Genomic DNA, 57,671 nt, shown 5'->3' with positions numbered 1-57,671 from the left:
AACCAAGCAAATGGAGTCTGACCTCAATAACACCAGCCACAGCCTAGGAATCATGCTAGTCCCTGATTTAGAAGCGGGTGACATTGTTGGCGCCGAAACCTTGATCAATGTGATCTTTGAGGGCGGTTACTATCAACAGGTCAAACTAACTTGGTTAATTGATGGTAAACAACAAGTATGGGAAAACGAACTAAAAATCCAAGGGGTGCCACAATGGTTTATCGATCTGGGATTTTTTGACACCATCAGCCGTGAAAGCACCATCACCTCAGGCTGGTTACAATTAGCCAAATTAGAAATTACTGCGCATCCCGGTTTTGGTTATAACGAACTATGGCGCACCATGACCAATGCCATAATCGCTATTTCAATTCTATTTTTAATCGCCATTATGTTAGCTCGCTTCGGACTCACGTGGATTCTGCGACCTTTGCATGATATCGCTGAGCACGCCACTGAAGTGGCTAAACGCAAATTTGGTCCAGACATGCCTCTTCCCAAGACCTCTGAACTCAGGTCAGTCGTCGAAGCTTTTAATAGTATGTCACATCAGCTGAAGAAAATCTTCAACTCTCTCGATGAAGAGGTAACTGAATTAAGGAAGAAAAATCTCGTCGATCAAGTCTCTGGATTACCTAACCGCCAATACATGATGGCACGTATCCAAAGCTGGCTGAACGAGCCTAATAATGGCTCGTTAATGATGGCGAAGTTTGATTGGCTAGAAGAGGTGCACAGCAAATATGGCTACCAAGTTCGTGACGAAACCATACGTTTACTTGCTCAAAGGTTGCAGCAACAACTCGATGAAATAGCACCTTCTGTTATTGCGCGTATTGCGGCTTATGAATTTGCTTTTCTGATCACCAGCGCCGAACACGAGCAAAGCAGCAAATACTTACACACCTTGATTAGAACCGTGAATCAGGAGATCTCTAAGGCAGGCTGCAAACCTAATGAACAATTTACCATCGGTATCGCCCAGCGTTCAGAGACGATGACAGTCTCTGAGCTCTTGTCACAAACAGACAATGCATTGCAGCAAGCCACCGCCGAAAATAATGTGTTTCACTGGTTTGAGAGCAATGAGAAGCAACTCTACAGCAAAGAGCAGTGGCGTGAACATCTTAGCGCAGCGATTACAAACAAACACTTTCAATTTAAATGGCAGCCCGTTTCTCTCAACAATCAGACCACTGTGGTACAGCGCGAGCTGTATTGCCAATTAACTATTGGCGATAAAGAGATCCACGCAGGACAATTTATGCCTTATGTTGAGCTATTGTCATTAGGTTCTTTACTGGACCGCTGCCTTATAGAGTCAATTATCGATAATGGCATTATCGAAAAGCATGATGAGCCGATTGCAATCAACCTGACATTCCACAGCCTAAGAGATGTCGAGTTTCATAAATGGTTAAATCAGTTTCTACGCAACAGTCGATTTAGCCAAAGAATTGTGTTTGATATCCCAGAAGCGGGTGTCTATAGCGACCCTGATGCCTGCCAAGCTCTATGTACCATCATTAGAGACAATGGCGCACACTTTGGCATCGACCACTTTGGTCGTCAATTTGGCTCAATGGCTTACCTACAGACGCTGCGTCCAAGTTATGTCAAATTAGATCAGTCCTTCGCCTACTATGATGAAAATGAGCATAGCAGTGAACTCTGCCGCGCGCTCGTTAACGTTGCTAAAGGGCTGGATATTCAGGTGATTGCCACAGGGATTGAAGAGCAGGCGCAACTGGCCAGGTTTGAACCACTCAAAACCGAGGCTTACATGGGTTATATCTCCCCACCCGAGAAAGTACCTAGTTAATAATAAAAAAGCTGCCAATGGCAGCTTTTTTATGCCGAAAAATAGTGAGGCGGATTACCATACGACCACTGCCCTATTGCATAAATGATAACTCTTTTAAGAGAATGTCCGCGTTAAACGAAAAAAGCCCACTGATTGCTCAGCGGGCTTTTCGAAAGTGGTCGGTGATAGAGGATTCGAACCTCTGACCCTCTGGTCCCAAACCAGATGCGCTACCGGGCTGCGCTAATCACCGAAAATCTTTAATTTGTCAAAACACCGAGTTGGACTCACTATTTTATAATGTGGTCGGTGATAGAGGATTCGAACCTCTGACCCTCTGGTCCCAAACCAGATGCGCTACCGGGCTGCGCTAATCACCGAGTCTCTACTTTAAAAAGTAGTAGATGTTTTATGAGGTCGCCCTCAAGTTTGAATAAGAAGTAATGGGGTGACTGATGGGACTTGAACCCACGACAACCGGAATCACAATCCGGGGCTCTACCAACTGAGCTACAATCACCACTGATATTACTACTTAACTGCTAACTTTAGCATCAACTCCAACTGGTGCACCCAGAAGGATTCGAACCCTCGGCCTCACCCTCCGGAGGGGTGCGCTCTATCCAGCTGAGCTATGGGTGCCTGCCTTGTTAGCGCCGCATATAATATGGATTATTTAACGGCTCGTCTATAGCAAACATCGTTTTTTTTATGCGTTTGCTCAACTTTTAACAGATCTGCGCCTCTTATGGTCAATATACCGTGCTAAAGTCAAAATAATGACTTGGTGCTGTTTCTTTTTTATGCTATTTATAATCTTCATCTAATGCACTAACAGATATGATAATTATATTGAAATTGGCGGAGTCATGTTTAGGGAAAAAACAGACCAACTTGCGACTCGTGAAATTGACAAATTAAGCAAAAGGATTTCCCGCTTAAGAAGTCTAGCGCGTAAATATAAACGATCTGAAGTTATTCAGAATGCTTTATTAGATATTTCGAACGTCGCTGCAAGTGCAAAACGTGCTGATGATTTTTATTCTGGGATACAGCGAAACCTCAATAAGCTTTTGCCTGCTGATAATTTTTTCATCGCTCTACTTAATCACGACACAAACGAACTCAATGTTCCCTTCTTCGTCGATGAAAAAGATCCTCACCCGAGCGAGCTTTATCCAGCAGAGAAAATTTCCAACACATTACACAGTGGCTTAACCGGCTATGTGTTACGTCAACAGCAAGCCTTGCTGTGCGATGAGGATAAATTTAACCAGCTGATCGCTGATAACCAAATTGTCAGTCGTGGTTCCAGCTGCCACCAATGGCTTGGTGTCCCTATTTTTAGTGGTGAACTAACCATTGGCGTGCTGGCCATTCAAAGTTATAACCCCGCGATCAGTTATGGCGATATTGAACTCGAGCTACTTACCTTTATTAGCCAGCATGTCTCTGGCGTCATTGAACGGGTACAGTATCAACACAACCTCGAAACCGCTATCGAGCATCGTACCAAAGAACTGAGCCTGGCTTACGACAAGCTCAAGCAAGAGGTCAATGAGAGGCGCCGAGCGGAGCATCTACAAAAGTCACTGTTTGAAATTGCCGAACTGTCTAACTCTAATATCGATGACAATATTTTTTACACCGAGTTACATCGAGTGATCAGCCATCTGTTACCCGCCAATAATTGTTATATCGGTCTACTGGACGACAGCAGTCACTATTTGAATTTCCCCTTCTATGTATCACAGTTAAACATGGATCTCCCCTCTAAACGGCCGCTGGCTGACGGTTTAGTTGAGTTTATACTGAAGCACAAGAAACCCATGTTACTCGAAAAGTCCGATATCAAAGCGCTGATCGACACCCAACAACTGTATGCTATCGCGCCCCAACTCAATCATACCGAGACGATTAATCAATGGATCGGCGTGCCACTATTTATTCAGGGGGTGGTCAAAGGGGCGCTAACCATTTACAGCTTCAGTGCCTCTCAAACCTATCAAGAAAAAGATCTCGGCTTATTAACCTTTGTGTCGCAACATATTGCCACTGCCATCGAGCGTAAATTATCGGCCGAGTCATTAAAGCAAAGTTATGAACAGTTAGAAGAGAAAGTCGCCCAGCGGACCCGCGCATTAGCCATGCTCAATCAAGATTTAGAAAATGAGATCAGCCAACGACGTAAAATTGAGCAACAGTTAGTGCATGATGCCTGCCACGATATTCTGACCGGCTTACCCAATCGGGCACGGTTTATGGAGCGTTTAGGCCAAGCGGTTAAGCATGTCAGACGCCATAGTTTAGATCGTTTTGCTTTGCTGTTTATCGACTTAGATCGTTTTAAGCTGATCAATGATACCTTGGGGCATTTACAAGGCGATCGCTTTTTGATTGAAACGGCTCGACGACTTAACCTGTGTATCCGTGATAACGACACACTAGCACGCATTGGTGGCGATGAATTTGTCATCCTGCTCGATAGCATTCACGACAGTAATGATGCCATCGAAGTGGCCGAACGCATTCTCGGTGAGTTATCGGCGCCTTACCAATTAGAACAGCAGAGCTTTACCTCCGGGGCTAGCATTGGTATTGCCTTTAGCGGTCAAAATAACAATGATACCAGCGAATCCTTGCTTAAAGATGCAGATGCCGCCATGTATCAGGCAAAATCCAATGGCAAAGGCTGTTATGTTGTCAGCGACAACCGCACAAGAGGAAAACTGGCCCACGACATCACTTTAGAGATAGAATTGCGTGAAGCCTTAGCCAGCAAAAGCCTAGCCCTGCAATACTTCCCTATTATGACTTTAGACAGCCAAGAGGTATTGGCGTACGAGCCAAGACTCTATTGGCAACATGAGCAATTGGGTAAACTTAAACAAGCACAACTTAATAATATTGCCGAGCATTGTAATCTCACCAAAGAGCTCGATCTTTACCTCTTTGAGCAACTTAATCTCGATTACCCTAAACTGCTCGCCGTCAGCGGCCCGATACAACTGCATTTACATGTTTCCAGCCGTCATTTGAAACATAAACATGCGGTACGTAAACTGAAAAACCGTCTAAAACAGAGCTGCAGTAAGCCAGAAATGATCTGGATGTTCTTCGATGAAAAAGCGTTTGTGCAAGATACCGACAGCCATATAAATGCGTTTGAGATGTTGCATAAACTCGGGATAAATTTAGGGCTACATGCCTATGGCAGTGCCCACAGCGCCTTGAGTAGCCTTAGCTTTTTACCATTGAGCGGCCTCAAACTTGACCCGAGTTACATTGGTCATTTAAGTCATCCCCAACATAAAAAGCTCCTCAAAGCCCACCAGTTAGCCGCTAAGGCATTAGGGTTAAACATATTTGTTCAGGGGGTTAAAACCGAGCGGCAGCATCAACAACTGCTTAATCTCGGCTTTACTCAGGGACAAGGACTGGCACTTGGTGAATCGATTGATGCAAAAAACTTAACCACGCCCAAACAAGCGCCAGATAGTTTGACAGCCTAAACGCACAAAATAATGAGGCTAACGTCTCATTATTTTTTGAACATATCACGAATGTTGGCAATATTGGCTTTACCTGATTGCACCCGCTGCTGCTCAGTTTGTGCCGGCTTGCGATTTTCCCAAATCAGATCGTCTTGAGGCAATTCGAGTAAAAAACGGCTCGGTTCACAACGCATCACCTCGCCAAACTGACGCCGCTCACGACAGATCATAAACCACAGCTCTTTTTGTGCACGAGTAATGCCCACGTAAGCCAGACGCCTTTCCTCCTCGACGTTGTCTTCATCGATACTGCTTTGATGGGGCAAGATGCGCTCCTCAACCCCCACCATAAACACGTAAGGAAACTCCAGCCCTTTTGAGGCATGCAAGGTCATTAGCTGTACTTGATCGCCCGCTTCATCCTCGCTGTTACGCTCCATCATGTCGCGCAATGTTAAGCGCGTCACCACCTCTGGTAAGGTCATGGCCTCATCAAGATCATCCCCTTGCAGCATTTCGGTCACCCAGCGATACAGCTCCGAGATGTTTTTCATGCGCATCTCTGCAGCCTTGGCGCTGGTGCTGGTTTCGTATAGATAATCTTCGTAATTGATATTACGAATAAGGCGCTTAACCGCTTCTACGGGTTCACCACGGTTGGCCTCTTCGCCCATATCGACGATAAACTTGCCAAACTTATATAACGACGCCATTGCCGCAGGTGGTAGATGATGATTAAGCTCGCCTTGAAATATCGCCTCAAACATCGAAATTTGTTTTTCATTGGCGTAATTGCCTAAGCGTTCCAGTGTCGCAGGGCCAATACCACGTTTAGGCAGATTAACGACCCGTAAGAAGGCATTATCGTCGTCAGGATTCACCACTAAACGCAAATACGCCATGATATCTTTAATCTCGGCGCGGCCAAAAAATGAGGTGCCGCCACTGAGCTTATAGGGAATGCGGTTAGTCATTAACGCCCGCTCAAGTAAACGCGATTGATGGTTACCACGATACAGAATTGCGTAATCACCAAATTGGGTTCTACCAACAAATTTATGCCTAATCATCTCGGCAATCACCCGCTCAGCTTCTTGCTCTTCATTGGCTGCCATCAATACCCGCAGCGGCTCGCCATAGGCCAGCTCACTGAACAGCGACTTGTCATACACATGGGGATTATTGGCAATCAATATATTAGCGGCGCGCAAAATACGCTGGCTAGAACGATAGTTTTGCTCGAGCTTAATCAGCCTTAATGAGGGGAAATCTTTACCCAACAACACTAGGTTTTGTGGTTTAGCGCCACGCCATGAGTAAATAGACTGATCGTCATCACCCACCACAGTAAAGCGGGCACGCTCACCCACCAGCAATTTAACCAGCTCATATTGGCTGGTGTTAGTATCTTGGTACTCATCGACCAATAAATATTGAATACGCTTTTGCCAACGCTCTCTCACCTCTTGATTATGCCTTAGCAGCAACGTAGGCAATAAAATGAGGTCATCAAAATCTAATGCGTTATAGGCCTTCATATGCTGAGCATAGCGCTGATATAACAAGGCAAATAACTGCGACTGTTCATCTTTGGCAAGTTTGCGCGCCTGAGCGGGGATCACCAAATCGCCCTTCCAGTTAGAAATAGCGGTCATTAACAGACGCAGCAGATCTTTATCACCATCGAGTTCGTTTTCAGTTAACTCTTTAAGTAGCGCAAGGGAATCTTGATCATCGAACAGTGAAAAGCCGGGCTTTAACCCCAATACTTTATATTCACGTTTAATGATCTCCAGTCCTAAGGTGTGGAACGTTGAAATCCATAAACCGCGCGCTTCTTTACGTCCCATAGATTGGGCAACACGCTCTTTCATCTCGCGAGCCGCTTTGTTGGTAAAGGTCACTGCGGCAATCGTTTTGGCTTGATATCCGCACTTTTGCACCAGATAAGCAATTTTATTAATGATCACGCGCGTCTTACCACTGCCTGCGCCAGCTAAGACGAGGCAAGGACCTGAAACATAATGGACAGCATCATTTTGACCGGGATTGAGCTTCATGAATTTACAACTACCAAGCAGATAAAAGGGTCTAAATCAGAGGCAGATCATACCAGAATCTACGCCCATCTATTGAGATAAAATAACCAGCGGCTTTTTAATTTGTTATCCGCAGTAGCTCAGGTACAATTCTCAGCATATTGACTTGATTGCCCAGAGGCGAAAAACCATGATTAATCCAAAGAAAATCGAAGAGATGGCAAAGCAGCTTAGCGATAACCTTCCTAGCGGTCTAAAACAATTCGCTGGCGAATTCGAAGATAAAAGTAAGCAAATTTTACAAAACCAACTGATGAAACTCGATGTGGTGTCACGCGAAGAGTTTGACGTACAACAACACGTTCTGCTTAAAACCCGTGAAAAACTCGAAGCCCTGCAAGCCCAAGTTGATGCCTTAGAAGCCAAGCTCAACCAAACCGCAGGCGAATAAACTGAATCAAGGCGGTGTCACTGCGATGTGATATCAAAATTGATGCTGACTCAACGAATCAAGCTTGAGCAGCACAGGGCTAACCTGCGAGGTTGCTGCAACCTCTTTGATTTATAATGGCTTTTGTGCGAGGTAACATTTTGACGCTCTCGAGGCGCTTATTATTGGCACTGACTATCGGATGGTTACTCATACTGCTAGTACCTACAGTGCTATTGCTAAATGGTACGTCGCTATTTCCGTTAATCGCGCTTGATTCTCCCTTGGCTGAATTACTCTATTGGGTAACGACCTCTGGCACTGCGCCCTATGGTGCTTTAACCACTCTAGTGTTACTCGCTATTTGCTATACCATGGTGCCTCAACGACAGTTTATCGCGCTGGTATTTGCCGTAGGCCTGAGCATGTTTACCACCTTGGGGCTCAACCATTTTCTGAAACCTTTTTTTGGCGAGCCCAGACCCAACGCGGCTTTGATGGCGCAGCAAAGCCTACTGCAATTAGAAGCGTTTTATCAACTTCCGGCCACACAGCGCCGCCCAATGTTGGGCCACGCCCTTAGCCAACTTACAAACACCCCATTAGTGACCACTGAACCCGAGATCAGGTTGTCGAATAAAATTGCCGATCACTGGCAACACGAAGTCGGCTTCTCTTTCCCTTCGGGCCACACCTTATTTGCCGTCACCTTATCGATGGTGTTAAGTTATTTTCTCTTACTGAGCGGTCAATACCTGTTGCCATCATTATTAGGATTATGGAGTTTAACCATGGGGTTAAGCCGCATGTTACTGGGAATGCATTGGTCGCAAGATGTACTGGCAGCAACGGTTATCGGCGGGGTAATGGCCTTATTGTGTATCGCGATTATCATTCAGTTCCAGCAAAAACTATTACCCGCTATGGCAACGGTATCACCCCACGACGCCCCTTAGCGGCACCTTATTAACGAGCACCCGATGACGACAATGCAACTCGATAAAATTGATATTAAAATCCTATCGCTACTTCAACAACATGGGCGCTTATCGAATCAAGAACTGGCCGCGTTAGTTGGCCTATCTCCCTCCCCCTGCTCGCGCCGCGTCAAAGCCCTTGAAGATAGTGGCATTATTACTGGCTACGCCACCTTGGTGAGTCCAGACTTCTTTAATCTGCATTTAACAGCCTATGTACAGGTCAGACTGGAAAAACACAGCCAAGGGGTTCTCAATGCCTTTGAACAAGCGATGAACCGCTACGACGAGGTGCTCGAATGTTGCCTACTCACCGGCAGTGACGCCGACTACCAGCTCAAGGTGTTAGTCGCTGATATGGCGGCTTTTAAACACTTCTTGCTAGAGAAGCTCACTACCAACCAAGATATCGCCGGTATTCGCTCAAGCTTTGTGCTCAAACAAGCAAAAAACCACACCGCCATACCACTCCCCAAGTCACATGACTAAACTCATCGTAAGCTAAACATCAGCCAAACATTGCGATAATCAGCACCCATTAGCGATTATTTACTCACGCAATCTAATTGCGTCACATAACCACACCTGCAACTCAGGACAATAAAATCGCACCAAAATGAATCTAACAGCAAGAATAAATCGTAAAAATGCCAAAAAACAAAAACAATCACCCCCATAAATAATAATCTCGCAATTTCAACCTATTGACCTAATCGTTACAAGCGCTATGATGCGGCCTCTTTGCTAAAGGAGCGCACAACGCAATGAGTTCAAACGATTCAAGCCATTTTAGTTCAAGAGTTGGCTTCATTATGGCCGCAGCGGGCAGCGCTGTCGGTGTTGGTAATATCTGGGGCTTTCCAACCCAAGCCGCCACTCATGGTGGTGGTGCATTTTTACTGGTTTATCTGGTTCTCATCCTTATCCTTGGCTATCCCATGTTAGTTGCCGAGTTGATGATTGGCCGCCATGGGCAAACCAACCCTGCCGACGCTATGGCTAATATCGCTCAATCCTCTTACCGTCGTTATGTCGGTAAAGTGATCGGTTTTGCTTCTATCATCACCGCCACCTTGATCTGCACTTTTTATATGATCTTATCTGGCTGGTTTGTCAGTTTTGCCATCGCGCCTATCACCCAACTATCAGGTTTTGAACAGGCGGCCAACTGGCTAATGGCCTTCTCTGTAGAGCGTAATCTGGTTTTCACCATCATCTTCACCCTGCTAGTGATCATGGTGATCCGCCAGGGCGTGCAACAAGGTATAGAGCGTTGGTCTAAACGGCTAATGCCACTGCTGTTGGTAATATTGGTGATGGGCGTTGGTTATATTCTTACTCAGCCCGGTGCTGCTGACGGGTTAACTGCACTACTGGTGCCTGATTTTAGCCGGATTTGGGAAACCGAGGTCTTAGTCGGTGCGCTGGGGCAGACCTTCTTTTCTCTGACCATTGGAACTGGCGCTATGATGGTATACGGCGCCTACCTCAATAAGCAGGAAAACATTGCTACGCTCTCCGCTTATGTCACCTTAACCGACACCTGTGTGGCCTTTCTTGCGGCGTTAATGATCATCCCGGCCATGTATGTGGCGCAGCATAATGGCGTGCAGATCTTCAGCGCCGACGGTAGCCTGTTAAATGCCGATACTCTGGTATTTACGGTATTGCCCGCCCTGTTTGACACCTTAGGTGGTGTGCTAGGGCCGCTGATTGCCATCATCTTTTTCATACTGATGACCATTGCAGGCTTAACTTCCGCTATCTCAATAGTCGAAGTACCGACCAGCTATATTGTTGAGAAAACCAACATAGAGCGCCACCGCGCCACCTATTTGGTAGCGGGCGTTATCACCCTACTGTCGACTATCATGGTGTTTAACTTTGAGCAGTTGTTTGGCTTGATGATCACCATAACTACCGAGCGCGCCCAGCCCCTGATTGCTTTGGGTATCGCTATCTACCTTGGCTGGGTATGGAACCGACACAGTCTCATTACAACAATCCGAGCCCAAGAAGGCGCCAATGCCGATGGTCTTTTTTGGAAGACTTGGCCTGTGTACGTCAAATTTGTTTGTCCGGTATTAATCACCCTTATCATAGTGCAGTTGGTTTCTGGTTAACCATTAATAGCTCAAAGGCACCGCTTGATTAATGCTGCTCAATTAAGAGTTGAACTGAGCCATTGACCGATCTTTTAAAGTCTTCACCATCAAATTCGCTTAACAGCAATGGTGATCCTGTTTGCTATAACGCTAATTATCGCCACTAAAAAGGGGGAATTTAATTTCCCCTTTTTCGTGTACCAGCCATCAGCCGTAACTAACGCAGTACCTCTTCAAGCGCTCGTAAACATAACGCCACGTTCTCACGTCTTGCGCTAAAGCCCATCAAACCGATACGCCATGCTTTACCGGCTAATGCGCCAAGGCCAGCGCCTATCTCTAAGTTATAGTTTTCCAATAACTGCTTACGCACTAAGGCATCATCTACCCCTTCAGGAATATAAACAGCATTGAGTTGCGGCAAACGAGATTGCTCATCGACTACAAACTTAAGCCCTAATGACTCCAGCCCTTCGCGCAGCACTTGATGCATGTTTTGATGACGTGCCCATGCATTTTCGAGCCCTTCTTCGGCAAGCAAACGAAGTGATTCATGCAATCCATACAGCGCATTCACCGGAGCGGTATGATGATAGCTGCGCTTGCCACCCGCAGCTTGATCGCCGCTCCAATAGCCCATCACTAGGCTTTGATCTAAAAACCAGCTCTGTACCGGGGTTTTACGTGCTTTAAGCTTCTCTACCGCCGCAGGCGAAAATGACACTGGCGATAACCCTGGTACGCAGGAGAGACATTTTTGGCTGCCCGAGTAAATCGCATCTATGCCCCATTCATCCACTTTAAGCTCCACGCCGCCTAAAGAGGTCACTGCATCGACGATAGAGAGACAATCATGCTGTTTAGCTAAGGCACACAAGCTCTTGGCATCTGACAATGCGCCAGTTGAGGTTTCTGCGTGGACAAAGGCTAAAAACTTCGCATCAGGGTTAGCTTTTAGTGCAGCCTCAACATCGCTAACTGAAACGGGCGTGCCCCACTCGTTATCGACGACCACCGCAGTTGCACCAACGCGCTCAACGTTTTGACGCATCCGCTCACCGAATACCCCATTACGGCACACTATCACTTTTTCGCCAGGTTCGACTAGGTTAACAAAACAGGTTTCCATCCCCGCGCTGCCTGGCGCCGATACCGCGAGGGTCATGGCATTTTCAGTTTGAAAGGCATATTGGATCAGTGATTTGAGTTCATCCATCATACCCACAAATAGCGGATCGAGATGACCTATAGTGGGTCTCGCCTGTGCCGCTAATACCTCAGGATGTACATCGGACGGGCCTGGTCCCATAAGGATCCTACGTGGGGGGTTAAATGCGTTTACTTTCAGTGCTGCTAACATCTTATATCCTCTATAAAGCCTTCGCTTTATCCATTAGGGTTCGGGCTAACTGTTGGTTTATGTGATGACGAGATTTAAGCCTGCCTACCACATCCCTACGTATTCACAGTTATGTCTGTGCCATGAGTGGCATCTTATTAGAGTCATTAATTATTCGTGCTTAGTATTCGAATTCAATGTGTTACTGCATAGCAAGATAACATATAAAAGGACGCAACAGCGTCCTAAAATCGTCTCATTTAGCCGCAAGCATATCGACTACTGTCGATTATCTAAAAACAGCTTATAAGCTGGACTATGGGTTTCCTCTTGATAGACAAAACCTACATCGGTTAGAAACTGCTGAAACGCGATAGCATCGCTTTCTGGCACTTCAAAGCCAGCAAGTACGCGCCCATAGGCAGCGCCATGATTGCGATAATGAAACAGACTGATATTCCATTTGCTCTGCAAGGTCGTCAAAAACTTAAACAAGGCGCCTGGGTGCTCTGGAAACTCAAAGCTAAACAGGCGCTCATCGAGTTCTTCTGGCGGATGCCCCCCCACCATATAACGTACATGCAGTTTAGCCGTCTCGTCATGGGAGAGATCTTGCACTTCAAAACCATCGCCCTCTAATCTCGCGATGATCTCATCGAGCTCGCTCTGACCATGTGACAGGCGAATACCCGCAAACACCACCGCCTTATCACGGCTAGAGAAACGATAGTTAAACTCGGTCATAGCACGCTTATCTAACAGCTCACAAAAGCGTAAAAAGATGCCGGGACGTTCTGGCACTTTAACCGCCAAAATAGCCTCTTTTTGCTCACCCAGCTCACAGCGCTCCGACACATAACGCAGGCTGTGAAAGTTAACGTTGGCACCGCTCAAGATGGCAGCCACCTTCTGACCTTTGCCTTCATCACCGATATATTTTTTCAGTCCAGCCAGTGATAAGGCACCTGCGGGCTCTGCGATGGCACGGGTGTCTTCAAAAATATCTTTAACCGCGGCGCAAATCTCATCTGAGGTAACGGTCACCACGTGGTCGACATATTCTCGCGCCAAACGAAAAGGCTCTGCACCAATCTGTTTTACCGCCACGCCATCGGCAAATAACCCCACTTGCGATAACACCACACGTTCATCGGCTGCAAGCGCCGCTTTTAGGCAGGCTGAGTCTTCTGGCTCAACCCCGATAATCTTCACCTGCGGCATAACCGCTTTGTAATAAGCCGCGATACCTGCGATTAAGCCGCCGCCGCCAACGGGCACAAAGATCACCTCGAGATCGCGCTGTTGCTGCAACATCTCTTGTGCAATCGTACCTTGACCTGCAATAACCGCTTCATCATCGAACGGGGCGACATACACGCGCCCCTCGTCTTTAGCGAGTTGCTGGGCATACTCATTGGCCATATCGAAAGACTGGCCATGCAGCACCACATTGCCACCCAGGCGGCGCACCGCATCGACTTTAATTTCGGGTGTGGTTTCTGGCATCACGATCACAGCACTGATCCCGCGCGCCGAAGCAGACATCGCCACACCTTGGGCGTGATTGCCGGCAGAGGCGCACACGACGCCGCGCTCACACTCTTTTGCATCAAGCTGAGCGATACGATTATAAGCCCCGCGCAGCTTAAACGAGTGCACAGGCTGCATATCTTCGCGCTTAAGAAACACTTGGCAGCCTAAACGCGCAGAGAGCTTATTTAGGCTAGAAAGCGGGGTGATTTTAGCCACATCATAGACAGAGGAGAGTAAGATCTTCTGCAGATAATAGTGCGCTAAATCTAACTGAGATTGTGAGGCTAATGCCAACATATTAATCCTCCAGCTTACTAACATCTCGCACAGCGCCTTTATCGGCACTGGTGGCAAGCATGGCGTAGGCTTTAAGCGCAAGCGATACCGCGCGTTGTCGATCTTTGGGTTTCCAAGCCAGTTTGCCACGCGCCTGCATCTCTGCGCGGCGACTCGCCAGCTCTATCTCGCTAACCGCAAGCTTAATGGTACGTGCAGGAATATCGATTTCGATTCGATCGCCGGTTTCAACTAGCCCGATAGTGCCACCCGCAGCCGCTTCTGGAGAGACGTGACCTATGGATAAACCCGATGTGCCGCCAGAGAATCGGCCATCGGTGATAAGCGCACAAGCCGCACCTAAGCCTTTAGATTTCAAGTAACTGGTTGGGTAAAGCATCTCTTGCATGCCAGGGCCACCTTTAGGGCCTTCATAGCGAATGACCACCACATCACCCGCAACCACTTCACCACCTAAGATACCCGCGACGGCGTCATCTTGACTCTCATAGACTCGAGCACTGCCCACAAAGGTATGGTTAGCTTCATCGACGCCAGCGGTTTTGACGATACAACCATCCAGCGCAATATTGCCCGACAAGACAGCTAGGCCACCCTCTTGGCTAAACGCAAATTCACGGGTACGAATGCAGCCCGCTTTACGGTCGACATCGACACTTGGCCAGCGGCAATCTTGGCTAAAGGCTTTGGTTGTTGGAATACCGGCTGGCCCTGCTGAGAAAAACTTGTGCACCGCTGCATCACTACTTTGGGCGATATCATATTTAGCCAATACCGCTTTAAGGTTTTCACCGGCAACATGGCTCACATCGGTATGCAGTAAGCCGGCTCTGTCTAGCTCACCTAAAATGCCCATTACGCCACCAGCACGATGGACATCTTCCATATGATACTTGGGTGTCGATGGCGCCACTTTACAAAGGTGCGGCACCTGACGCGACATTCTATCGATATCGGCCATGGTAAAATCGACGCCACCCTCTTGAGCCGCTGCTAACAGATGCAATACGGTATTGGACGAGCCGCCCATGGCGATATCCAGTGCCATGGCGTTCTCAAACGCTTTAAAGTTGGCAATATTACGTGGCAAGGCTGATTCATCGTCATGCTTATAGTAGCGAGTCGCCAGCGCCATTACGCGGCGACCCGCCTCTAAAAAGAGTTCACGGCGATCGGCATGTGTAGCGAGCATCGAACCATTACCCGGCAAAGATAAACCGAGCGCTTCGGTCAAACAGTTCATTGAGTTGGCGGTAAACATGCCTGAACATGAGCCGCATGTTGGGCAGGCGCTACGCTCAATTTTTTCACTGTCTTCATCTGAGATACGGTCATCAGCCGCGGCCACCATGGCATCGACCAGATCCAGCTTAATGATCTTATCCGATAGCTTAGTCTTGCCCGCTTCCATCGGCCCGCCCGAAACAAACACCACAGGAATATTAAGACGTAGCGCCGCCATTAACATACCAGGGGTGATCTTGTCGCAGTTTGAGATACACACTAAGGCATCGGCGCAGTGGGCATTGACCATATACTCAACGCTATCGGCGATAAGCTCTCGTGACGGTAGGCTATAGAGCATGCCGCCGTGCCCCATGGCAATACCATCATCAACCGCGATGGTATTAAACTCTTTGGCGATACCGCCGGCTTCTTCAATCGCGCCCGCCACTAACGAGCCCATATCTTTAAGGTGCACATGCCCCGGCACAAACTGAGTAAAGGAGTTGGCAATGGCAATAATCGGCTTACCGAAATCGTTATCTTTTACCCCTGTCGCTCGCCAAAGTGCACGAGCACCGGCCATATTGCGACCTTCGGTACTGGTAGCTGAACGTAATTTTGCCATGAGACTACTTCCTTTTTTGTCGCTAGGCCATTGTCATGCCTAGTATTTAATGTTGCCCTTTGATAATGCGTTCGCGTTATCGGACTTTCACTCATCTTATCGTAAATCGAGGCTAACGGATGAAAAAATGGCAAGCCATTTAGAGCGGCTCTAGCCAGCCCCATTTGTCTTCTGTTTCACCGTTAAACAAGCCAAAGAAGCTCGCTTGAATTTCTTTAGTAATAGGCCCGCGCTTACCCACGCCTACCTCAATACGGTCTACACTTCGCACCGGCACAATTTCGGCCGCGGTACCTGTCATAAAAATCTCATCGGCTAAATATAAAAACTCGCGCGACATCGGCTCTTCCACCACTTCATAACCTTTATCTCGCGCCAAGGTAATAATGGTGTCACGGGTGATGCCCATTAAGATCGCTGCCGTGGCTGGCGGGGTATACAGCTTATGCTTTTTAATGACGAACAGATTAGCGCCCGCGGCTTCGCTGACGAGGCCATTAACATCGAGAGCGATACCTTCGTCAAAGCCATTACGTTTTGCTTCTGTGGAAATTTGCAAAGATGACAGATAGTTACCACCGGCTTTTGCTCCAGTCGGAATGGTATTTGGCGCAAGACGATTCCAAGAAGTTACCGCCACATCGACGCCACGCTCCATGCTTTCTTCGCCTAAGTAGGCGCCCCAAGGAAACGCAGCCACCATTAATTCACATTTGGCATCTTTAGGCGGAGTGATCCCCATGCCCACATCACCATAAAACGCCAATGGGCGGATATAGGCACCATCTAACTTGTTGGCAAGCACAATATCTCGGCAGGCTTGCATCGTTTGCTCAAAGCGATAAGGAATTGGCATACGGTATATTTTTGCCGAATCATACAGTCGCTGCACATGTTCAGTTAGACGAAAACCCGCTGGGCCAAGATGAGTCGCATAAACTCGAATCCCCTCAAATACCGACGTTCCATAATGCAGCGCATGCGACATAACATGCACCTTAGCATCGCCCCACGGCATGATCTCACCATTAAACCAAATCAATTCTGCAGTTTTTGCGGCCATAATATTTTCTCATCTATAGGGCTTAGGCGTTTAGGGCGCTAGCGGGTTGTATTTGTGTTGTAGATAGTCTTGTCGTGAGTTTTGTTGATAGCTGTTCAGCTGATAACACTTTGCACTCGGTGACATCAATCAGTTTATTGAGCTGATGGCTGAGCAGCTCTAGGGCTCGCTCACTCTCCACCACCATGTCGACCTGTGTGGTGCCGTTAGCAGCCAGTTGCATATCTAGGGTAGTGATTTTAAAACCGCGATGGCGCACGACACGTAATACGCGCTCTAACACTTCGGGCTGCTGAGCTAAGGTTAAGGCTAGGTTATAGATCATGTCTGTTTCTCCATCTCATCCATCATGTCGCGGTTACATGCCCCAGGAGGTACCAGTGGCCATACGTTATGGGCTTCATCGATTCTCACATGCAGCAGAAACGGCCCTTGGGTGTTAAGCATTTCATCAAGCGCAGCGTCAACCTCCGCGCTGTGGGTAATGGTGCGCCCTGGAATATCAAACGCCGACGCCATAGTGACAAAATCAGGGTTATCGGACAGGTCGGTTTCACTAAAGCGCTCTTCAAAAAACAGCTGTTGCCACTGTTTAACCATGCCCAACTTCTGATTGTCGATAAGCAAAATTTTGAGGGGAATTTGACGACGCTTAACTGTGGTGAGCTCCTGCACATTCATCATAAAGGAACCATCACCTGACACCGCGACCACACAGGCATCGGGGCGTGCGACTTTTGCGCCAATCGCCGCCGGCAAACCAAAGCCCATAGTGCCAAGGCCAGCGCTGGACAGATGATCTTCTGGGCGTCGAAACCACATGTGCTGCGCAACCCACATCTGGTGCTGACCCACATCACAGGCAATCACACTGTCTTCGGGTAATTTATTTGCCAGACTATTGAGCATTTTAGGTGCAAAAATCAGCTCGCCTGGTCGGTCATAATTCCATTGATATTGTGCCTTCAAACCTGCAACTTCAGCTTGCCAAGGGGCAATAGCCATAGGCTGGGCAATAGCAGGCAAGATTTGGCGTAGATCGCCAGCAATGGCCACATCAGGGCGACGCAGCTTGCCAAGCTCGGCGACATCGATATCCAGATGCAATACTTTGGCATGTTCGGCAAAGGAGGCTAACCGCCCCGTCACGCGGTCATCGAAACGCGCACCAACCACGATAAGTAAATCGCACTCCTGCACGGCAATATTCGCCGCTTTGCCGCCATGCATCCCCAGCATACCTAAGTAACCTTCACTATCATGGGCAATACAGCCAAGCCCTTTGAGCGTCGCTACCGAGGGGATGCCAGTCACATCAATAAAATCTCTAAGCTGCTCAACCGCGCCCGCCATGCCAACGCCGCCACCCACGTAAAGCATGGGTTTGCTCGATTGTACGAGCAGCCCCCTGGCTGCTTCAAGCTGACTCGCATCTGCCTGAGGCTCAGCTGTTAAGCCTAATAGCGGGGCTTTATAATCGAGCATGGCTATTTGAATATCTTTAGGAATATCAACCAGAACAGGACCTGGGCGGCCAGATGCGGCAATGTCAAAGGCGCGATATAGCGTCGGTACAAGCTCGTCGATATCAGTCACCATAAAGCTATGTTTGGTACACGACAGCGACATACCCAGTACATCGATCTCCTGAAAGGCATCGGTGCCAATCACGGCGGTAGAAACTTGGCCTGTGATAGCGACTAAGGGAACTGAATCAAGCAGAGCATCAGCCAGCGCGGTCACAAGATTGGTGGCACCCGGCCCCGATGTTGCAAAACAGACCCCTGTTTTACCGCTCGCTCTAGCGTAGCCTACAGCAGCAAATGCGGCGCCTTGCTCATGACGACTGAGCAGATGTTCAACTGGCGCGCCATACAGGGCGTCATAGATGGGCATAATTGCGCCGCCTGGATAACCAAATACTGTGGTTACGCCATGCGCGGCAAGTACTTTGATAACGGCGTCTGCGCCTCTGATCTGCTGCCCTGGTTCCATGTGCTACATCCTGCATTGTAAGTGTTGTCGGGGTTAAGCAAACGGCGTAAACCGCTAAAAACAAAAAACCCCCGGTCCTTTCGGAGCGGGGGTTCTTGTTGCAATCTTGACCTAATTAGGTGGTTTGATGCGCCATACGATGCCCCCGCTGTGATTTAATAATCACCACGGTAATAATCTCGATAATGAGCAGGGCAGCTTGGTTAAACATGGTGTATGGGTATTCCTAATCAGTGTGTTTGCTTAAATTGGCGTCTAGTTTTAGTAGACCTTTTAATCAATATCACAAAGCCTGTGAATAACACAACCAAAACTGATGGCCATCAAACGAAACAGTGAATCCTTTGGGTCAAACACTGACCCTCATTCGCTAACTTCGCGGCAATGGCCTGCTCACTTTAAGTAAACCATTGGCTCTGTTTTTATCATTGAGCCTATAAATCGGGTCATTGCGCCGCCAAAGCCCACTGGCTAAGCTGGGCTCTGCTCGCGATAACATTAAAACTGATTATGCTTCTTCAACGATGCGCTTCATTTCGGTCATATAACCGCGAAGTTCAGCACCGATATATTCAACGGCGGTATGACGAATCGCATCGTTAACCTCGATTAAGCGCAGGTTATCGACACCATTCCCCTCATCTTTAAGCCCACCGCCTAAGTACTCTGGCGACATCTGGTTGACATAATCACGCAGTAATGGCACTGCTGCGTGGTTAAATAGGTAACAGCCATATTCGGCGGTATCAGAAATAACCACGTTCATCTCATACAGGCGCTTACGTGCAATGGTGTTGGCGATAAGCGGGGTTTCATGCAGTGACTCGTAGTAAGCTGACTCTTCAACAATACCGGCTGACACCATAGTATCGAACGCAAGCTCAACGCCCGCTTTAATCATGGCCACAAGGAAGATACCTTTGTCAAAATAGGCTTGCTCATCAATCGCTTCGTCGCACTGTGGCGCATTTTCAAAACCAGTTTCATTGGTCTCGCTGCGCCACTTAAGCAAGTTAGCGTCATCATTAGCCCAGTCTGCCATCATGGTTTTCGAAAACTCACCACTGATGATGTCATCCATGTGCTTTTCAAATAACGGCGCCAGAATGCCTTTTAGCTCTTCTGCCATCTCAAAGGCTTTAATTTTTGCAGGGTTAGATAGGCGATCCATCATGTGAGTGATACCACCGTGCTTAAGTGCTTCGGTGGTGGTTTCCCAGCCTTGTTGGATCAATTTCGCCGCGTAACCAGGCTCTACACCGTCGGCAACGAGCTTGTCATAACCTAAAATGGCACCCGTTTGCAGCATGCCACATAAAATAGTCTGCTCACCCATCAGATCAGATTTCACTTCGGCGATAAATGATGAGTGCAGCACGCCAGCGCGGTCACCGCCCGTGGCGCTCGCATACGCTTTAGCCACTTCAAAACCGTCACCCTTAGGATCGTTTTCTGGGTGGACAGCAATCAGGGTTGGTACACCAAAACCACGCTTATACTCTTCACGAACCTCAGTGCCCGGGCACTTAGGCGCTACCATGATCACCGTGATATCTGGGCGCACTTGCATTCCCTCTTCGACAATATTGAAGCCATGAGAGTAAGACAGCACTGCGCCCTGTTTCATCAATGGCATCACACTGTTAACGGCGTCGGTGTGCTGTTTATCGGGAGTCAGGTTAAGCACTAAATCCGCATCAGGAATGAGCTCTTCGAACGTACCTACGCGGAAACCGTTACCGGTCGCCTTTTGATATGAAGCGCGCTTTTCTGCAATCGCCTGTGGGCGAAGTGCAAATGAGATATTGAGGCCCGAATCACGCATGTTCAAACCTTGGTTAAGGCCTTGAGCGCCACAACCTAGGATCACAATATTCCACTCTTTAATGTAATCACAGCCTTGGCTAAATTCGCTGCGGTCCATAAAACGACATTGACCTAGCTGTGCTAATTGTTGACGCAAATTCAGAGAATTAAAATAGTTAGCCATCAGATATTCCACCTTTGAGTGAGGACTTAAAAACGGGCTCAACCGACGATGGCTAAGCTGTGATTAAAATCACTATAGCCTATGGCGCTTATTGCTTAAAATGATATATTCGAAACATCACATTGCATTTTATGCAACAATACCATTAAGTTTACACTACAAGGCATCGGGGGAATTTTGTGGATATTCGCACCATTAAATTGTATTTGCACCTGTCTAACTGCCTGCACTTTGCGAAGACCGCGCAGCAGATGCATGTGAGTCCTTCAACATTAAGCCGCGCTATGAAGCGCCTAGAGGAGGAGGCAGGCGCTAAACTGTTTGAACGGGATAACCGCAGCGTGACCCTCACAAGTGCTGGGGTGGAATATCGCCACTTTGCCGAACAAACTTTAGATAATTGGAACAAACTTAAATATCGGCTCGATCCTAAGCAAGATAGATTACGCGGCCGACTTAATCTTTACTGCTCGGTAACGGCAGCATATAGCCATCTGCCCGGGTTATTGGACCGCTTTAGAAGCGAGCATCCATTGGTGGAAATCGCCCTCATCACTGGCGATGCGGCTAATGCTGTGGATATGGTGAAACAAAACCGTGCCGATATTGGTATCGCCGCCAAACCAGACACCCTGCCAGAATCACTCAGCTTTATTAAAATCGACGATGTCCCCCTTGTTATCATCGCGCCTACGTTTAAATGTGCGGTGCAGGAGTTACTGTGTGAGTCGTATATTCCCTGGGATAGGCTACCGTTTATCATCCCCGAACATGGTCCAGGGCGGCAACGTATTGATAACTGGTTTAAGCAGTTAGGGCTTAATGCCAATGTCTATGCCCAAGTCTCTGGCCAAGAAGCCATCGCCTCTATGGTCGCGCTAGGCTGTGGCGTCAGTATTACTCCAGAGGTGGTGATCAATAACAGCCCGGTAAAAGATAGGATCCAGCAGTTAGCGTCGCCAGTAGCGATTGCGCCTTTTGAGTTGGGGTGTTGCAGTAAAAAAAGCCGCGAAGACGAGCCCGTCATCGCGGCATTTCTGCAAGAGTTACAACGCATGAGAATGTCATCAATCACGCCAAAGAGTTAACCAGCATTGGCGGTCAACTTGTGCAACTAGTCGATGGGGAGCAAAAGTTCATCCTGCTTATCGATGCGTGTCACCATCAACTGGTCAACTTTGTAGGCATCAATATCGACCACTTCAAACTTGTAACCAGCGTAATTAACAAACTCGGTACGCTTAGGTATTTTACGCAGCATATGCATCATAAAGCCGGCAATGGTTTCGTAATTTTGGCTTTGTGGAAATTGCTCAATGTTAAAGGCACGCATCACATCTGTGATGGGCGTTACCCCATCCACCAGCCATGAGTCTTTATCACGGGCAATGATCTGCTCTTCACTCTCGTGCAGCGACCACGCGCCCATCACCGCGCTTTGCAGGTCATTAGTGGTAACAATCCCCACAACCAAGGCATATTCATTCATCACCACGGCAAAATCTGAGCGGGTATTTTTAAAATATTCCATGGTTTCAGACAGGCTCAAACTATCAGGGATAATTAAGCAATTACGCACCAATGGGCTGCCCTTAAGGGTGATGCTTTGGCCATTAATCACTTGGATCAACAACTCCTTAGCGTCAACCACCCCTTTAATGCAATCAAGCTGTCCATCACACACTAAAAACTTGGTATGTGGATCGTTCGTGATTTTACGCTTAATATCTTCTTCGCTGTCCTGCAGCAGAAAATAGACTAGGCTCTCACGTGCCGTCATCGCCGAAGTGACGGGAACGGTTTGCATTTCAAACACATTCTCCATCATCTGCTGCTCACCCTTATCGAGTACGCCCGCCTCGGTCCCTGCGGCCATAACCGCGTAAATATCATCCGAGGTAACCTGATCATTACGTACGGTTTGAATTTGCAATATTCTAAACACAAAAGTGGCTAAGCCATTAAAAAACCACACTAATGGACGCAGTAGCACTATGCATAACATCATAGGGCCAACCAAAGCCACAGCCACACGCTCGGGGATCGCCATCGCGATCCGCTTGGGCATTAAATCGGCGATCAAAATAAACAGGCTAGTAACGATGGCAAATGACAAGATAAAGCTTAACTGCCCCAGCCAAGGTTCAGTGACCCAGCCAGTTAAAGCCGCTTTAACATAGGGGGTAAATGCCGACTCACCGACAATACCACCCATAATCGCCACAGCATTAAGCCCTATCTGTACGACAGTAAAAAAACTTCCTGGATGAGCCTGCAGTTTAAGCACTCTTTCCGCGCGTAAATCACCTTCATCGACCATTTGACGCAAACGGATTTTACGCGCCGCAGCCAAAGCTATTTCAGACATGGAAAAGAAGCAACTGATGCCAATTAACAACAAAATAATCAATGCATTATCAACAAAACTCATTTTACACCTAACTCTTTAAGGCAGTGGTCAATAGCGACCGAGCAGCCACCTCTTGGCGGTACATTTGCGTTTAAATCATATGTACGCCTAATCGTAATGAGGTGTGAGCTGCCAATGGTATCGGCTCTAGTGCCAACACGATGCAACAAGGACTGTCAGCTCAAGTCCACCGAAAACCCAATCTCGATGCCAATATGTCGCTCGACAAGACGACAATGTCACAATCTGGCGTCTATATATCAGAAAATAGCCAATAGGCAACATAAATCGGCATATTTTGCTTAAATAACGGGCCCATTTTTAGCTGCTACACTTAGGACTGCGCATTCGCGCTAATGCTAGACTCCTACAAAAGACTAAAAACAAAAGGATTTGTTTATGGCAATTGCCTGCGTCACCACCAGAGCCAGTTTAGGGGTCGAAGCCCCAGAAGTTATCGTTGAAGTGCATCTCAGTAACGGCCTGCCCGCCTTCAATTTGGTCGGCCTGCCGGAAACCTCGGTCAAAGAGGCTAAAGAGCGGGTACGCAGCGCGATAATCAATGCTGGATTTGAATTTCCACAGCGGCGAATAACGGTCAACCTCGCGCCTGCGGATCTGCCTAAACAGGGTGGCCGTTACGATCTGCCGATCGCTATCGGTATCTTGGCGGCATCAAAACAGATCCCAGCGGCCATGTTAAAAGATCACGAGTTTGTCGGTGAACTGGCATTATCTGGACACATTCGCCAATGTCAGGCGCTCTTGCCGGTGATTGTTTTTGCCCGCAAGCACCACAAGTATTTAATTCTGCCCCTCGACAACCGCAGCGACGCCGAATTGGTCGGATACCACAACTGCTTTTTTGCCACTCACTTACAGGGACTCAGTGCCTACCTCCACGGGCAGCAATCCCTACCGAGGATCACCACTGGCTTAGAGTGGATTGCTAACAATGCGCCGTCGCAAACAACCTGTTTAAGCGATGTGATCGGTCAATATCAAGCTAAGCGCGCCTTAGAAATTGCCGCCGCAGGCAACCACAACTTATTGTTTTTAGGGCCACCTGGCACAGGAAAAACCATGTTAGCCAGCCGGATCATTCAGCTACTGCCGCCTTTGAGTTATGACGAAGCATTAGAGGTAGCCGCTATCCATTCTGTCGCGGGGCAGACCGTACCTAAAGCCCAATTTTATCAACGCCCCTTTCGCAGCCCCCACCATACTAGCTCATCTATCTCACTGGTCGGCGGTGGCAGTCATCCCAAACCGGGAGAGATTTCTTTGGCTCACCGAGGAGTACTTTTTTTAGATGAAGTGGCTGAATTTCCTAGAAAAGTGCTCGACTGTTTACGTGAGCCGATGGAAACTGGTGAGGTAGTCATCTCACGGGCGGCGGCTAAACTCACCTTTGCCAGTCGCTTTCAGCTTATCGCAGCCATGAACCCCAGCCCCTGCGGCGACACCGCAAACGCACGGGCAACACAAGATCAAATACAGCGCTATCTGTCACGCTTATCGGGCCCGTTTATCGATAGATTTGACCTGACCATAGATGTCCCACGACTGCCCGAAGGCACCTTGACGCAGCAACAACATGCCGCCGAAACCAGCGCGACAATCGCGAGCAGAGTGAAGGCGGCTCGTGAGTGTCAACTGAGTCGTGCTGGCGTCTTAAATGCCGAGTTGAGTGGTAAACAGCTGACGCAAACCGGGGGATTTGCGCAAACGGATCTGGAATTTTTAGAGCAAAGTGTCAATAAACTTGGGCTCTCGGTAAGAAGTTATCACCGACTGCAGCGCGTAGCCCGCACCATCGCCGACTTAGCGCAATCTCAAACGGTAGATCGCAGTCATATCGCCCAAGCCTTAGGTTATCGCGCCATGGACAGGCTACTTAACAGCTTGAAAAATAGTTATTAACCGCTCGATAAGTTAAAGATAATTTTGCAATCGCGTACCAGGCTAAGATGCAAACTGAACAGACTAAGCTGCAAAATAACCTCGCATAATAACAGCAGCATAAAAAATGAAAAAAACCTCTGATATTAAGAGCATTGAGCTAAAGCCCTAGGCCGAGTAACATAGGTCTCAAATTTTTTATGGGGAATTTAATGGGCTCTGTTATATCGCTGATCAGAGGCAGCCTAGCATTTAGCTGTTATGTTATTAACACCATCTTCTGGGTAACACCTATCTTATTGGTAAGTATAGTAAAAATAATACCTATCGGGCCTTTACGCACTGGCTGTAGCTATATACTCGATCATTGTGCTACCGCATGGATAAGTGTTAACACCATTATCGAGCGCATCTTTCATCCGGTCGAGATTCTAATTGAAGGCGAGGCCGAGCTGTCGCCGAAAGAGTGGTATATGGTGATCGCCAACCACCAATCTTGGGTCGATATTCCGGTGCTACAACGCATATTTAACTACAAAATTCCATTTTTAAAGTTTTTCCTCAAACAACAACTCATTTATGTACCTGTCTTAGGATTGGCTTGGTGGGCACTCGACTTTCCTTTTATGCGTCGCTACACCAGTGCGCAACTGCGTAAAAACCCTAAGCTTAAAGGTAAAGACATAGAGATCACTCGTAAAGCCTGTGAAAAATTTAAATCTAAGCCTGTGAGCGTGATGAATTTTGTTGAAGGCACCCGCTTTACGCCTGCCAAACATCAAAAACAAAACTCTGAGTTTAAACATTTACTTAAACCTAAGGCGGGCGGAATGGCATTTGCTCTATCAGCCATGGGTGGGCATATTCATAAGCTGGTCGATGTGGCCATTTATTATCCTGGTGATATCCCAAGCTATTGGGATTATATATCGGGCAAAGTAAAGCAGGTAAGAGTCCATATAAAGGTGTCTGATATCGCTAGTGAAATGCGCGGTGATTACTTAAATGATAGGGCATTTAAAATCGGTTTTCAGGACGAGTTAAATCGTATTTGGAAAGAGAAAGATAGCGTATTGGATCAGCTCGCTAAGCAATAACCTGTTATAAAAGAGACTTCTAAAAGATGTTAAATTTTTTGCCCGGCTCAGTTTTATTCGCACTCAGTATGTTCTTGTTGATCATCAACACTGTATGGTGGAGCAGCCTCATTGTTATCGGTGGCTTTGTAAAATTACTGCTGCCGATAACCACTTTTAGAAATATGCTGACCCACATGATGAACCGCTGCATGTGGGGATGGGCCTGCTGTAATGGTGGTATTTTATACCTCATTGCCAAGATAGAGTGGGATGTTGAGGGGCTAGAAGGGCTTCGTAAAGATGGCTGGTATCTACTGATTAGCAATCACCTTAGTGGCTTCGATATTGCAGCACTCACCTACGTATTGCGTAACAATATTCCGATGTTAAAGTTTTTTCTCAAAAAAGAGCTACTTTATGTGCCGTTTTTGGGGTTGGGTTGCTGGGCCTTAGATATGCCATTTATGAACCGAACCAGCGCTAAACAGTTGAGAAAAAACCCCAAGTTAAAAGGCAAAGATCTACAGACTACGCGGCGCGCTTGCGAGAAGTTTAAAACCATCCCTACCGCTATTATCAATTATGTCGAGGGCAGCCGCTTTACCAAAGAAAAACACGCACGCCAACGGTCGCCCTATCGCTATCTGTTACGCCCTAAAGCGGGCGGCATCGCCTTTACTATTTCGGCCATGGGCGAGCAATTTACCAGCCTATTAAATGTAACCTTGGTCTATCCAGACTCTGAAGGCAACACACTCTCAGAGGTGATGCACGGCAAAATCAAACGGATAGTGATCCGCATAGAAACTCTCCCCGTACCCGAGGTCGATGATATTCGCTATTTCAGTGATGCCGATTGCCGCGCTCAATTTCAACGCTGGCTCAATGGAGTTTGGCAGCAAAAAGATGAGCAGATCCATCAAATTTTGCAGCGTTATCACTCTCACCAACGAGTGAGCAACAAGCTAGCATCTAGTCCAACTCAGCAGTAACCCGCTTCGTTACTAACGATAAGCGCGCAGCGTAATAGCGCGCTCATTAATCGCTAATAGCGACCCACCCTAATCAAGCCATTTTCCATTGAATATATCCCATTGATGCAAATAGACCTCTCTATACCTACCTGAGCCCCAAGCCAGAATTAATGACCCACCGCGCCACATAACCACATAAATAGCACTGCCCCCCCCCTCATCATGAAAACCCACTGCGGCGATACAATTGATAATAAGGTATATCTTTTGCCAACATTATGGCTACATGTTAGTTTATAAATACAAAATGATTAACAGGCCTGCTTGGTCACAGTACTAAAGCGATATAAATAATAGGATGGGTCATGCAACCCTTTTTTGACAGGCATATTATGTTTAACAGACCACATCAATCATCACTGCTCATGGCGGCGCTGTTACTCATAACGGGATTATTAACTGGCTGTCAAAGCAGCTTAATGCATAACTACTCGGCGGCGGCGGTTAATGTCACGCCCTCACAATTGAGCCGCTACTGGGTTATCCAAGACAGAGCCATCGATTGGCAGTTAGTCGCTAACCAATACCCCAACTTACAGCGTATTCATGTCCAATTTGAGATTAACAGCCAAGGTAACATTGTCAATCTTGCCATTGATGAGCTTTATAAAGACCAATACGCGGTAATTGCAGATCTTGAATCCTATAAATTTAAAGCAACCGCTGAAAATGCCAATGCAATACCGGTACGGGTGAATGCGACCATATTATTCAATGAATAAAGACACACCATGGCTCAAGTATGACAGTACAAGCCAATAAAAAAGCGCCTTTCATCGGCGCTTTTTTATTGGTATCACGATAACGACTAACGCGCTATTGCAATTACCGGTTCCACTCGCTCAACCCGTCCAAGCCAGCCATTTGGCGCTGGGCGCAGCCCTTTTTGAATATCGGTTAACACTTGGTAAATACGCCGAGTATGCTCACCCACTTCGCCATTACCGACAGTCACCACACAGTTATCTTCAAAAATATAGGACCCCACAGGAGAGACCACCGCTGCGGTGCCAAACCCACCCGCTTCAATAATCTCACCTGACTCAATGTCGCTAATAAACTTATCCAGCATCACCGTCTCTTGGCGCACTTCACAGCCTAGCTGCTCACCTAAATCTAATATTGATTGCGAGGTAATAGACTTTAAGATGGTATCGGTAAACTTAGGAATAATAATGGTGCCATCTTTGAGCACATGGAAGTGGTTCATCGCCCCAACTTCTTCAATCTGCTTATTATTGGCATCAAGATAAAGCACCTGCGCGGCGCCATATTCGGCAGCAGCCTTACCCGCTTTCAACGATGCGGCATAGTTACCTGCCGCTTTCGATGCCCCGGTTCCACCAGCCACGGCACGGTGAAAACGTTCGCTAATCAGCAAACGAATCGCCTTATCGAAACCATCAGCATAATAAGCACCACTCGGGCTAAGCATCACACAAAAGGTGTATTGCTGACTCGGACTCACCGACAGCCTATCTTCAGTGGCGAAGATGAACGGCCGAATATACAAACAAGCCCCCTCTTGCATTGGGAACCACAAGCGGTCGACGTCAATTAAGGCGTTAATACCTGCCAACTGCATCGCTTCGGGCAGCGCAGGAATACAGAGAATATCGGCACTGGTATTAAGACGCTCAGCATTTTTATCTAAACGAAAGGTATAGATCTCACCATCTTGATGCATAAAGGCTTTGGCGCCTTCAAACACGGATTGGCCATAATGCAGTGCAATGGCACCAGGAGCGACCTCAAACGGGCCATAGGGGACAATTCTAGGATCTCGCCACTCACCGTCGCGATAATCCATTAAAAACATATGATCAGTTCTTAGGTTACCAAAACCCACATTGGTTTCAGGCTCAAACTGCTCAGTACGACGTTCACATGCAGGTTTTAAATTATAGTTTATGTGCATTGCATACCACCTTGATTACTGAATAAGCAGACTATGGATGCATCGCAATAAAGTCAAGCCAAACGACAGCGTTCAGTAAGCCCGTAGGCATATGCTTTAGTACAAGTTTGTGAACGTTAAAGTAACAAATTTAATTCTGCTATTCGCGTTGACGAGTACAAGTTGACTTAGCATTAAGATCGACCTGTGACAGAGCACTGCACGCTGCGCAGCTCATATGGTCACGATAGTGCTGATCAAAAAATTTCACCGTGCGTGCCTCTAAACAATCAAATAACTCATGGGTAAGCGGCTGCAGCCATTTATATTGCCCCATCAATTTCGCCAAGTGGCGATAACAGGTCTCGCGGCGATTAGACAAGTACTCAGGTGCAATGAGCTGGCTTTCAAATTGGGTCAAAGATCCGGTTAAATAGAATACGATTCCCTGCACTAACTCTTTAACCTGTAGTGGTGTCGCCTCAAGTTCCCCCTTAGCCACAGCAGCATTGAGTGAGTCGGTAAACCATCCCCAAAAAGCATTGATACGCTTTTTAAAACGCTCAACCTTTTCATCACTGGCTAGCTGCCACACCATGGTATTAACCGAGACAGAGCGTAGCGTAAAGAAGCTTTTTGAGCGTTTAATGGTTTCAAAGGTAAACATAATAGGCAGCAGAACCTTCTCTTGCTCACTAAGGTCTGGGTATTGAGCAATAAAGATGGGCAGATGATTCGAGGTCGCACTTCTTAAAAATAAGCACACCAATACATCCTCTTTGCGCTCAAAGAATTTATACAAGGTCCCAGTAGAACACCCTACTTCTTTAGCCAGTTGAGAGAACTTAAATGACACTATGCCCTGAGTCTCAATGAGCCGCTCCGCCGCATCAAGAATTTGGTTGCAACGCATCATAGGTAATGTTTCAGAGGGGCACTTCATGCTCTTCGCCTTAATATCAATTTAGCTGAAGTATGCTCCAGCAACTTACCGTAATGACAGTTGATGCTTAATGTATCGGGATAAACCTCACGCTAAATGGGCTTTATTGGCGGGGTTTGTGAATTACATCAAACAAAGATTGGCATAAAAAATATCGGCTCCATATAAACTCCCAGCAACAATGGGCAGCGAATAAAAACATCCAAAAAAAGTTATTCGGGACATGGCTCACGAATAAGTTTGCCACTGAAAAAAAGCCGTGACTTACTTCACCTTTAACCAAGTGCAGAACCTCTATCTTTCTCTCACGCAGATACAGAGGACAATCAAATGCACAACAGAAGAAACTTTTTAAAACTCAGTGCGGGTGCCGCGCTTGGCGGGATAGCCGCCTCTATGCCCGGAACCGTATCGGCCAGCGAATGCAACACCATCGAATGGGATGAATCCCACGACGTTATTGTGGTCGGCTCAGGTTTTGCTGGTCTATCGGCCGCATTAAACGCCAAGCGCCAGAGCATCGGTTCGGTATTGGTGTTAGAGAAAATGCAAGTGATTGGTGGCAACTCTGCCATCAACGGCGGCTGGTTAGCCATACCTAAAAACCCTACTCAGTTAGCCCAAGGCATCAAGGATGATTCACCCGAAGAGCTAGTAAAAGATCAGATCATCTCGGGTCGTGGCATGCAAAATGAAGATGCACTGCGTCAAATCGCTAACCGCTCGCTCGATGCGTATAACTTATGCGTAGATACTGGCGTTAAATTCCGTGAAGGCTTTAACATTCAGGTGGGTGGCCACAATAAAGCACGCGCCATCCGTACTCAACATGGCACTGGCGGCGATATCACCACCAAGCTTTATGAAGCGGGTGTAAAAGAGGGCGTAGATTATCGTCTGCAGCACTACATCGAAGACTTCATTATGGATGGGCAAAAGATCATCGGCGTTAAGGTACGTAAAAATTACCGTTTCCCAGATCTAAAGACTGGTACCACAATATTCATCAAAGCCAACAAGGCGGTTGTGCTAGCTAATGGTGGCTTTGCTCGAAACATGGCGCTGCGTGAAGCGGTTGACCCTTCACTTGACCCAACCCTTGATTGCACTAACGCGCTCGGCGCAACCGGTGAGGTAACCCTGACGGCTATGGCCCATGGTGCCCTGCCAGTGCACATGAACCTTATTCAAACAGGTCACTGGGGATCGCCTGATGAGGGCGGATTTGGTTGGTCTAACGCCTTGCTTTCTATCGGTTGGCATCAAGGCGCGGCAATCAGCGTGCTCAACGGCAAACGCTTTATGGATGAGCGTGCAGACCGCAAGACCTGCTCTGAAGCCATTATGAAAAACCGTAATGCTGACGGCAGCCCCGCGTATCCAATTGTACTGTTTAACTACAGCAACTACGCCAAAGACGATCGAGTGATCCGCGCCTTACGCGACAAGATGGCGTGGAAGCTCGACTCATTAGATGAGATAGCGGCTAAGTTCGATATTCCTGCGGCGCCATTGAAACGTAGCATCGCTGAATACAACACCCATGTTGAAGCCCGCAAAGATCCGCTCTTTAACCGTAAAATGGACACGGCTGAAGTGTTAACCGGCCCCTTTGTGGTATCTCGCATCTGGCCAAAAGTGCATTACTGCATGGGTGGACTAAAAACCGATTTAGGCGCTCGCGTGATCGATGGCCGCTCGATGGCATCCATCAAAAACCTCTACGCGATAGGCGAAGTCACTGGCGGCATCCATGGTGAAGCCCGTTTGAGTTCTACCTCCTGCCTAGAGTGCCTAGTGATGGGCATAGTGGTTGCAGAAACCATCCAAGCCGACCTTCAAGGAGCTGTCTAATGAACAAATTATTACTGAGTTTACTGCTAGGCCTTGCGGTTTCAGGCAGCGCTATGGCGGGCGACCTCGTCAAAATGAAAGGCAGCACCCAAGGGCGTGTGAACCACGAGTTTATCTACCAAGATGGTTGTCAGACTTGCCACCAAGGCTCAGGTAAAAAGAATGCGACCGACGCTGCCTGTGTTGAATGCCATGGCGATATCAACAGTATTGCAGTCGATGAAAGCAAGTTAGCGATCCCCGAAGCGCATCCGCACAAATCACTGCATTACAACCAAGGGGCAAGCTGCTTAGCCTGTCATGGCGAGCACGAGAAAAAAGCGCCCGTCTGCGCCGAATGCCACCGAACTTGGTTTGGTGAAATGTAATAGTTTCTGCTGTAAATACTAAAAAGACTAATAGGAAATGATGATGAGAAATACCACTAAGTTTATGCTGTCGATAGTGGCAACGGCGATAGCACTTTCAGGCTCAACCGCTTTCGCGGCTGAGCAAGAAGATGGCATCAAGGTTGGCGGCGCCGTACGTGTTAATTACGGTTACAAAGACTACGATGAAGCCTCAAAAGATAAGGGCGGAGACTTTTCTTTTGATATGACTGCGATCAAATTTGACGGTAAACAAGGTGACTGGGGGCTTGCGGCAGAATACCGTTTTACCTCAAGCACGAACTATATCAAATATGGCTACGGCTTTTACAACATCGATCCAGACTGGCAGCTACAGTTTGGTATTAATAAAGTGCCGTTTGGTAACCGTGATTTCATCTCCAACAGCTGGTGGTTTGGCCTACCCTACTACCTAGGCTTTGAAGATGACCATGATGTGGGTATCAAAGCTATTTATGAAAAAAATGGCTGGCACACTGACTTAGCTTTCTACAAAAATGCAGAATACGGCCCAACAGAAAACAAACGTTACTCGACCGACCTATACACAGGCACCATCAATGGTACCGAGTATAACAACGAAGAGACCAACCAGCTCAACATTCGCCAAACCTACACCGCTGAACACCAAGGCGGCCAAACCACCCTTGGTGGCTCGGTGCAGTATGGCCAAATCTATAACAGCAAAACGGGTAATAACGGCGACCGTTACGCCGTGGCACTGCACTTAGACAGCAGCTTTAAGGGCTGGAACTTACAGATGCAGGCGATGCAGTATGAGTATGATGCCGCCGATGCTGAAGACCCAAATAAAATCGGTGTCTCTGTGGTGAGTTGGCAGTACGAAATTGCCGCTAAAGGCCAAGCTTATAACGTTAATATTGCAAAAACGTTCGATACCGATTGGGGCAGCGTTAAATGTTACAACGACTTTGGCTTAATGACGCCCGATGTCGATGACGACAGCTATGACAACAGCATGCAAAACGTCACTGGCTGCGCGATTTCAGCAGGCCCAACTTACACCATGGTCGATTTTGTAATGGGTAAGAACATGACCTTCTCTACCGCCAACAACGACCATGTTGGCCTACCAGAGATGGGCGATAGCTGGGACAAACGCGTTAACATTAACTTTGGTTACTACTTCTAAAGCTATATGACGTTACCGGCAGAAGCGAGGCCGCTCTCACTTCGCTTCTGCCAAACTCTGGCGACTCTTTTAGAGTCTGCCAACATTTAGATTGGTTACGGCACTTCCCCCGGCTACCACCCCCTAGATGGTTCTCACTCTTTTTCGACTTTCTCTGACAGCCCACTTTAAATAACTATGAAATTAATGACTAAAACATGCATCTGTATCTGTTTGATTAGCTGTTTCTCCACTCCATTAACGGCAAGTGAATACCAATTTGGCGGTTTTCTTAAAACAAATGCGCGCTTTGTCGATGGCAACATCGCTTTTCAAGACAGCTGGACAGGCGGTGGCAGCGTCACTGATGCCACTAAGAGAACCCAGTTCAGTGCCGCAGAGAGTCGCTTTAATATGGGGATCGAGCATGGCGATGTCATAGGGTTTGTGGAAGTCGACTTTGCAGGGTCATCGCAAGGCAATGCGGTGTTTTCTAACTCCTATAGCCCGCGCCTTAGGCATGCCTATGTCGAATACCAAGGTGTTACCGTAGGGCAAACCTGGTCAACGCTGGTCAACAGCAGTACGTTTGCTGAAACAGCCGATTTAGGTGGCCCGCTAGTTGGCCAAGCGATGGTGCGTCAAGCGCTGGTCAAATTAACCAGCGGACATTGGCAACTGGCATTAGAAAACCCTTATACCTATGGCACTCAAACAGAGACAAAAACCACAGATAAGCAATGGATAGAGACTGACAACGACTATGTGCCCGATGCGATTATTCGCTATAACCAAGGCGGGGATTGGGGCAACGTCTCACTGTCGAGCTTGTTTCGGTATTTAGATCCCGAAGACACAGCCCAATTTGGTGCTGGAGTGTCGCTCGCCGCCAAGCTAAACACCTTCGGCCGTGATGATATTAGGCTGCAACTGCATTACGGCAACCTTGGCCGTTATGTCGGTACCGATGCGGCGCGTGACATAATAAAGGGTGAATTAGAAACAACCACAGCAGCAATGCTGGCTTATCGTCATTTCTGGACCGAACGCACGCGTTCAAGCTTATTTTACGGCCGCACAAAAACCGATGTCGAAGCCACTGACCGCGCCCATATTGGCCTCAATGTTTTTACCAATTTAACCCCAGCGTTAGTACTGGGCTTTGAAGTTGGCTGCTATCAAATCGATGACACCATCAGCTCATATCATGAAACGGCTCCGGCACAAGGTGCCTCTAATTACGTCCAACTCAGCATGCAGTTTCATCTGTGATCGCGTGGATAGGTAAGATTATTCGCGAGCTGAGTCACGAATAATTTTGCTGTTAAAAATGCGGCGTGATCCAATTCACCTTTACGACAAACCAATCACTTTATTGTTAGCTCAAGCACCAATTTACAAGCAAAATACCGCAGCGTTGCGGCACTAAAAATAGGATAGGAATGATGAAACTTAAAATGATGTTTGGTATTGCAGCACTAGCATCAACTGCTGCAGTTGCCCAAGGGCCACAATGTAACCACGCCCAACTCCCTTACCAACAGATGACGCCAGTACCATACGACAGCACACCATATGTTCCGCAAGACACTATGCCTGAGCAGTGCAGCAACCCTGAAGTTGAAGCCTATATTGCCGCTTGGGAAGCAGGTAAGATTGATTTCAACACCATTCAAGCCAACGACAGCATCCCCATGGATCAGCGCTTCTGTAAGACCTTGGATGACGACGGCAATATTCTAGAAGTTAAAGACTGTGATCGTACTAAGTCACCAGTTGGCTATATCTGGAAAGAGCTGTCAGACAGCCCTGTGGTTATTGGTATCACCGATGGTGGCAAGTCAGATCACGCACCACATTTTCATGGTCAACCTGAGTGTTATTACGTCGTTAATGGTGAAGGTCAAACACTGGCCGATAATAAGTTTAATAAGCTAGGCACTGGCCAATACTTTTACATTCCAGGCGCTACCATTCACAACACCCCTATCATGTCTGATAAAGGCTTAGGTGTGATGTATTGGTATCCAAACAATGCCCATTTCGATGGCTTTAAATATTACTGGCGTAAAGACGTTAAAAACCTTCGCGTTGCCGAAGAAGCCTTTGACCGCGTAGATGCCATCCGTAAGCGCGATCTCAACTTAGGGCCATACGGCACTAACGAAGCTTTCTTTAAAAAGTAACCAGCCGCAATAGCATTACACCATGCTCTCTAGGGGCCGATTGTCAATCGGCCCCTAAACTTAGCTCAATATCACAAACTATCGGTTTTAATCTACTTAATCTTGAGCTCTTGCCGCAACGTAAACACTCAGTAGGTGTCTCAACGCCCTATCTTCGACTTCAATATTTGCCAGCCATAACCATGTAGCTTTTACCCTAGCAGGCTAGTGATGGCTATTTTTTTATCAAAATAGCTTAATAATTCATCTAGATATTATTCAGTTTTCGTTCAGTTCACTTGAAATACTATTACCTCAACGAAAGACGGTAACACTTTATTTCATCAAGGAGCATATTATGAATAGCAAGAAATTAGCCTTAGCAGCCGTTATCACCGCTGTATTATCAGCACCAACCATGGCCGCAGATTGGTTCATCGGTGGCAGTGTCGGTGCCCAGCAAAATACCTACAAAGGGACCGCGCTGGGGGTCGATCCTGAATTTAATAATGATTATTTTTCTACTAAAGAGCGTGAAAACGACGCCGTATACGAAGTCAGAGCGGGCGCTTACTTAAATGATAATAATCGCCTCTATGCAACTTATTCATATAACTCTGACGACTTAGCCAAGCAGCAAAGTTTGTTGCTCTCATATGACTACCTACTTGGGCTTGATGCCAGCAACAAGCTGAACTGGTTTATTGGAGCCACGGCGGGCGTTAATCACATCAGTCCAGACACCTCATATCTATCGTCAAAAGACCGTTTTGTTTGGGGTGGTCAAACGGGGTTAATGTATAAAATTAACGATAACCTGAGCTCAGAAATTGGGTACCGCTATCTCAAGCAAGACTACGATATCGGGATCAGCACAGATGCAGGTTCGGCCTCCTTCTCACTTGATGATAGCCAGCAAGTTTACTTGTCTGTTGATTACCGCTTCTAATCTAGAAGGGGTTTCCACACAACGCCGTTATCTATGGATAACGGCGTTGTGTTATACGTCATTCAGATAAATTCCCCCTTAAATTGTGTGCCAATGGCAGAGATATCGCTTCCCGCGCTTTCAACAGGTCAAACCGAGCAGCATCGCAATGGCGAAGCTTATCTCGTTAAAATCCCTGCAAAAATGTAACTCATGGCACTCAGGGGGAAAATAAACGATGTTTAATTGAATTCTTGGTTACTTTTTGGACAATTAGTATAAATTAGCTATTCACTGTCATGGCGGCGCTGATAGAATCATAGACCCATCCAGAAACTATTAGGACTCCCGATGAGCCTTGAACTACTGTCCAAGCTGGAGACAAAAATCCAAGCTGCACTCGAAACGATTGAGCTACTAAAAATGGAGCTCGAAGAAGAGAAACAAAAGAACAGCAGCCTAAGTGAAAAGAACCAACAATTAAGCCAAGATCTTCATTCATGGAATGAAAAAGTCACTGGCCTTGTGGGTTTATTAAATGACGAAGTGAGCGAGTAAATTCACTCACTAACAGCGAAGACCTAAACCGTCTTCGCTTCGTTATGTTGACGCTCGATTAACTGATTCAACTCGACAATGGCTTGCTTCACTCGAGGTAAACTTTGCCTTGGCAGTAAAAATCGTCCTTTGTCGAACTCCAGACGACCCAAATCTTTTACCCAGATAACACCTGACACAAAAATACGCGCATGTTTTACAATGAGTTTTGGGGCGTAAACCGGAAAAAATCTCATAAGACCTCCAAGCAAACGGCTCTGCGTTATTGTAATTATTGCTAAGTTTGACCTCATAAAACCGCAGTAAGTTTCCTCTCAATTCATCTTTTTTGCTCATTGCGGCAACACATCACATAAATACAAAAAATGTTCTTTGCTATCAGCTCACTATTTAGATCCGTCTTTTAATACCATAGGTATAATCCAGTATTGAATAGACACAAAAAAAGGAGCTTAAAAGCTCCTTTTGATGATTTACCGTTACACTTATTTAAGCGTGGTTAGGTAAAAAGCAATGTCTAACAGTTCATCGTAAGATTTAATTGCCCCAGTTTCGACACGATACTTACCATTAACCACTAACGCAGGCACGCCAGATAACTGAGCGTTTTCAGTTGCACGTTTCATCTGCGCCATCTGCGCACTCACCATAAACGAGTTAGCCGCTGCATCAAACTCTTTGCCTGATATGCCATTGGCAATAAACACTTGGCGAATATCATCGCGAGTAACAAAGCGTTGCTTCTTGTCATGAATGGCAGCAAATAGCGCTTGTTCAATCTTATCTTCCACTTTCAACTGATGCGCAATAGCGAATGCACGCGACATTTCTGTGCCCATTTCACGGCCAATAAATTCCACGTGATTTTGCTTAAACACGACACCCTCGGGGAGGTTAGCTTTAATCTGCGGTACCTGCACTTTGGCAAAGCTATAACAGTGAGGGCAATAAAATGAGAAAAACTCGGCAATTTCAGGCTTAGCTGTCGCAGGACCTTTATTTACCACAGTGTAATGCACACCCTCTTTATAATCGGCAGCCAGTGCCGCCATAGGGGCCATTAATAATGCCAATGCTACCAGTAACGCTTTTTTCATGATGATTCCTTTTGGGTGCTAACGCACCATCGACAATAACAATAATTTTGCACATAACATAATGTGCTTTGGAGTGTACCTCAAGCGCATTAGTTCATTTTTTCTGTTACAAGATACTCACTTATCCCTAATTAATATTGTGGAATTAAACTCAGAGGAGGCTCATCTAGCAGGGCCAACTGCTCTTTAAAGGCCAAAATTTGCTGCTCCCAATACCGCTCCTCGGCGTACCAAGGGAAATTCATCGGAAAGGCGGGATCTTCCCAGCGGCGACTGAGCCAAGCGTTATAGTGCAGCATTCTCATGGCGCGAAGCGGCTCAATGAGCTTAAGTTGGCGTTTATCAAATTCGCAAAACTCTTCATAGGCTTCAAGCAAAATGTCGAGTTGTAAGGTTTGTTGCTGCCGATCACCGGCTAGCATCATCCACAGATCTTGCACCGCAGGGCCCATTTTGGCGTCATCGAGATCGACAAACCCCGGCCCGTCAGGGGTCCACATAATATTACTCGGATGCAGATCGCCGTGCAGGCGCATCGATGTTGCATCCACTTCGGCCCATAAGCGTTTAGCCTTGGCAAGCACTTGCTCCACTATGGTGAAGTAGGCCACCTCTAAACTCGGTGGCACATGACCCGAGGCCTTAAGCCAAGCGAGTGACTCATCGCCTAATAATGCAGGGCTTAAGGTTTCGCGGTAAGTGAAGGTGTTGGCTTTAGCGTATTGATGCATGCGCCCGACAAAGCGTCCCACCTCTTCGAGTTGCTCCAGGTTATCCACTTCAAAGGCGCGCCCCCCCATCGACGGAAAAAGCGCAAACCGGAAACCTTGATAATGATGTAATGATTGCCCCTCGATAAGCACTGGCGTGGCGATGGGGATCTCTTGCTGGGCCAGCTCGGCGGAAAACTCATGCTCTTCTAAGATCTGTGCATCGCTCCAGCGCTCGGGGCGGTAAAACTTAACCACGTAACGAATTTGGCGATCGCAGCGAAATTGATAGACTCGGTTTTCGTAGCTATTGAGCGCTAGCAACCCAGTTTCTGGATAAATACCCAAAGACTCAATCGCATCGAGAATTAAATCAGGGGTTAATGCTTGGTAGTGAAAACCAGCAGGGGTTGACGCATCGCTCATCGAGAAGACTCCAATAATGTCACTAAGTACTCTAGCACTTCAAACTCTTCATCTAACTCAACCGAAAGCCAGCAGATATCGCCGTAAAACTCATAGTGTAGCCTAATAAGTGTGCCTTCAAACTCTAACTGCCACTGATGCCTATCGGCCCCCCAGTGGCGCTCAATGACTCGACAATCCAACCTTTGTACTAGCGGAGTCGCAAAAGCCTCAAACTGATCAAAATCAATGTCGCCATTAATCATTAAGCTCTTTGCATTTTTATCGAGTGAATAGTTCATGGTGTCGGTTGCTCGAAACGGTCACATTGAATGCTTCCCGCCTCGTCCTCTTTACATTGATAGCCACATTGATAGGCACCCTGACCCGATTGACTCAACCTTGCCATTCCCGCCCCTTTGGCGAGGCACTGCTCTAGCTGATCATAATAACCGGCAATATAGGGGGCTAACTCCCCTTCGCTCACCTTATCTTGCTCGGGATAATAAAATAATGTCCATTGCGGCACTTGAGTACATGCAGTCAATCCGAGTAAGAGCGCGCAGCTGGATAATACGAGATAACGAATTTGCATAAATGCTCCAAATAATGGCAAATTGACATAAATGTTCCAGACATAAAAAAGGCGACACCTGTTCGCCTTTAACGTCAATATAAATGCCAGTTTACACGGCTTATGCGCGTGTTGCAGTAGATTACTACGATGCTTTAGCCTTGGCTTTTTCGATACGCTCCATACGCCCTTCAAAACCGGTAATAGTGCCATCGCTTAAGCCATAATCGATAGCCGCTTGACACAACTTTAATGCGCCATCGTACTGACCACTATCATTGAGCAGGGTAGACAACTGCATAAAGCCTGTGCCTTTTTCTTTATCTGGAGCGGCTAAAGTGGCAAAAAGTGACTGATAGTCAGATGACAACTGCGCCCCATATTCACGGTATTGCTGCTGCTTGCGTTGCTTATAACACTCACCTATCACCTGCAATAAAGCGTTATGTTTATCGGTAGTTGCACTAGCACCACGGTAGTCATCTAGCGCCTTGGTCAACTTTTCGTTAGCCCAAGATTCATCGGCGAGAGGTAATTTTTTATCATCTGGCTCTGGCTCTGGCTCTGGCTCTGGCTCTGGCTCTGGCTCTGGCTCTGGCTCTGGCTCTGGCTCTGGCTCTGGCTCTGGCTCTGGCTCTGGCTCTGGCTCTGGCTCTGGCTCTGGCTCTGGCTCTGGCTCTGCAGCGAGGGTAACCGCTTCGCGCTCTGTTACAACAGGAGGAACGGTCTCTATCGACGCGGATTCATCAGAGGCTGCCGCATCGGCGTTATCGGCTGGCGTAGTGGTTGGCACCACAAGGTCCTTATCTTCGCCCGACACGATCTTTTCAACAGGCTGCTGTGCTTCCTGCTGCTCCTCTTGGGCTAATCGCTGTGCTCGTCTATATAAGAATATGCCGACAGCTACTAGCAAAATAATGGCTATATATTTCATTATCATCCACCGTTGGTTGATCGCGCCTCATGTACGGGCTGATTTTAGTTTACAAAAGATGTACAGATAGTAACCGATATAACGCATCGATTCTCTTGCTATAAATCAATTATTTATACCTCTTTTTCGCTCGGGTATCAAAAAGTGGCGCCCAAAATGCCATATTCGGCTTAAGTTTGTCGCTTTACATCGCAATATTGATGTAAAGCGACACTAATCGCCCTTATCTTTAAAGCACTATTTTGTGCGCACCTTCATAAAATCGATGATGATTTTTGTGTTCGGCATTCGCTCGCGCTACTCTCAATATAACCTAGCAAATAACTCGGGTATATCGATGGACGACATGCTGCTCAATGGTAGATTGCAACGTGAGTTTGAGACCATAAAGGCGATGGTTCATATTTATTGCAAAGCTCACTGCCAAGCAAAAGGTAAGCTGGAAGCCTGTCAGCAATGTCAGGCGTTCTTGGCCTATGCACACACTAAACTCGACCGCTGCCCTTATGGGCAAGCCAAGCCGACGTGTAATAAATGTCCGATACATTGCTATAAACCAGAACTAAAAGCCAAGGCCCGCCAAATCATGCTTTTTGCCGGACCGCGCATGCTGCTGCCCCATCCCATTATGGCAATACGCCACTTGTGGTCCGAACGCGCGGCGGTGCCAAGTCAGCCTCCTGTAGCAAGCTCGAATCGCCACCTGAGAATGGCGCAACAGAAACGTCAAGACTAACTTCGCCAACAACAAGAAACCGTAGCTTTAACGCCTCAATATTAACGCTCAAAAAAAGCACAATTCACTTGCGAAGCTCCCTGAATGCGTTGATGATAGGCAAATGACCTACAACGACTTTTTATACGAAGGCTATTGGTGGCTCTCTCTAATCGGTGGACTGCACTGTATTGGACTGGCCATCTATGTTCGTCATATATATCGCGATAACCACAACAACCATAAGCTATTGGGGGCGATATTTAGCCTGCTAGCTCTGTACTTTTTAACCGGGCTTATCAGCAAAACCAACACTCCACTGCCCTTACCCATGTTATTTATTCTGATTATTCCGGTGTATTTTCTGTTGATGCCGCTGTTGTATCTGTATTGCTACCGCAGCCTGCATAATATTAATCGCGACGTTCGTTTATCGGGTCACTTCTATCCGGCAATAATTCTGAGCATATTGATAAGCCTGTCTTTTATTTTAGATAGCGACTTTTCCCTCAATGTTCAGCACGTTAGCAATATTAGCCTCGTCACCTTTTTAGGTGCTCTGCTGCCAGCACTACTAAGCTTGCAAGCCCTTATCTATTTCTATTTGATCATCAAGCTGCTCAATCAATTTAAAGGACGTTCGCGCCGCGCCCATCAAAATAGCCTTAAAGATATTAAATTTAGGTGGCTACTGGCCTTAACCTTTGCCATGTTAATTAACTGGCTCGTTCGAACGGCACTGGTCATATTACCCTTTTATTTTGGTGACCATGTCTCTATCACCGCCCAAGCCATCACCCGCTTATGTTTATTATTAACCGTCTATGTTTTGGCCTTATATGGACTTAAACAGATCACCCTAGCCGCCTACCTCAGGGGCAGCCTATCATCTAAAATGGCGCATCCCAGCCGACCACAAACCAGTCAACAACTGCTCGATGCCGAAGAGCTCAATTATCTGCAACATATTTTAAAAGCGGAGGATACCCAGGACACCGACGCAAAAGAACCCTAACTCTGTTGCACAAAAACCATTTTGAGTTAATGTATCCCACGGCAACTCAGCCACTTAAAACAATAATGACAAATGCACAACTGAAGGGATCAAGATGGGAAGAGTCAATAAACTCACCGTACTTGCGGTGATCTCCGCCGGACTAATGGGATTAACAGGCCAAACTGTTGCTACCGAACGAACTCACCACATTACTAACAACGATTTTTTTGACATAGCTAACATGGGTCATGTGCAATTAAGCCCAGACGGTAAACAGGCTGTGTGGTTAGAATCTCGCTGGGATAAAGCATTAGACAAAGCCCAAAAAGATCTGTGGCTAGTCGACATTAAATCACGCAAAACCAGCCGCCTCACCTTCACCAATGAAAGTGAATCTAGCTCACAGTGGAGTCCAGATGGCCAATATATTTACTACTTAGGCCAGCAAACCCACGAAGACAAAATAGCGCCATACAACGGTAAAGCCCAAGTCTTTAGACTGTCGATACAAGGCGGCGACACCGTCCCGGTGACCAAAGAAACCGAAGGCGTTAAGGCGTTTCAAGTCGGCCATGATGGTCATAACCTCTATTTCTTAGCCAATAAAACCACTACCGAAGCCGATGATTGGGCCGATATGCGTGCCAGCCACAGCGCCCCTAAATATGGCCATGGTAAGATCACCACCAACCCATTGTATAAGCTGGATCTCGAGCATTATCAGCAATCATTGCTACTCGACGACGATAAAGTGGTATGGGAGTTTAAGGTGAACCAAGATGCCAGCCAAATTGCCCGCATCACCACTGCCGATAACGAACTAGTACACTTAGAAGGTTGGTCAAACCTCGAGGTATACAACACCCGCACGAACAGCAATACCCTACTCCCCGACAGCGCTTGGCGCCAAGATGCACCATCGCCTTATGGTTGGTTACTCGGCCTCGACTGGCACGCCAACAACCAACAGCTGGCCTTTCGAATCGATTTCGATGGCCATCCGGGTAAACTCTTTGTCGTTACACCACAGCAAAAACAGGTCAAACCGCTAGAAATTAAACGTAGCGGCGATATCACCCTCAATGGCAGCGACATTCAGTGGCGCCCCAATAGTGATGAGATCTGTTATCGCGGTGCCGACCATGGCCGCGTTAAGCTATTTTGCACCGATATCAACCAACAACTGCAGGGTGATACGCGCACGGTGATCGCCGGCGATCTGGTGATGGGCAGCTACAGCTTTAGCCATGACGGTAAAAAACTCGCCTTTAACCACAACGGACTCGAGCATTTTAGCGATCTGTTTATTGCCGATGCCGCCAGCAAGAAAGCCAAATATAAGCGCATCACTAACATTAATCCGCAAGTCGACAGCTGGATTTTGCCACAAATATCTGTGGTCAAATGGACCGCGCCAGATGGAACACAAGTCGAAGGCATCCTCGACTTACCCGCCAACTACAAACAGAGTGACGGACCACTGCCGCTAATAGTCCAACTGCATGGCGGCCCAACGTCTGCGACACCGTACGCCTTACAACATCGCTCCTACGGCCGCTCAACCTTTACCGCCAATGGCTGGGCACTGTTGTCGCCTAACTACCGCGGCTCGACAGGCTATGGCGATAAATTCTTAACCGACCTTGTAGGCAAAGAACATGACATCGAAGTTGCCGATATCCTGTCGGGAGTCGATCACCTTATCGCGTTAGGCGTTGCCGACGGTGACAAAATGGCGGTGATGGGCTGGAGTAACGGTGGTTATCTCACCAATGCGCTTATCAGTACCACCCAGCGCTTCAAAGCGGCAAGTTCTGGTGCAGGGGTGTTCGATCAACGCCTGCAATGGATGCTCGAAGACACCCCAGGCCATGTGATTAACTTTATGCAGGGTTTGCCTTGGGAAAAACCCGACGCTTACACTCATGGATCCTCGCTCACCCATGCCAATAACATCAACACGCCGACCCTAATTCACATTGGCGAAAACGATCAACGCGTACCGCTGGGCCATGCCCAAGGGCTATATCGCACCCTAAAACATTACCTTAATGTGCCTGTGGAGCTGTTGGTGTATCCCGGTGAAGGCCATGGACTGAGCCACTATCAACATCGCCAAGCCAAAATGGATTGGGACCAGAAATGGTTCGAACACTATGTGCTGGGTAAAGAGCAACCTAAAACGGCTAAGTAAAACCATGACACAGCAACTGGCTACCAGAATGAATGGGCTGAACCTTAGCTGACAAAACTCAATAAAAGCGCTTTTATAGGCGCTTTTTTCATCAAATAGCATTCAGTTTTTAGCTATCTGTGCGTATGCTAATAAGCATCCACATCAATAGATGAGAGTTAGCCAAGGGTTGATAACACAGATAATAGGCCAAATATTTAGCCTAGCGCGATTCATCCCATGCAGAAATGACAACCTTAAAACAGGTTGTGCGCTGGCTTTTAGCATCGCCGCTGTACGAAACGAATATTGATAACAGTGGGTATAACCGTATCTAAATAAAGGAGTGCATCATGAAGAAGTGGATATCACGTTTAACCGCTAGCTGTTGTGTCATTGTTGGCTTACTGTTTGCCCAAGCCTCATTTGCCGCCGATAGCTACAGCGAAGCACTAAACAACTTTAAAAAAGCCCCAGACACCCAACAATTTTTTAATAGCGCCTATGGCTACGCTATTTTCCCCACCGTAGGTAAAGGCGGCATAGGCATTGGCGCAGCCTACGGCAAAGGGCGCGTCTATCGTGGCGGCGTGCATACCGGCGATACCAGTTTGTCGCAACTGTCGATTGGTTTCCAACTCGGCGGTCAGGCTTACAGCGAAATTATTTTCTTTAAAGACGCCAAAGCGTATGAAGAATTTACCAGCGGTAGTTTCGAGTTTAGTGCGAATGCATCGGCGGTCGCGATTAACGTCGGCGCCAATGCCCAAGTGGGCACCACAGGTAACTCGGCTGGTGCGGGGCAATCGGGCAGCAACAAAGCTGCAAGTGCCTCATACATCAATGGCATGGCGGTATTTACCGCCGCTAAAGGTGGCTTAATGTATGAAGCGGCGCTTGCTGGACAATCCTTCACTTTTGAGCCCAAATAGTCATCATCTAACAGGGGAGCCAGATGGCTCCCCCATCTATTTAAACTTCTTCCCATCTGGCTTATGGTTTTCAGCTGAATTAGTTTTTAGTTGAATTGGTTTTTATTGATTGATGGTAGCGTTAACCTTCATCGTTTTAAATTGCTTGCCGCAGGCTATTCGTGCAGGTACTTCTGTGACACGCCGCAAGTACAATCCCTGTAGGCTCTGCCGTGACATCCATGTCACGGAAGGTCACAGCCGCACCTACACCGACTTATCTATCTCTTCGATTTTGCGTTACAGGTGTCATTCAGGGCATTAAAAGCTAAATTATTTTTGGACAAAAGTGTGTTGGCCTTCGAATGAAGGTTGAGGCATTTTGCGTGATTGGTTTTTAGTTAACGATGGTAGCGTTAACCTTCATCATTTTGAATTGCTTGCCGCAGGCCTTTCGTGCAGGTGCTTCTGTGACACGCCGCAAGTACAATCCCTGTAGGCTCTGCCGTGACATCCTTGTCACGGAAGGTCACAGCCGCACCTACACCGAGTTCTTAATCGCTTCGATTTAGCCGTAATTGTGGCCTTCGAATCAAGGTGTTGGCTTTTTTTGGCTTGTTGCATTTAGTAGAGTTAGTTTTTATTTATTGATGGTAGCGTTAACCTTCATGGCAACCAATTGCCTGCAGCATGCCTTTCGTGCAGGTATTTCGGTGGGGCGCTGCAAGTATATCCCTATAAGCTCGACGGTGGCATCTGATGTGAATGGATTCACAAATGCCGTAGTGACATGGATGTCAAAGAGCGGCCATGCCACCAACCCCCACCGCCATACCTACACCGACTTATCACTCTCTTCGATTTAGCCGTCATTGGTATCCACAGAACCGTTAAAAGCAAAATAGTTTTTGGACAAAAGTATCTTGGCCTTCGAATGAAGGTGTTGGCTTTTTTGGGCTTGTAACATTTAGTCGAGTTAGTTTTTATTGATTGATGGTAGCGTTAACCTTCATGGCAACCAATTGCCTGCAGCATGCCTTTCGTGCAGGTGCTTCTTCGGCACCGCTGTAAACCCATCCTTGGGCGCTCTGCGATTTCATCCCTGAAATCGAAGGCCTCAGCCGCACCTACACCGAGTTCTTAATCTCTTCGATTTGACCTTACTAGTGTCACTCGGACAATCAAAAGCTAACTTATTTTTGAACCAAAGCTTGTTAGGACTAATGTTCTAATTGGTATGTTTCAGATTAATATTTGTATAGATTAACGCCCGCTTAAGCGGACAAAAATTGTTGGTTATAATGTGGAGCGAAGCGGAACCTAACCAACTGTTTTTGTTCCGTTTAAAGCGCTTGTTATGTGTTTTTACTCATCTCATATTTAACTGATGACTTTAATGTAGAAAGAATTTCTTTCACTGTATTAGTGCTATTTTCATAGGACTCATATGATGAAGGATTCGATTTATTATTCATTTCAACCATATCAAATTGATGATGGACTTTTAACAACGTAGTTTGAGTCGATTTTGGGTCAAAAGTTATACTTGGAAAGTAAAGTGTCACGAGCATTTCAATTTTGTCTGAAAGCTCAACACTATCAGCCATTTTATTTAGTGTTATTTGGTCAGATGGAGAATTATTGTATAGCCTCGATAATATATCAAAACACAGCCTTTCATAAGCATAAGTAGTAGATGCTAGCTCTTCTAGTTTCGTAACTTTAAGATTTTTAATATCCTTTCTGCTATTAAACCATTGGCTTAATAGCAATAAGAAAATAGCCAAACATGTTGAAACTAAAATAGAAAATAGTGTCGCTTGCTGTGCTGCTGTCTCAAAGGTTTTTTGGAACCACGCAATCATAAATATACTCTCAGAATACAATTAAACACATAACAGCTTATTGAATAGCAGCTCAATAAACTGCCTAAAATTTAACTTACAGCAACTATGCCACGCTAATACATTGAAATAAAGCGACAAAGTTAACATCAGTTTCAATAAATTTGAATGAGTCGCACGCATAACTTAACAAGTTGATGTAGAGGTCTCTACAACAAATTATTAAATCACAACAATTCAACTAATTATAAAATTGCAGGCAGTTTATCGAGCATAAAAAACAGGTTTTTTGCTCTGTTTTCTAGCGCGCATCGAACGTGGCGAACGTTTGTTAGCTTTTGAACTAGCGGCTCACACCAAGTGAAGCTAAATCGAAGAGACAGAATAACCCGGTGTAGATACGGCTGAGGGTATCGAAAACAGGGACGTTTTCGTTAAGCGGCCAAGGACGGCGAAAAGCGCCCCGAAGCAGTATCTGCACATTAGCCTGCTGCAAGCAATTAACTCACATTGAAGGTTCAACCTTCACCACTTCCAATAAATAAAAATGCAGCCAGCCGCTACTCAAGCAAATGTCATTGTTCTTCATGCCAAGGCCAACAAACTTTGGGGCAAAAACACGTTAGTTTTTGATTTGCTATTCGCTCCAATTGAAGCCAAATCGAAGAGGCGTTAGAGATCGGTGTAAGCGCGGTTTTGGCCTTCGAAATCATGGCCGAAAATGTTCCAGACATTTTTCGGCATTCCCTCCGTCCTTGGAGGTCAGATGATTTCGCAGAGCCCACAAGGACGTGTTCACAACGATATCCCTATCTAAAAGCCAGTTCGACAATCCCTGTCTCTCGTTCGTTAGCATGAAGCGACGCTTCACTCACCGAGCCAAAAGAGCGCTTGCACATTCCCCGCCGGACAGGCGATTGGTTACAGTGAAGGTACGAGCTTCAAACATTTTCACCCAACACGAGTAAGGGCTAAATCTCGACCCACAACATATAAAAAGTTAGGTACAACTAGTTATGTACCTATACATCTATTACAAACTCTTTGACATATCTAAAGTTTGATACTAGATGTTATGTTGGTCTTTGACCCTTTAAATCTAATTTCTAACTAAGGATGGTAAAATTATGTCTGTAAAACACACTCCAACAGGTGTTGTTCACAGCGGCTCTAAAGGTGGTGCCACTGGCTGTGGCACTGATACGAAGAAAAACGCTGATCATTGGACTAATTCACATGAAAAAATCACATGTGACAAAAATGGCTGCAAAAACTAAAACCCACTGAAAATGTATGGGCATTAAGTTGCCCATTTCATTTCGCTATCTGCCCCAAAAAAACAAGAGATTGATATATCCCTATACAGCACGAGCCGCAAGCAATTAGCTACCATGAAGGGGCAACCTTAAAACACACCCCACCAACACCCATTCAGCAAGCCGCTATAACCCCTAATCTGCAGGCCTAACGCCGCTCAAGCAAACATCAAATGCCAAACCTTCATTCCAAGGCCACGGCTATTCATGCCCCCATGGCGCTGGCGGTAACGCTACCGGCTTAGTCAAATCAAACTCCACCTTAAAATCGCGATTTGCTCGAGTTAAGCGATACATAAAACGGGTATCGGTGATCCCCATGTGCCACACATTGGTGACCGACTGGCTAAGGCCATTTTGCTTGAAATTATCGATAGAAAATTGATCAACCGGAAATGATTGCAGCTGGGCACTGCCACTGTCGATGGTGTCGCCACCATACATAGTGACCTTATCTTCACTGCCGTCTTGATGGCGGTGATCGTGCTTTAATCTAAGCCCGGTGTCGGTTTTGGTGATGACCCAAGTGCGTGAATGATCCTCGCCGACATGAAACGGCACTTTTAACTCATTATCACTACACTCACGCACATGCATGACTAAGGTTTTGCCGCTAAACGCCGAATCGGCGCTATTACCTGCAGTGACAACGCCCTCAAAGGCCTTGCCACAATGTGCGGCGATACGGTCAAAAAACGCAGCTTGCTCAGTGCTTACAGCGATAGCGGGGATCGCGAACATGGCCGTCATAATAAATAGAGGTAACTGTTTTTTCATTGTATTTCTGCTCTCCATTAAAGTAACAAAAAACAGTACCACATTCATATAAATTAAAACTGAATAAAAACTGCCCCGATATATCTGAGATCCTTATTCGGCAATCACGTATAATCTTTGGTCCAACATCATTTCTTAATCAATAAACCCCATCCTATTATGAGTAAATACACCGCGCCGACATTTTCGATTTCACTGCTGCACCCAAAATATTGGGGAGTACTGACACTCGTGGGCACTAGTTACCTTTGCAGTCTGCTGCCCTATTTCATCCAGATCCGTATGGGCAAAATGCTCGGACGTCTGGCTATTCGTTTTATGAAAAGTCGCCGCAAAACGATGGAGCGCAACTTAGCCCTTTGTTTTCCAGACATGAGTCCGGATAAGCGTGAACAGCTGGTTAAAGAGAATATCGACAACACGGGGTTAGCCCTGTTTGAAACGGGGATGGCGTGGTTTTGGTCTGATGCCAGAGTAGCAAAGCATGTGACTATTAAGGGAATGGAGCACATAGATAAACTGGCCGCCGAAGGTCGCGGTGTGCTGTTAGTCGCGGTGCACTCACTTAATCTTGAGCTCGGTGGCCGCGCATTCGGTCTACACATACCGGGCATGGGCGTATATCGACCGAATAACAATCCCTGTTTTGACTATTTTCAATATAAAGGCCGCTCTCGTGGCGGGCATGCGTTAATCCATAGAAAAAATATCAAGTTTATGCTGGAGTCATTAAAAAATGGCGAGCGTCTCTGGTATGCACCGGATCATGATTATGGCCGCCGCCGCTCAACCTTTGCCCCGCTATTTGCCGTTGAAAAGGCCTGCACCACAACCGGCACCAGTATATTAGTCGATGGCTCCGACTGCGCCATTGTGCCGCTAGTAATGGTGCGCAATAACGACAAAGGGGATTACACCCTAACGGTAAAAGCGCCACTGATTAATCAGTTTCCCAAAAATGATCCCGAGGCCGGCGCTCATTTTATTAATAAAATTGTCGAAGCTTCGATCATGGAAGCCCCAGGGCAATATATGTGGCTTCACCGCCGCTTCAAGACTCGTCCAGAGGGTGAAGCCTCGCTATATTAATCCTTGTAGGTTAATCAAACCAAGCGGCGGTTTTTTCTGCCGCTTGGCTTTTGACATGGTCATCGACATACAGACTCACCATGGTCAGCGCGGCGGCAAGCGCACCTAAATCATCGGTAAAACCGACCAGAGGTGTTAGGTCGGGTATCGCATCTATGGGGGCGATAAAATAGGCTAGCGCACCAAAAATAATGGTCTTGGCCCATTTAGGGGTATCGGGGCGCTGCGCGGCGTAGTAAAGCCATAGGGCTTTTTCTATCACGTCTCGACCCGCTTGCTTGGCAAACAGCTTCACCTTATGCCAAAAGCCTGCATCGCTATAGGTGTCGCTGCCATCATTTGACCCGTGTTGACTCATGGAAAGCTCCTTAAAAAATAGGGCAATATCGATGATATCCCCCTATTTTAATCTATTTGACTAGGTCTGTGACCTCACTAACGTTGATGTTTTGGCGTAGTCCCCCAACCATTTTTAACCGGCCGCTTAGCCCCTTTGCCTGCGCCTTGCCCTGCAGGGGCCGATTGGCCTGAACCGCTTTTATGGGCCGAGGGTTTCCCCTTGGCTTTAGGTTTACCTGCGTTAGGCTTGCCCGCTTTATCCATACTCTTACGCTCATCAAACTGATCGGCCGAGAAGCGAGTCACGGCTTTTTTACCTGCTGGCGTCTTGCCCTTAGCAGGCTTAGCCCTAAAGCCTTGACGCTCTTGGCGGGTTTCAGCCGGCACTAAGCAATGGGCGCCGCTACCGATCAACTTCTCTTTGCCCATGGCAATTAAGGCTTCACGGATCATCGGCCAGCCAGCAGGATCGTGGTAACGCAGCAAGGCTTTATGCAGCTTACGTTGACGACCGCCCTTGGGTACTTGCACTGTTTCGCTGGTATGTTTCACATTTTTAAGCGAATTGAGCTCTGTATGATAAATGGTGGTGGCGTTCGCCATCGGCGATGGATAGAAGTTTTGCACCTGATCGAGCTTAAATTTTTGCCCTTTAAGCCACAACGCCAAGTTCACCATATCTTCATCTGTGGTGCCTGGATGCGCCGAAATAAAATAGGGGATCAAATACTGCTTCTTGCCCGCCTCGGCCGAATACTTATCAAACAGCTCTTTAAACTTGTCGTAAGTGCCCATGCCGGGTTTCATCATCTTATTGAGCGGCCCCTCTTCGGTGTGCTCGGGGGCAATTTTGAGATAACCGCCCACATGATGACTGGCCAACTCTTTAACGTAGCGTGGATCTTCGGTGGCTAAGTCGTAACGCACACCCGAAGCAATAAGCACTTTTTTAATGCCCGGCACGTCACGTGCCGCGCGATACAGATCAATCGTCGCCTGATGGTCGGTGTCCAGATGACCACAGATGGCCGGGAACACACAGGACAAACGACGACAGGTCTTTTCGGCTTTTTCGCTCTTACAGCCTAAGCGATACATGTTCGCCGTCGGGCCACCCAAGTCAGAGATCACTCCAGTAAAACCGGGCACTTTCTGCTGGATATCTTTGATCTCTTTAATAATAGAATCTTGCGAGCGGCTCTGAATAATCCGCCCTTCATGCTCGGTAATCGAGCAGAACGAGCAGCCACCAAAGCAACCACGCATAATGTTAATCGAGGTCTTGATCATGTCATAGGCGGGGATCTTGGCATCGCCATAGACAGGATGCGGCACCCGTTGGTAGGGCAGATCAAATACGCCATCCATCTCGTCGGTGTTTAATGGCCATGCTGGCGGATTGACCCAAACAGCCCGTTCGGCGTGAGTCTGAAATAGCGCACGGGCACAACCGGGGTTCTGCTCTTGATGCAAGATGCGCGATGCATGGGCATAGAGAAACTTATCTTCGGCGACTTTTTCATAGCTGGGCAGCAACACATAGGTATTTTCCCATGGCTTAGGGCGCGGCGGTTGTACCGTAATAGGCTTAGGCGCATCGTTGTCGAACACCTTAACATCGCTCGGGCCAGAGAGGTTTTGACAGCCCACATCGTCGGCGCCGTAAGGATTGGGGATCGGGTCGATTTTATGCAGTTGATCCAGCTTACGCGAGTCCATGCCTTTCCAGCCCGGCAGCGGCTCCTTACGAATCACCGTGGTGCCGCGCACATCATGGATCTCACTGATAGACTCACCCGCTGCGAGGCGGTGCGACAGTTCAACCAGCGGACGTTCGGCGTTACCGTAGACTAAGATATCGGCCTTGGCATCGAGGATCACAGAGCGACGCACTTTATCTGACCAATAGTCATAATGGGCGATACGGCGTAAACTCGCTTCGATGCCACCAATCACCACAGGCACTTGCTTAAAGGCTTCTTTGCAGCGCTGGGTATAAACAGTGACGGCGCGATCGGGGCGCTTACCGCCAATATTACCCGCGGTATAGGCATCATCGTGACGCAGGCGACGCTCGGCAGTGTAACGGTTGATCATCGAGTCCATGTTGCCAGCGGTCACACCAAAATAGAGGTTAGGCTTGCCTAACTTCATGAAGTCATTTTTATTCGACCAATCGGGCTGCGAGATAATGCCAACGCGAAACCCTTGCGCCTCAAGCATACGGCCAATCACCGCCATACCAAAACTGGGGTGATCCACATAGGCATCGCCTGTGACAATAATAATGTCACATGAATCCCAGCCCAGTTTAGCCATCTCTTTGCGCGACATAGGCAAAAAAGGCGCCGCTGGTTCAGTACGGCCCAGATACTTGGGATGAGTAAATAACGTGGATTCAACCTGCATGAATAATACTGCCTAACTATCAAACCAATAAATAAGTGTAGTCACTCAGGGAGATGCCCCAATAGACCAAGCCATGTGCGCCAATTACCGCAGCGAGGTAACACTCGCGGCGCAACCTTAAAAAAGACGCGGAGTATAACAGCTACCCCCTCATTATTGCGACCAAAAAAGCAGCAACCCGGTAATATTACGCGCCAATAATAAAATAGCCAATATTAACCACAGACAGCGTAAGGATAAGGATCCAGGTTAATAATACCCCCCAAAATCGCCCCCAATGATAACCCCCTTGCCCCAAGGTTAATCCCAGCGCGTGCAACACTCTGGCTAGCAGCCAAATCAGCCCCAAAAGATGCACATATGCTTGCGGTAAACCGTTAAGCTCGGCCACCAGCAGCAACATCAGCGCCATAGGTGCATGCTCAATCAGGTTACCGTGCACTCGGTTGGCAAGGCGCAATGTGGGCTGACCGCCTGTGCCTAAGCCAACCTTTAAACGACGCCTTAGTTTTACGACTCGCAATGCAAAATAAACCGCCATTATGGCGGTTAACCCGATATATAAACTGGATACTATGACCGACATTGTCTCTCCTCGTGGTGAATCTTCACGCCAATCGTACAGCGCAGAGTAGTTAGCTTACGTCAGCAGGCCGCTTAATTGTAACTTTAAGGTTAATTCCCGCGGCGGCATCGACAGCGATAGGCAGTAAAAACTTACCAAGCCGTTAACCTTTTTAACCTAAGATGGGGTAAGATGCGCTCGATCTAGGGTCACCCATCGGTTTTATCATCATGGAACAAACAAGTGGATAGCGAAGAATTTATAGAAAAGCGCAAATTTATCATCAAGTTAGGTAAGTACCTGCATAAATTTGGCACCCCAGCTTATCGCTTAGAATCTCACCTTCAGAGCATCTCAAAGTTATTGGGTATTGAAGGCTATTTTCTCATCTCGCCCACCTCGATGACCTTTGTATTACAACATGATGCCGACCAAGAATATAACCATGTGGCTCGTGTCAGGCCCGGCGATCTCGATTTAGGCTCACTGGCACGAACCGACGAGTTGGTGGGTGAGCTGGTATCTGGCAAACGCACCTTACAAGAGGCCACCGACCGACTGGAAGAGATTGCTAACAAACCTAGCCCTTACGGCACCCTATTAACCTTATTGGCGTTTGGCTGTTCGGCGGGCGCCTTTGCTATGTTAATGGGCACCAGTTGGCATGACGTATTTTGGTCGGCGGCCCTGGGGCTCATGGTGTATGGCCTCGTTTACCGCGCCGAACGCTCGACACGTATTGCCGAAGCCCTAGAACCTCTGGCAGCCATTTTATGTGCCATCGTCGCCTGTGGCATCGCCTATTTTGACCCTTTTATTAATATCCCGGTGGTGATTCTGTCGGGCATCATTATCTTTGTCCCCGGGCTGGCGTTAACCCTGGGCTTGGCCGAATTGGCCGCGCGAGATTTAATCTCCGGCACCGCGCGTATCATGGACGCGTGCATGCTGCTGTTTAAGCTCTATTTTGGCGCCATATTTGGCATGGTGATTGGCTCGGCAATCTTTGGTGAAACCATCTATTTTGAACCCGATCCCTTGCCTCGTTGGGCCATTTGGTCAGCGGTACCCATCTTGTCGATGGCGCTGGTTATCATCTTTAAGGCGCGTTTAAAGGATGCCGCTTGGGGGGTGTTTGCCGGTATTATCGCCTTCTTTTCCGCCATGCTCGCGGGCATCTACTTGGGCGAGTCTATCGGCATCTTTTTTGGCGCCTTGGCGGTCGGGATCTATTCCAACTTATATGCCCGCTGGATGAAGGCTCCCGCTTCCATTGCACTACTGCAGGGGATCGTTATCTTGGTTCCCGGCAGTAAAACCTATATTGGTCTCAATACCCTCATATTGGGTGAAACCATGCTCAACCAATCCCATATTGGCTCACAAATTTTCTTAATTTTTATGTCGCTAATCGCCGGGCTGATATTTGCCAACGTGGCCGTACCACCGCGCGGAACCCTATAGCCTATGCACTATGCTGATACATTGCGCCGCATGTATCAGCATTTGCGTAAATAAAATCATTACCTTATTTCAATTCCCAGCTTGACTAATACTGACACTGGGTGTGTTATTAAAATGTATCTTTTTTGTGGTCACGAGATGCTTTAATCATCACATAACAATAAGGTGGGTCGCTCCATGCCATATGTCGCTCGCTGTATTGCGCTATTAAGTTACCTGCTGCTAGCCCCGCTGCATGCAGCTATCTCCCCTGAGCCGACATCTGCGCCATCGAATACTCAAGCAGGGTTAGCCAACACAGCACAAACCGATCCCCAAACGGTAAAAACCCCCATCAACAATATTGTCGTGGTTAGCCACGCCATATTCGATGAGTCCGATCCAGATGCTTTTTTTATTCACCGTTGGGCCAATTATCTGCACATCAATACCCGCGAGTCGACCCTACTGAGTAAACTCAGCTTCAATGTGAATGACGAGGTGTCACAACAAGATATTGAAGAAGCACAGCGAATTTTAAGGTACGAGCCTTACATTCGCGACGCCAAGATAACGTTTGCGCAGCCCGATCCTGATGCGGCGCCAAGTGACCCAGGAAAAACCGTATTAGTGGAAACCTGGGATAACTGGTCACTGCTGCCCACATTTAGCGCCAGTAGAAGTGGTGGTGAAAGTAAAATTTCTATCGGTATTAAAGAAGATAACTTACTCGGTTACGGCATCCGCACTCGTTTGAAATACAAATCCAGCGCCGATCGCAGCGGCTACCAGCTGGCCTTTCAAGCCCCCATGGATGACTGGATAAGACGCGCCACTCTCTCGGCAAACTTTTACGATAACAGTGACGGTGAAGCGGCCATGGTTGACTTCACCAAGCCGTTTTATACTCTTGACGATACCGATATGTACTCAGGGCGTTATATCAATGATTTACGAACCGATACTCTGCGCCAAAATGGGGTTGATGTGGATCAGTTTGAGCATCAAATCAATTTCTATAATGCGCAATACGGTTGGCGCCTCAACAAGGTCAATGACTGGCGTTCACGTGTATTAGTGGGGATCACTCAAGATCAACACACCTTTAAGCATATCGATACCTTTGTTGACGGCCCGCTGCCACAAGACCGAGATTATCACTACCCTTGGATAGGCTATCACTATCTGCAAGATGATTTTAAAGTGCTCAACAATGTCTACCTGATTAACTATAACGAAGACATTAACCTTGGTTGGCAACACTATGTCAGCCTGGGTATCGAAACCCAAGACACTAATGACAGCTCCCCTGTGGGTTATCACATCAACTGGCGATCATCGAGGGGATATCAAAGCCAAGCACAATTGCTACTGATGAGTATCGATGGCGAAGGCGTGTTTGCCACCAGCCAACCCGACTACTTTAAGGTGAATACGACAGCGGAATACTTTTATAAGCTGTCACCTAAGTGGACCGCTTATGCCAAGATGCGCTTGAGCGCCTCACAAAACAACTACCTCGATCAAACTTTTGCTCTGGGTGACAACACAGGCGTACGGGGTTACCCCAATGATTACCAACACGGTGATAACCAGTGGTTAGTCACTGCCGAAATTCGTAACTACCCTAATATTAATCTGTATCAACTGGCCGAACTTGGTTGGGCGGTATTTAGTGATTATGGCCATGCCACAGGCGGAACCGACCAAGATAATGAAGAGTCCGGCCCCATAGGTAGCTTTGGCATTGGGGCGCGCATTTACTCGTCGCGGTCCAGTTATGGCAGTGTGGCCCATATCGATTTATCAGTGCCCTTTACCAGTGGCGCCGAAGTCAACAGTTGGGAATGGCGCTTTCAAGTAAAACAGCATTTTTAACGGCTATGCAGCCCGAGGCGATAGACTTAGTAACGTCCTACAGTGGCCATACGATAAGCAGTAACGGTAAGCTAACCGCCACGACCAATAGCTCAAGCGGCAACCCCATCTTCCAATAATCACCGAAGCGAAATCCGCCAGGACCTAAGATTAAGGTATTATTTTGATGCCCTATCGGAGTCAAAAACGCGCACGAGGCGCCGATGGCCACCGACATTAAAAAGGTGTCTGGATTCACCCCGAGCTGAGTGGCGGTACTGATGGCAATGGGGCACATCACTGCAGC

General features: G+C 47.3%; 50 protein-coding genes and 4 tRNA genes (2 of these 54 running past the window's edge). 26 read left to right on the top strand and 28 right to left on the bottom strand.

Going from position 1 to position 57,671, the window contains the following annotated elements; genetic code table 11:
• Positions 1-1,822, top strand: partial view of a bifunctional diguanylate cyclase/phosphodiesterase gene (locus tag AC5YBX_RS01400; RefSeq protein ID WP_494524243.1) — the 3' portion only. The gene continues 101 nt to the left of window position 1, outside the view; the window shows 1,822 of its 1,923 coding nt (coding positions 102-1,923); its start codon lies off the left edge, out of view; the stop codon is at positions 1,820-1,822.
• A 158-nt stretch (positions 1,823-1,980) separates the two neighbouring features.
• Here the strand turns inward: AC5YBX_RS01400 and AC5YBX_RS01395 are convergent.
• The 4 genes from AC5YBX_RS01395 to AC5YBX_RS01380 all read right to left on the bottom strand — a co-directional run bounded on the left by AC5YBX_RS01395 (position 1,981) and on the right by AC5YBX_RS01380 (position 2,446).
• Positions 1,981-2,057, bottom strand: a tRNA-Pro gene (locus tag AC5YBX_RS01395).
• A gap of 50 nt (positions 2,058-2,107) precedes the next feature.
• Positions 2,108-2,184 (bottom strand) — tRNA-Pro (locus AC5YBX_RS01390).
• Between the two features lie 64 nt (positions 2,185-2,248).
• Positions 2,249-2,324: transfer RNA gene (locus AC5YBX_RS01385), tRNA-His, on the bottom strand.
• 45 nt (positions 2,325-2,369) lie between these two features.
• Positions 2,370-2,446, bottom strand: a tRNA-Arg gene (locus AC5YBX_RS01380).
• 227 nt (positions 2,447-2,673) lie between these two features.
• Between AC5YBX_RS01380 and AC5YBX_RS01375 the strand changes: the two genes are divergently transcribed.
• Complete coding sequence (locus AC5YBX_RS01375; protein WP_494524242.1) at positions 2,674-5,316, top strand: sensor domain-containing diguanylate cyclase; 2,643 nt, start codon at positions 2,674-2,676, stop codon at positions 5,314-5,316.
• A 29-nt stretch (positions 5,317-5,345) separates the two neighbouring features.
• Here the strand turns inward: AC5YBX_RS01375 and rep are convergent, their stop codons facing one another.
• Entirely contained in the window at positions 5,346-7,358 is a 2,013-nt protein-coding gene (gene rep, locus AC5YBX_RS01370; RefSeq protein WP_494520288.1) for a DNA helicase Rep, read from the bottom strand.
• 169 nt (positions 7,359-7,527) lie between these two features.
• On the opposite strand from rep, the gene ubiK reads away from it, so the two are divergent.
• From ubiK to AC5YBX_RS01350, 4 genes are all read left to right on the top strand, one after another.
• A complete protein-coding gene (ubiK, locus tag AC5YBX_RS01365) occupies positions 7,528-7,788 on the top strand; it encodes a ubiquinone biosynthesis accessory factor UbiK (RefSeq protein WP_494520289.1) in 261 nt (86 codons plus the stop codon).
• A gap of 164 nt (positions 7,789-7,952) precedes the next feature.
• Positions 7,953-8,723, top strand: coding sequence for a phosphatase PAP2 family protein (locus AC5YBX_RS01360; RefSeq protein WP_494520290.1), 771 nt, complete (start codon positions 7,953-7,955; stop codon positions 8,721-8,723).
• A gap of 24 nt (positions 8,724-8,747) precedes the next feature.
• Positions 8,748-9,233 carry an Lrp/AsnC family transcriptional regulator gene (locus AC5YBX_RS01355; RefSeq protein WP_494520291.1) on the top strand — a complete coding sequence of 162 codons (486 nt, stop codon included), beginning with the start codon at positions 8,748-8,750 and terminating at the stop codon, positions 9,231-9,233.
• A 275-nt stretch (positions 9,234-9,508) separates the two neighbouring features.
• Entirely contained in the window at positions 9,509-10,867 is a 1,359-nt protein-coding gene (locus tag AC5YBX_RS01350; RefSeq protein ID WP_494524241.1) for a sodium-dependent transporter, read from the top strand.
• A gap of 199 nt (positions 10,868-11,066) precedes the next feature.
• On the opposite strand, the gene AC5YBX_RS01345 is transcribed toward AC5YBX_RS01350, so the two are convergent.
• The 8 genes from AC5YBX_RS01345 to ilvC form a co-directional block, all read right to left on the bottom strand.
• Complete coding sequence (locus AC5YBX_RS01345) at positions 11,067-12,209, bottom strand: pyridoxal-phosphate-dependent aminotransferase family protein (RefSeq protein WP_494524240.1); 1,143 nt, start codon at positions 12,207-12,209, stop codon at positions 11,067-11,069.
• Between the two features lie 258 nt (positions 12,210-12,467).
• Positions 12,468-14,018, bottom strand: a complete 1,551-nt coding sequence (gene ilvA / locus AC5YBX_RS01340; RefSeq protein WP_494524239.1) for a threonine ammonia-lyase, biosynthetic — start codon at positions 14,016-14,018, stop codon at positions 12,468-12,470.
• Position 14,019: 1 nt separating this feature from the next.
• Complete coding sequence (gene ilvD, locus AC5YBX_RS01335) at positions 14,020-15,870, bottom strand: dihydroxy-acid dehydratase (protein WP_494524238.1); 1,851 nt, start codon at positions 15,868-15,870, stop codon at positions 14,020-14,022.
• Between the two features lie 139 nt (positions 15,871-16,009).
• Positions 16,010-16,933 carry a branched-chain amino acid transaminase gene (locus tag AC5YBX_RS01330; RefSeq protein ID WP_494520295.1) on the bottom strand — a complete coding sequence of 308 codons (924 nt, stop codon included), beginning with the start codon at positions 16,931-16,933 and terminating at the stop codon, positions 16,010-16,012.
• Positions 16,934-16,955: 22 nt separating this feature from the next.
• Complete coding sequence (gene ilvM / locus AC5YBX_RS01325; RefSeq protein ID WP_475515195.1) at positions 16,956-17,258, bottom strand: acetolactate synthase 2 small subunit; 303 nt, start codon at positions 17,256-17,258, stop codon at positions 16,956-16,958.
• Positions 17,255-18,928 (bottom strand): acetolactate synthase 2 catalytic subunit, encoded by a 1,674-nt coding sequence (gene ilvG, locus AC5YBX_RS01320; RefSeq protein WP_475515196.1) that lies wholly within the window; start codon positions 18,926-18,928, stop codon positions 17,255-17,257. The genes ilvM and ilvG overlap by 4 nt, the downstream gene beginning before the upstream one ends.
• A gap of 115 nt (positions 18,929-19,043) precedes the next feature.
• A complete protein-coding gene (locus tag AC5YBX_RS01315) occupies positions 19,044-19,139 on the bottom strand; it encodes a leader peptide IlvL (RefSeq protein ID WP_494520296.1) in 96 nt (31 codons plus the stop codon).
• 297 nt (positions 19,140-19,436) lie between these two features.
• Positions 19,437-20,918 (bottom strand): ketol-acid reductoisomerase, encoded by a 1,482-nt coding sequence (gene ilvC, locus AC5YBX_RS01310; RefSeq protein ID WP_475515197.1) that lies wholly within the window; start codon positions 20,916-20,918, stop codon positions 19,437-19,439.
• A 179-nt stretch (positions 20,919-21,097) separates the two neighbouring features.
• Here ilvC and ilvY point away from each other — a divergent pair, with 179 nt between their 5' ends.
• The gene (ilvY, locus tag AC5YBX_RS01305) at positions 21,098-22,006 is read left to right on the top strand and encodes an HTH-type transcriptional activator IlvY (RefSeq protein ID WP_475515198.1); all 909 of its coding nucleotides are present in this window, start codon (positions 21,098-21,100) and stop codon (positions 22,004-22,006) included.
• Between the two features lie 26 nt (positions 22,007-22,032).
• Here ilvY and paeA read toward each other — a convergent pair whose 3' ends face one another.
• Positions 22,033-23,349 (bottom strand): polyamine export protein PaeA, encoded by a 1,317-nt coding sequence (paeA, locus tag AC5YBX_RS01300; RefSeq protein ID WP_494520297.1) that lies wholly within the window; start codon positions 23,347-23,349, stop codon positions 22,033-22,035.
• A 378-nt stretch (positions 23,350-23,727) separates the two neighbouring features.
• On the opposite strand from paeA, the gene AC5YBX_RS01295 reads away from it, so the two are divergent.
• The 4 genes from AC5YBX_RS01295 (at position 23,728) to AC5YBX_RS01280 (ending at position 28,065) form a co-directional block, all read left to right on the top strand.
• Positions 23,728-25,251 carry a YifB family Mg chelatase-like AAA ATPase gene (locus tag AC5YBX_RS01295; protein ID WP_494520298.1) on the top strand — a complete coding sequence of 508 codons (1,524 nt, stop codon included), beginning with the start codon at positions 23,728-23,730 and terminating at the stop codon, positions 25,249-25,251.
• Positions 25,252-25,442: 191 nt separating this feature from the next.
• A complete protein-coding gene (gene yihG / locus AC5YBX_RS01290) occupies positions 25,443-26,327 on the top strand; it encodes a 1-acylglycerol-3-phosphate O-acyltransferase, YihG family (RefSeq protein ID WP_494520299.1) in 885 nt (294 codons plus the stop codon).
• 26 nt (positions 26,328-26,353) lie between these two features.
• Positions 26,354-27,301 carry a 1-acylglycerol-3-phosphate O-acyltransferase, YihG family gene (gene yihG / locus AC5YBX_RS01285; RefSeq protein WP_494520300.1) on the top strand — a complete coding sequence of 316 codons (948 nt, stop codon included), beginning with the start codon at positions 26,354-26,356 and terminating at the stop codon, positions 27,299-27,301.
• Positions 27,302-27,648: 347 nt separating this feature from the next.
• Positions 27,649-28,065: a hypothetical protein gene (locus AC5YBX_RS01280; RefSeq protein ID WP_494524237.1), complete on the top strand. Its 417-nt coding sequence runs from the start codon at positions 27,649-27,651 to the stop codon at positions 28,063-28,065.
• 86 nt (positions 28,066-28,151) lie between these two features.
• Here the strand turns inward: AC5YBX_RS01280 and AC5YBX_RS01275 are convergent, their stop codons facing one another.
• Both AC5YBX_RS01275 and AC5YBX_RS01270 read right to left on the bottom strand, forming a co-directional pair.
• Entirely contained in the window at positions 28,152-29,261 is a 1,110-nt protein-coding gene (locus AC5YBX_RS01275) for a branched-chain amino acid aminotransferase (RefSeq protein ID WP_494524236.1), read from the bottom strand.
• Positions 29,262-29,400: 139 nt separating this feature from the next.
• Positions 29,401-30,183: a TetR/AcrR family transcriptional regulator gene (locus tag AC5YBX_RS01270; protein ID WP_475515205.1), complete on the bottom strand. Its 783-nt coding sequence runs from the start codon at positions 30,181-30,183 to the stop codon at positions 29,401-29,403.
• Between the two features lie 330 nt (positions 30,184-30,513).
• Here AC5YBX_RS01270 and AC5YBX_RS01265 point away from each other — a divergent pair, with 330 nt between their 5' ends.
• From AC5YBX_RS01265 to AC5YBX_RS01235, 7 genes are all read left to right on the top strand, one after another.
• A complete protein-coding gene (locus tag AC5YBX_RS01265) occupies positions 30,514-32,037 on the top strand; it encodes a flavocytochrome c (protein ID WP_475515206.1) in 1,524 nt (507 codons plus the stop codon).
• Positions 32,037-32,405, top strand: a complete 369-nt coding sequence (locus AC5YBX_RS01260; RefSeq protein WP_494520304.1) for a cytochrome c3 family protein — start codon at positions 32,037-32,039, stop codon at positions 32,403-32,405. The genes AC5YBX_RS01265 and AC5YBX_RS01260 overlap by 1 nt, the downstream gene beginning before the upstream one ends.
• A 40-nt stretch (positions 32,406-32,445) precedes the next feature.
• Complete coding sequence (locus AC5YBX_RS01255; RefSeq protein WP_494524783.1) at positions 32,446-33,579, top strand: hypothetical protein; 1,134 nt, start codon at positions 32,446-32,448, stop codon at positions 33,577-33,579.
• A 177-nt stretch (positions 33,580-33,756) separates the two neighbouring features.
• Positions 33,757-34,830, top strand: a complete 1,074-nt coding sequence (locus AC5YBX_RS01250) for a DcaP family trimeric outer membrane transporter (protein WP_494524235.1) — start codon at positions 33,757-33,759, stop codon at positions 34,828-34,830.
• 170 nt (positions 34,831-35,000) lie between these two features.
• Positions 35,001-35,744 carry a cupin domain-containing protein gene (locus AC5YBX_RS01245; RefSeq protein WP_494520306.1) on the top strand — a complete coding sequence of 248 codons (744 nt, stop codon included), beginning with the start codon at positions 35,001-35,003 and terminating at the stop codon, positions 35,742-35,744.
• Positions 35,745-36,081: 337 nt separating this feature from the next.
• A complete protein-coding gene (locus tag AC5YBX_RS01240) occupies positions 36,082-36,672 on the top strand; it encodes an outer membrane beta-barrel protein (RefSeq protein WP_494520307.1) in 591 nt (196 codons plus the stop codon).
• A 330-nt stretch (positions 36,673-37,002) separates the two neighbouring features.
• A complete protein-coding gene (locus tag AC5YBX_RS01235; RefSeq protein ID WP_110459054.1) occupies positions 37,003-37,209 on the top strand; it encodes a cell division protein ZapB in 207 nt (68 codons plus the stop codon).
• A 23-nt stretch (positions 37,210-37,232) separates the two neighbouring features.
• On the opposite strand, the gene AC5YBX_RS01230 is transcribed toward AC5YBX_RS01235, so the two are convergent.
• From AC5YBX_RS01230 to AC5YBX_RS01205, 6 genes are all read right to left on the bottom strand, one after another.
• Positions 37,233-37,445 (bottom strand): DUF1107 domain-containing protein, encoded by a 213-nt coding sequence (locus tag AC5YBX_RS01230; protein ID WP_475515211.1) that lies wholly within the window; start codon positions 37,443-37,445, stop codon positions 37,233-37,235.
• Between the two features lie 249 nt (positions 37,446-37,694).
• Positions 37,695-38,306: a thiol:disulfide interchange protein DsbA/DsbL gene (locus AC5YBX_RS01225; RefSeq protein WP_475515212.1), complete on the bottom strand. Its 612-nt coding sequence runs from the start codon at positions 38,304-38,306 to the stop codon at positions 37,695-37,697.
• 131 nt (positions 38,307-38,437) lie between these two features.
• Positions 38,438-39,442, bottom strand: coding sequence for a serine/threonine protein kinase (locus AC5YBX_RS01220; protein ID WP_494520308.1), 1,005 nt, complete (start codon positions 39,440-39,442; stop codon positions 38,438-38,440).
• On the bottom strand, positions 39,439-39,723 hold the full coding sequence (locus AC5YBX_RS01215; RefSeq protein ID WP_494524234.1) for a DUF3630 family protein: 285 nt from the start codon (positions 39,721-39,723) through the stop codon (positions 39,439-39,441). Before AC5YBX_RS01215 ends, AC5YBX_RS01220 begins: the two co-directional genes overlap by 4 nt.
• On the bottom strand, positions 39,720-40,016 hold the full coding sequence (locus AC5YBX_RS01210) for a hypothetical protein (protein ID WP_494520310.1): 297 nt from the start codon (positions 40,014-40,016) through the stop codon (positions 39,720-39,722). The genes AC5YBX_RS01215 and AC5YBX_RS01210 overlap by 4 nt, the downstream gene beginning before the upstream one ends.
• A 124-nt stretch (positions 40,017-40,140) precedes the next feature.
• Positions 40,141-40,929, bottom strand: a complete 789-nt coding sequence (locus tag AC5YBX_RS01205; protein WP_494524233.1) for a hypothetical protein — start codon at positions 40,927-40,929, stop codon at positions 40,141-40,143.
• A gap of 337 nt (positions 40,930-41,266) precedes the next feature.
• Here AC5YBX_RS01205 and AC5YBX_RS01200 point away from each other — a divergent pair, with 337 nt between their 5' ends.
• The 4 genes from AC5YBX_RS01200 (at position 41,267) to AC5YBX_RS01185 (ending at position 45,746) form a co-directional block, all read left to right on the top strand.
• The gene (locus tag AC5YBX_RS01200; RefSeq protein WP_475517061.1) at positions 41,267-41,665 is read left to right on the top strand and encodes a nitrous oxide-stimulated promoter family protein; all 399 of its coding nucleotides are present in this window, start codon (positions 41,267-41,269) and stop codon (positions 41,663-41,665) included.
• 103 nt (positions 41,666-41,768) lie between these two features.
• Complete coding sequence (locus AC5YBX_RS01195; RefSeq protein ID WP_494524232.1) at positions 41,769-42,659, top strand: hypothetical protein; 891 nt, start codon at positions 41,769-41,771, stop codon at positions 42,657-42,659.
• A 94-nt stretch (positions 42,660-42,753) separates the two neighbouring features.
• Positions 42,754-44,835, top strand: a complete 2,082-nt coding sequence (locus AC5YBX_RS01190; protein ID WP_494520313.1) for a S9 family peptidase — start codon at positions 42,754-42,756, stop codon at positions 44,833-44,835.
• A 332-nt stretch (positions 44,836-45,167) separates the two neighbouring features.
• A complete protein-coding gene (locus tag AC5YBX_RS01185; RefSeq protein WP_494520314.1) occupies positions 45,168-45,746 on the top strand; it encodes a lipid-binding SYLF domain-containing protein in 579 nt (192 codons plus the stop codon).
• Positions 45,747-47,080: 1,334 nt separating this feature from the next.
• On the opposite strand, the gene AC5YBX_RS01180 is transcribed toward AC5YBX_RS01185, so the two are convergent.
• Entirely contained in the window at positions 47,081-47,590 is a 510-nt protein-coding gene (locus AC5YBX_RS01180; RefSeq protein ID WP_494524231.1) for a hypothetical protein, read from the bottom strand.
• Between the two features lie 1,106 nt (positions 47,591-48,696).
• Between AC5YBX_RS01180 and AC5YBX_RS01175 the strand changes: the two genes are divergently transcribed.
• Positions 48,697-48,846 carry a hypothetical protein gene (locus tag AC5YBX_RS01175; RefSeq protein WP_494524230.1) on the top strand — a complete coding sequence of 50 codons (150 nt, stop codon included), beginning with the start codon at positions 48,697-48,699 and terminating at the stop codon, positions 48,844-48,846.
• 240 nt (positions 48,847-49,086) lie between these two features.
• On the opposite strand, the gene AC5YBX_RS01170 is transcribed toward AC5YBX_RS01175, so the two are convergent.
• Entirely contained in the window at positions 49,087-49,635 is a 549-nt protein-coding gene (locus AC5YBX_RS01170; protein ID WP_494524782.1) for a hypothetical protein, read from the bottom strand.
• Positions 49,636-49,821: 186 nt separating this feature from the next.
• Between AC5YBX_RS01170 and lpxL the strand changes: the two genes are divergently transcribed.
• Complete coding sequence (gene lpxL, locus AC5YBX_RS01165) at positions 49,822-50,751, top strand: LpxL/LpxP family Kdo(2)-lipid IV(A) lauroyl/palmitoleoyl acyltransferase (RefSeq protein ID WP_494524229.1); 930 nt, start codon at positions 49,822-49,824, stop codon at positions 50,749-50,751.
• Between the two features lie 10 nt (positions 50,752-50,761).
• Here the strand turns inward: lpxL and AC5YBX_RS01160 are convergent, their stop codons facing one another.
• The 3 genes from AC5YBX_RS01160 to AC5YBX_RS01150 form a co-directional block, all read right to left on the bottom strand.
• Positions 50,762-51,109, bottom strand: coding sequence for a YkvA family protein (locus tag AC5YBX_RS01160; RefSeq protein ID WP_475515554.1), 348 nt, complete (start codon positions 51,107-51,109; stop codon positions 50,762-50,764).
• 77 nt (positions 51,110-51,186) lie between these two features.
• Positions 51,187-53,499: a YgiQ family radical SAM protein gene (locus tag AC5YBX_RS01155; RefSeq protein WP_494520318.1), complete on the bottom strand. Its 2,313-nt coding sequence runs from the start codon at positions 53,497-53,499 to the stop codon at positions 51,187-51,189.
• A 187-nt stretch (positions 53,500-53,686) separates the two neighbouring features.
• Complete coding sequence (locus AC5YBX_RS01150; protein WP_494520319.1) at positions 53,687-54,085, bottom strand: MAPEG family protein; 399 nt, start codon at positions 54,083-54,085, stop codon at positions 53,687-53,689.
• Between the two features lie 222 nt (positions 54,086-54,307).
• Here AC5YBX_RS01150 and AC5YBX_RS01145 point away from each other — a divergent pair, with 222 nt between their 5' ends.
• A complete protein-coding gene (locus AC5YBX_RS01145; RefSeq protein ID WP_475515551.1) occupies positions 54,308-55,528 on the top strand; it encodes a threonine/serine exporter family protein in 1,221 nt (406 codons plus the stop codon).
• 177 nt (positions 55,529-55,705) lie between these two features.
• Positions 55,706-57,385 carry a BamA/TamA family outer membrane protein gene (locus AC5YBX_RS01140; protein WP_494524228.1) on the top strand — a complete coding sequence of 560 codons (1,680 nt, stop codon included), beginning with the start codon at positions 55,706-55,708 and terminating at the stop codon, positions 57,383-57,385.
• Positions 57,386-57,422: 37 nt separating this feature from the next.
• Here the strand turns inward: AC5YBX_RS01140 and AC5YBX_RS01135 are convergent, their stop codons facing one another.
• Positions 57,423-57,671, bottom strand: the end of a protein-coding gene (locus tag AC5YBX_RS01135; RefSeq protein WP_494520321.1) for an SLC13 family permease. It continues 1,593 nt past the right edge of the window; only the last 249 of its 1,842 coding nucleotides appear in the window; its start codon lies beyond the right edge, outside the window — the gene reads right to left on this strand; the stop codon is at positions 57,423-57,425.

It is taken from the genome of Shewanella sp. 492, from assembly GCF_059338445.1.
The sequence above is the reverse complement of the archived record's forward strand: the minus strand, read 5'-3'. Positions and strand labels throughout refer to the sequence as shown.

Coding starts and splice junctions, on each gene's coding strand:
- AC5YBX_RS01375 (WP_494524242.1), top strand. CDS start 2,674: ATGTTTAGGGAAAAAACAGACCAACTTGCGACTCGTGAAATTGACAAA.
- rep (WP_494520288.1), bottom strand. CDS start 7,358: ATGAAGCTCAATCCCGGTCAAAATGATGCTGTCCATTATGTTTCAGGT.
- ubiK (WP_494520289.1), top strand. CDS start 7,528: ATGATTAATCCAAAGAAAATCGAAGAGATGGCAAAGCAGCTTAGCGAT.
- AC5YBX_RS01355 (WP_494520291.1), top strand. CDS start 8,748: ATGACGACAATGCAACTCGATAAAATTGATATTAAAATCCTATCGCTA.
- AC5YBX_RS01350 (WP_494524241.1), top strand. CDS start 9,509: ATGAGTTCAAACGATTCAAGCCATTTTAGTTCAAGAGTTGGCTTCATT.
- AC5YBX_RS01345 (WP_494524240.1), bottom strand. CDS start 12,209: ATGTTAGCAGCACTGAAAGTAAACGCATTTAACCCCCCACGTAGGATC.
- ilvA (WP_494524239.1), bottom strand. CDS start 14,018: ATGTTGGCATTAGCCTCACAATCTCAGTTAGATTTAGCGCACTATTAT.
- ilvD (WP_494524238.1), bottom strand. CDS start 15,870: ATGGCAAAATTACGTTCAGCTACCAGTACCGAAGGTCGCAATATGGCC.
- AC5YBX_RS01330 (WP_494520295.1), bottom strand. CDS start 16,933: ATGGCCGCAAAAACTGCAGAATTGATTTGGTTTAATGGTGAGATCATG.
- ilvM (WP_475515195.1), bottom strand. CDS start 17,258: ATGATCTATAACCTAGCCTTAACCTTAGCTCAGCAGCCCGAAGTGTTA.
- ilvG (WP_475515196.1), bottom strand. CDS start 18,928: ATGGAACCAGGGCAGCAGATCAGAGGCGCAGACGCCGTTATCAAAGTA.
- AC5YBX_RS01315 (WP_494520296.1), bottom strand. CDS start 19,139: ATGTTTAACCAAGCTGCCCTGCTCATTATCGAGATTATTACCGTGGTG.
- ilvC (WP_475515197.1), bottom strand. CDS start 20,918: ATGGCTAACTATTTTAATTCTCTGAATTTGCGTCAACAATTAGCACAG.
- paeA (WP_494520297.1), bottom strand. CDS start 23,349: ATGAGTTTTGTTGATAATGCATTGATTATTTTGTTGTTAATTGGCATC.
- AC5YBX_RS01295 (WP_494520298.1), top strand. CDS start 23,728: ATGGCAATTGCCTGCGTCACCACCAGAGCCAGTTTAGGGGTCGAAGCC.
- yihG (WP_494520299.1), top strand. CDS start 25,443: ATGGGCTCTGTTATATCGCTGATCAGAGGCAGCCTAGCATTTAGCTGT.
- yihG (WP_494520300.1), top strand. CDS start 26,354: ATGTTAAATTTTTTGCCCGGCTCAGTTTTATTCGCACTCAGTATGTTC.
- AC5YBX_RS01280 (WP_494524237.1), top strand. CDS start 27,649: ATGCAACCCTTTTTTGACAGGCATATTATGTTTAACAGACCACATCAA.
- AC5YBX_RS01275 (WP_494524236.1), bottom strand. CDS start 29,261: ATGCACATAAACTATAATTTAAAACCTGCATGTGAACGTCGTACTGAG.
- AC5YBX_RS01270 (WP_475515205.1), bottom strand. CDS start 30,183: ATGAAGTGCCCCTCTGAAACATTACCTATGATGCGTTGCAACCAAATT.
- AC5YBX_RS01265 (WP_475515206.1), top strand. CDS start 30,514: ATGCACAACAGAAGAAACTTTTTAAAACTCAGTGCGGGTGCCGCGCTT.
- AC5YBX_RS01260 (WP_494520304.1), top strand. CDS start 32,037: ATGAACAAATTATTACTGAGTTTACTGCTAGGCCTTGCGGTTTCAGGC.
- AC5YBX_RS01255 (WP_494524783.1), top strand. CDS start 32,446: ATGATGAGAAATACCACTAAGTTTATGCTGTCGATAGTGGCAACGGCG.
- AC5YBX_RS01250 (WP_494524235.1), top strand. CDS start 33,757: ATGAAATTAATGACTAAAACATGCATCTGTATCTGTTTGATTAGCTGT.
- AC5YBX_RS01245 (WP_494520306.1), top strand. CDS start 35,001: ATGATGAAACTTAAAATGATGTTTGGTATTGCAGCACTAGCATCAACT.
- AC5YBX_RS01240 (WP_494520307.1), top strand. CDS start 36,082: ATGAATAGCAAGAAATTAGCCTTAGCAGCCGTTATCACCGCTGTATTA.
- AC5YBX_RS01235 (WP_110459054.1), top strand. CDS start 37,003: ATGAGCCTTGAACTACTGTCCAAGCTGGAGACAAAAATCCAAGCTGCA.
- AC5YBX_RS01230 (WP_475515211.1), bottom strand. CDS start 37,445: ATGAGATTTTTTCCGGTTTACGCCCCAAAACTCATTGTAAAACATGCG.
- AC5YBX_RS01225 (WP_475515212.1), bottom strand. CDS start 38,306: ATGAAAAAAGCGTTACTGGTAGCATTGGCATTATTAATGGCCCCTATG.
- AC5YBX_RS01220 (WP_494520308.1), bottom strand. CDS start 39,442: ATGAGCGATGCGTCAACCCCTGCTGGTTTTCACTACCAAGCATTAACC.
- AC5YBX_RS01215 (WP_494524234.1), bottom strand. CDS start 39,723: ATGAACTATTCACTCGATAAAAATGCAAAGAGCTTAATGATTAATGGC.
- AC5YBX_RS01210 (WP_494520310.1), bottom strand. CDS start 40,016: ATGCAAATTCGTTATCTCGTATTATCCAGCTGCGCGCTCTTACTCGGA.
- AC5YBX_RS01205 (WP_494524233.1), bottom strand. CDS start 40,929: ATGAAATATATAGCCATTATTTTGCTAGTAGCTGTCGGCATATTCTTA.
- AC5YBX_RS01200 (WP_475517061.1), top strand. CDS start 41,267: ATGGACGACATGCTGCTCAATGGTAGATTGCAACGTGAGTTTGAGACC.
- AC5YBX_RS01195 (WP_494524232.1), top strand. CDS start 41,769: ATGACCTACAACGACTTTTTATACGAAGGCTATTGGTGGCTCTCTCTA.
- AC5YBX_RS01190 (WP_494520313.1), top strand. CDS start 42,754: ATGGGAAGAGTCAATAAACTCACCGTACTTGCGGTGATCTCCGCCGGA.
- AC5YBX_RS01185 (WP_494520314.1), top strand. CDS start 45,168: ATGAAGAAGTGGATATCACGTTTAACCGCTAGCTGTTGTGTCATTGTT.
- AC5YBX_RS01180 (WP_494524231.1), bottom strand. CDS start 47,590: ATGATTGCGTGGTTCCAAAAAACCTTTGAGACAGCAGCACAGCAAGCG.
- AC5YBX_RS01175 (WP_494524230.1), top strand. CDS start 48,697: ATGTCTGTAAAACACACTCCAACAGGTGTTGTTCACAGCGGCTCTAAA.
- AC5YBX_RS01170 (WP_494524782.1), bottom strand. CDS start 49,635: ATGACGGCCATGTTCGCGATCCCCGCTATCGCTGTAAGCACTGAGCAA.
- lpxL (WP_494524229.1), top strand. CDS start 49,822: ATGAGTAAATACACCGCGCCGACATTTTCGATTTCACTGCTGCACCCA.
- AC5YBX_RS01160 (WP_475515554.1), bottom strand. CDS start 51,109: ATGAGTCAACACGGGTCAAATGATGGCAGCGACACCTATAGCGATGCA.
- AC5YBX_RS01155 (WP_494520318.1), bottom strand. CDS start 53,499: ATGCAGGTTGAATCCACGTTATTTACTCATCCCAAGTATCTGGGCCGT.
- AC5YBX_RS01150 (WP_494520319.1), bottom strand. CDS start 54,085: ATGTCGGTCATAGTATCCAGTTTATATATCGGGTTAACCGCCATAATG.
- AC5YBX_RS01140 (WP_494524228.1), top strand. CDS start 55,706: ATGCCATATGTCGCTCGCTGTATTGCGCTATTAAGTTACCTGCTGCTA.